This window comes from Paraburkholderia ultramafica, assembly GCF_902859915.1.
Taxonomy (GTDB): domain Bacteria; phylum Pseudomonadota; class Gammaproteobacteria; order Burkholderiales; family Burkholderiaceae; genus Paraburkholderia; species Paraburkholderia ultramafica.
Window position 1 is genome coordinate 1 of the sequence record NZ_CADIKK010000011.1, and the last position, 57,671, is coordinate 57,671.

The window sequence follows — 57,671 nt, forward strand, 5'->3', positions numbered from 1 at the left end:
ATCGGGCCGCTGAAACCGCCAGCGCCGCGGGCCGCGCCGCGATTGCCGTAGCCGCCGCCGAAACCTGCGCCCGTACCGCCGCCGAAACCGCCGCCCGCCGCACCGCGGCGGCCCTGGCCGCGCGGCTGCTGCTCGAAACGGCTGTGCGACATCAACACGGGTTCGCGCCCAATGAAGCCCATCGAGGTTTGCATTGGGTCCGGCTGCTTGCGCTCCGGCGCCGAATTGCGGCTGCCGCGCTCTTCCGTCGGCGCCTTCAGACCGACCGACGCCATCAGCGCGCGCACCTGGTTGTCCTCGAGCTCTTCCCAGCGGCCGCGCTTCAGGCCCTTCGGCAACGAGATCGGGCCGTGACGCGTGCGGATCAGGCGGCTGACCATCAGGCCGGCCGCTTCGAACATACGGCGCACTTCGCGGTTACGCCCTTCGGCGAGCGCGACGTGATACCAGTGATTGGTGCCTTCGCCGCCGCCGTCGCGGATGCGCAGGAAGTTCGCCGGGCCGTCGTCCAGCTCGACGCCATGCAGCAGCTTCTGACGCATGCCTTCGGCCAGCTCGCCGACCACCCGCACCGCATACTCACGCTCGACGCTGTAACGCGGGTGCATGAAGCGGTTCGCCAGATCGCCAGACGTGGTCAGCATCAGCAGACCTTCCGTGTTGAAATCGAGGCGGCCGACCGCGAGCCACTTGGCGGTTTTCATCGGCGGCAGCTTGTCGAACACCGACGGACGGCCTTCCGGGTCGGCGTGGCTGACGATTTCGCCGGTCGGTTTGTGATACAGGAGTACGCGCGGCGGCTTGTTGGCGAGCTTGCGCTTGACCGGCTTGCCGTTGATGCGGACCTGGTCGGTCGGCATGATGCGCTGGCCGATGTGAGCCGGCTCGCCGTTCACCGACACGCGGCCGGCGACGATCAGTTCTTCCATGTCGCGGCGCGAACCCATGCCCGCTTCGGCCAGCACCTTGTGCAGCTTCGGCGCGTCGTCGTCCGCGACCAGCACGCGCTTGGGCGCAGCCGGCTTGCCACGGCGCAGCATCGGCGCGCGCACGCCGCCGGTGGCGCTGTTGTCCGCATCGAACGCGGGCGAGGTCACGTACGAGAACAGGTCGTCCTGGCCCGCTTCCGTGGCGGCCGCTGCCGGCGCTTCGCCGCCGCGGCGATTCTGGCGCTGGCCGGCTTCGCGCGGCTGACGCTCGCGCTGACCTTCACGAGGCGCGCCTTCGCGTTGACCACCCTCGCGCTTCGCGCCGCCCGCCTGGGCGTTGCGCCGCGAGCCCTGGCCCTTGGCGCCCGCATCCTTGCGCGGCATGCGCACTTGCGCGACCACTTCGCCGTCCGGCGGCGCCTCGGTGACGACCGGCGCCCCTTGCGCGGGCGCGCCTTCGGCGCCCTTCGTCTTCGCTCCGGCGCGGCGCCGCGCGATCAGGCTGCGCGGTCCGCGACGCAGGCCGCGGCGCGGACGGTCTTCACCCTCTGCTTCCGCGGTCTGCGCCGGGCGCTCGTCCTCGCCTGCCGACGCTTGCGTGGTGCGCGCTTCGTCGGCCCGCGCCGACGGCACGGCGCGCTCGGATTCGGACGAATCGGTGTCGTGGGTATGTGTCAAAACAACCTCAAAATGTCAGGTCGCGCACGCCCATTGCGGGCGCGGCAAAAAAAAGTTCGGTTACGTCAGGCGTTACGCGACTCGGGTTCGTCGTCGGTCAGAATGCCTGCGTCCTGCGCGGCATCGCGACGATCCTCAGGATCGCCGTGCGCCGCCGTGGTCGGGTTCGGCTCGGCGGCGTGCTCCGTATTGCGGAGTACGCCCGAGTCGTGCGCGGGTATTGCCGGATCGGCCTGGGAGACCGGATCGTGATTCTGTGCGGACTCGGCGATGCCGGTCTGCGGTGCTGCGTTTGCCGTTTCGGCTTGTTCTTGCGCGGCCGGCGCGTCAACCGCGTGCGGCTGCGGCTGCGATTCCGGCTGCGGCGCCACGTCTGCTGCGCTGCCGGCTGCTTCGACTTCGTGCACGTCAGCTTCGGCTGACTGTACTCCAGCCGCTTCGGCTGGTTGCGCCGACTCCGCCGGCTCTTCAGACTCGCCTTTCGGTCCCGCCGCCAGATCCTGCGCGGTCTCGATATCGGCGAACTCGATCGCATGCTGGCCAAGCAGATCCGCGTTCAGTTGCGCCGACGGATCGGCGAGCGGTGGCAATTCGTCGAGCGCGGTCAGCCCGAGGTCGTCGAGAAACTGCCGCGTGGTCGCGTACAGCGCCGGACGCCCCGGCACATCACGATGACCGATCACTTCGATCCAGCCGCGATCCTCGAGCTGCTTGACGACCTGCGTATTCACCGTGACGCCGCGAATCTCTTCGATATCGCCACGCGTAACCGGCTGCCGGTACGCGATGATCGCGAGCGTCTCGAGCACCGCGCGCGAATATTTCGGCGGTTTCTCAGGATGCAAACGATCCAGGTACGAACGCATCGCGGGCTTGCTTTGAAACCGCCAGCCCGACGCCAGCCCGACCAACTCCACACCGCGCCCAGACCAGTCCTGCTTCAGGTCTTCGAGCAAAGTCCGAACGGTGTCTGCCGACACGCCGTCGGCAAAGAGCTTGCGCAATTCGCCGAGCTTTAACGGCTCCTGCGCGCAGATCAAGGCAGTCTCGAGGACGATCTTCGCCTCTTGGGTATTCATGCAGCTAGGTCAGACCCTGTGGTCAAAGAACCGGATCAAACAGACGATGTGGAACTGAAGACGCGCTCGCCCGATTCTGATCGGTCATATTGATGGGAGCACGCACCGGGGGGAGGCGAAACAGACTATCGAGCCAAACCCAGCCGGACGGAGCAGCGATATTCCTGAAAGGAATCGCGTGACTGAGCGCCATATTACGCAAAAACGATCAGTGCGTAAAGGCGAAATCCCCCGCGCATTTTCTGGCCGGGCTCCAGCCCACGTGCCTGAGTGCAAAAGCGGACGCAACTCGACCGAGACTCCGCTTGTTTCATCAGGCTTTTTCAGTCACTTTGCCGGGCGCCTTTCCGCCAGCGCTCACTAAACGGTTCCGTGTCGCGCCAGGAACCGCTTCAGGCGCTCGACGCCCGCGTCCAGCCGCGCCGTGTCGCACGCATAGCACCAGCGCACGAAACCCTCGCCCTGCGGACCGAACGCGCTGCCAGGCGCCACGCCCAGCCCCACTTCGCGCACCATGGCCTTGCACAACTCGAGGCTGTGCGCGGCGCCCGGCATCGAGAAAAACAGATACATCGCACCGAGCGGCGCCTTGACGTCGACCCCCGGCACCGCGGAAAGCGCGCGCACCAGATGGTCGCGCGACGCCCTCAGGTCGAGCACCAGTTCATGCGTGAACCGCTCGCCTTGCTGAACTGCCGCGATGCCAGCCTGCTGGACGAACGACGGCGCGCACGAGGTGTTGTACTCGACCAGCTTGGCCAGATCGTCCATCAGCACGGCCGGCGCGACGATCCAGCCGAGCCGCCAGCCCGTCATCAACCATGCCTTCGAGAACGAGTTCACGCAGATCACGCGCTCGTCGCGCGCGGCCAGATCCAGGAACGACGGCGCGGTGCGCGCATGCGCGCCGCTCGCGGGGGAGTCGGCATCCGCGTAATAGAGGCGCTCGTAGACTTCGTCCGCGACGATCCAGATGCCATGGCGCCGGCAATGCGCGAGCACAGTGCGCTGGTCGTCGCGGCTCATCACCCAGCCGGTCGGATTGTTCGGCGAGTTGATCATCAGCATTTTCGTGTCGGGCGTCAGCGCCGCCAGCAATTGCCCGACGTCGAGTTGCCACCCCCGTTCGCCATAGCCCAGCGCAACCGTTTCGACATGCGCGCCGAGAATCTTCGGAATCTCGACCAGATTCGGCCACAGCGGCGTCACAGCAACGACGCGATCACCGGCGCCCACGACCAGTTGCGCAGCCAGCATCAGCGCGTTGACGCCCGCGCTCGTCACCGCGACGTGGTCCGGCGAGGTCGCGCCATGCAGTTCGCTGACATAGCTCGCGAGCGCCGCGCGCAACGGCGCGATGCCCAGGTTATGCGTATAGAACGTCGCGCCGGAGGCCAGCGCGGTGCTGGCGGCGTCGCGAATAAACGCCGGCGTGACCCGGTCGGACTCGCCGAACCAGAACGGCAGCACGTCGTCGACCCCGAAACCGGCGTTGGCGACTTCACGGATCTGCGAAGGACGCAGCGCGCGCACGGCATCGCGTGCATTCGGGATGGATGGTACGGGCAGATCCAATTCGCTCATCGAGGCTTCCAGACGGGTGAAAGATAAAGGCTGACGCTCAGGGAAGGCGATAGTTTAGCGCGGCGCCTGTTTTGGGAGCGGCGAAGTCGCCGGCTGGCCGGGCGTGGTCGGAAGGACAGTTGCGGCACGGATTGCTGCTCAGCCCGCCTCGCTTGTGTCGGCCGCGCTTTCTTCGGCTTGCGTCGGCCGCGCTTTCTTCGGATAGCGAGGCGGCGAAGAGTTCATGGATCAGACTCTCTCACCACGCCGCGGGAACTAGTTCAAATCCTCCGCGCGCGCCGGCAATTGGCGGATCAAGCCCCACACCGCCTCCGCCGCCGGCGACAGCGAACGGTCGCGCCGCCGCACCAGTTCGACCCGGCGCTCCGCACGCGGCACCAGCGGCCGCGCCACCAGCGACGCGCCCGCCGGCAGCGGCAGGGCCAACCACGGCAGCACACTTAGGCCCACGCCCGCCTCGACCAGTCCGAAAACGGTCGCGGAATGCCCCAGCTCCTGCACCACCGTGGCACTCACACCGTATTCCTGCATCACGGCGTCGATGATCGGCCGGCTGCCCGATGCGTAATCGAGCATCACGAGCTGCTCGCCCTGGAGGTCCGTCCATGCCACCTGCTGCTGTGCCGCCAAAGGGTGGTCGTCACGCGAGACGACGCAAAACGAATCCGTCATCAGCGATTCGCTGAGCAGATCGTCGGCGGAAAACGGGCCGATGATCACGCCGAAGTCGACCTCGCCCGATTTGACCTTGCGCACCACGTCGCTCTGCACGTCGTCACGCAAGCCCAGCGTGATATAGGGAAATTGCCTTCCGCATGCCGCGACCACGCGCGGCATCAGCCGGCAGGCCACCGTCGGGCTGGCGGCCACTACCACGCGTCCGCGGCGCTGCTCGCCGATTTCGCGGATTTCGCGCAGCGCGTCGTCGAGATCCGACAACAGACGCGACACGCTCGACACCAGGTTGCCGCCGACGTCGGTGAGCTGCACCTCGCGCGTGGTGCGATCGATCAGCTTGAGGCCGATTTCACCCTCGAGTTCGCGCACACAGCGGCTCACCGCCGATTGCGTCAGGCCGATTTCATCGCCGGCCCGGCTGAAACTTTGCAGACGGGCGACCTCAATGAAAACCCTTAGCTGACGCAGCGTTACATTCATTTACCAACCTCATCAATAGCATCATTTGATGCGTATTGTAAGACCAAAACCACGCCGCGCCCGGCTTCGGCGCTCTCGCTGCAATGCAGCAATGCGGCGCAAACGCACGTTGGCCGGGCCTGATTGCACAAGATTGGTGATTGTCCCGATTTGCGAGATGGGTTTTTTGGATTCTTATACGCCCCTAGCTAGCGCCCGCGCTGGCCCGCCGTCACAGGGCTTTCAGGCAGTTGGAATCAGCTTGGCACACTTCCTGCGTTTGCATGCACACAGGGTTGGCGCCATGACTTCTGCCTGCATAGCAGACCGTGGCAAGCCCGACCCCCTTGGCACTCGCCTATCGAGTGCGTGGAGAGTGCGCGGCGCGGGGCAGCGCACCGGATTAGCTTCGCTGAGGTGAAACATGATGCTGTTCGACGATTTGAAAGACAACGAGTGGGCGCTGGTCGAGGCTTTGTTTTGTGCCGAGCCGGCGCGGAGCGAACGGCGCGGTCGGCCGCGGGTAGAAGCGCGCGCGGTTGTCAATGCTGTGCTTTGGGTGCTGTCGACTGGCGAAGGCTGGTCCAAGCTGCCAGGCCGCTATCCTTCGCCGCCGACTTGCCGCCGTCGCTTCGACGAATGGCAAGCCGATGGTACGCTCGCCGAAATAGTTAAGCGACTCGGCACGAGCGGCCGTGAAATTTCGCTGCGCGGCCGGATTGGCGCGACCGCCGCGAAACCGCCGGCACCGCCGAGCCGCGACCGCCTGCGCGGCGCGTTCTGGACCAATCCGGAATCGTGGCGCGCGCCGGTCAAGATGGCCTGACGCGAATTGTTTCACCTCCGGGCGCCTGCGGGCGCCCGGTGTGTATGCGGGCCGCTCTCGCGTGTATCGACACCCGTTGGCCCCGTCATGGGCACCGCCGTCCGGCGCGCCCAACCCAGTCGTCCCTTCCGTTTTGGCCAGGCATTGCGGGTTGCCTCAGGCGTCTGCCGTGGCACAACGACGCTGGGTGAAACATCCATTTACTATTACTTACAGCGTGCTTTCGCGACCCGGCATACCTTATACCTATGCAAACAGGCCTTGAGTCGAACGGCTTGACGGGAGCTCAGCATGAAACCAATGTCACTGCTTCTGTGCGGCATTGTGATTTCATCAATGGCCGCACCGGCGCTCGCACAGCAGCGCCAACAGGCCTGGAACTGGCGGCCGGATCGTGCGGCCACCGCTGAAGCCTCGCAGCAAAGCGCAACGCGCAATCGCGACTTCACGCCGCCTGCGCCACGCGGCGACTTGCGCGGCGATATTGCCAGCAACGTGCGGGCGCGCCCCGATACGCCGCGTGAAAATCCGACGCAGCATCGTTAGAAGCGGTGAGCAGGGAAATCTGCTGCGCGTGATCGTGCGGCAGGACTCCATTGCGTATCGTTGTTACGCGGTAGACCTGTGTTCACCGCCACGATTTCACTAGCGCCCGACGTTTTAACTCAAGCGCGGCAGTGCGAATCAAATAATCGGGGAACCACCCGGCGCCGAGCCAGTCTGATTTAACGCCATTAGCACAGCGTGGCAGTAGTAATTCCGGTACGCCCGTATCCTCGCGATACGGGCTTTTTTTTGCTGGTCGCACGACGCATGCACGACGATGGCCGACGCACAAGGCGCCGGTCCATTCGTCAAGGACGGGAGCAAAAGAAATCGCCGCCCGCCGCCCGGCCCGAAGCGACCGGGAAACAGCGTCCGTGCCGCCAGCCGGACTAGGGCCGGGCTTCGAGAGCGGCGGTAGGCACCGCTTCGGCTGTGGCGACGACGTAGTTGTTCATTCGCTGCGCACTCCAGCTGAGCAGGCGCTCATCATGCGCGAGCCGCGCGAACTCGGCTCTGCCCCGCTCCGTAAGCACGGCAATGTCGACAGGTGCATGAAAGCCCGGTGCCGGCGCGACGGTGCGCTGCCGAACGGTGTCCATCAAGCCCAATGCGCGAAGATATTGGAAAACGCCCGGCCTTCTGGCCCATGGGACCTGGCGATATTGCGCCCGCCGCAGCGCTTCAAGTACCGCTTCGTTGGAATACTTGGTCATCTCACTTCTTTCTTAAAGTGCAGCTATGACACATCTATGCCCAACACGTCACCGCGCCGCCAGTGACGCGCGTAGCACCCGCCCTTGGCTGGAAGCTGGCCGCATGTCGAGCAGCCGGAATCAGCCAGGTGCTGCCTGGTCTCGTTTTCGGAACCCCCGAATGAACGACATGTTAGCGTTCTCTCTACGAGCCGGCGATGCAGCCGCTGCGGTGCAATAGCAAGCCCGTAGATTTGTCCCGAAAGACATACGTTACCCCATTTAAATTGATTCTATTCACTTTATTAGCGCTTTTTTTTGCAGCAATCGTGCGATGGAAGCGCGCCCGCGGCCCTCTCGCCCTGTGCGCGGTCGCCCTGTTCTGGCTGCTCGCCGCCGGCTGGCTGACCGCACCTTTGCTCGATCTCGCGCAACCGCGCCAGCAGAGCGCCGCACCCGCCACCTTCGCGCCGCGCACCGCGATCATCCTGCTGGGCGGCGGCACCATTTACGACGACGACAACGTGCTCGTGCCGCCGCGCGACGTGCTCACCCGCATCGAGGTCAGCGCGGAGAACTATGCCGCGTGCAAACGGACGGCGGCCACGTGCCAGGTGATCGTGAGCGGCGGCAATCCGCAGCGGCATCGCTCGACAGAAGCCGACACCTATCTGCCGTACCTGCTGCGCCGGCGGGTTCCGCGCGCGGACATCGTGCTGGAAAACAGCAGCCGCACGACGTATGAAAACGCGCGCAACGTGTCGGCCATTGTCGGGCAATCGCGTTATGACGCGTTGATACTCGTCACCTCCGCGTACCAGATGCGGCGCGCATTACTCGACTTCCACCGCTTCGGGGTTGTGCCGCAGCCCCTGATCTCGAGCGCGCGGCACGCACGTGTGGGTGTACTACCGCGCTATGACAATCTGGTGAATGCGGAGCTCGCGCTGCATGAGCTGATTGGAATCGCACAATTTCACGTCTATCGCGCAATCGGGTGGTTCTGAAAAAGCCCGACGGCATAACATGCGCTTAACCTGGTGTGCTTAGACATGCGAATTCTTCCGGCACGGCGCATTATCGTGAGATACCCGTGAGATTGCCCGCCCGGCAACCGACTGCAACTTGAGAACCACGAGATGTAACAATTGGTTATCGCAGTTACAAAGCCGTCCGCTGGAGCGGAGATTGCTGGCTAGAATGTTGTGTCTTTCCGACTGGACAGGCAATACTCGGGTCCACAACCAACTGCGGAGGTAACGATGAAAAAAGTGTCCCTGGCAATCCTGGTTTCCCTCAGTGCCGTAACGGGCGCGGCTTACGCGCAAGAAGGCGGCGTCACGATGAGCACCGATCCGGCCAAGGCCGCCGACGTCGAACAGCGTGCGCAAGATTTGCAAAACCGCCAGCAAGCCATGCCAAGCGCACCGGCCATGCCCGAGAAGCACCACAAGATGTCCCCGCATCACCACAAGAAGGCCGACGCCTCGAGCTCGTAAGCACAGTCGCGAAGCGCACCCCGCGGCCTCGCCGCGAAGGTGAAAAGCCGAAGCCGGCCCCGCCGGTTTCGGCTTTTTGTTGTCCTTTTTGTTGTCTAATGGACTCGCAAAGGACTCAAGAGCATTCGCCGCAACGCGCGGCGACGGTTTGACGGCAGATCGCGCGGCCCCACGTCGGCATTGCCCCGGCGGGCCGCGCCAAGCCGACGGCGCCCGGCTTTCGGTATGCTAAAGTCGCGCACCGACCGGCGCCCAGCCGGAATCCCCTAACCCGTGCGCACCTTGGTGCGGAGGACAGCATGAGCAACATCCAGCTAGATATCGAATGGACCGAGGCAGCATCTCGCAAAATTGAAAAACTGATGCCGCGCGGCGGACAGGAAGCGTTCCTCGCGCTGCCGCCCGTCGAGTGCCTGCCGATGGAAGGCGACGTGCTGTTTCTTGGCCCGGACGGCAAGCAGCAACCGTTCATCGTTGCGGAACGCCAGTATCACCACGACGGCGATGCCGACTGGACCATCATCCTGATCCTCGACGTCCCGCAAGCCACCCACTAAAGACCAACGGCGAGCGCCGCGTGGGCCGGATCCGGCTTCACGGCTCACTCGCCGTTGTACGACTCGCCTGAGCGCCTAAGCAATGCTTGCGCAACGCTTATGCTATCTTCGACACGACGCGAATTTCCGCGTGTTCGACCCAATCCGCCACTGCCTTCCTATAAGCCTCGATGTGCGCGGATTTCGCATGCGCGGTGAGCGCCGCCTGACTTTCCCAACGCTCGACAAACACAAACCGGCGCGGCTCCTGCACATCGCGGTGCAGATCGTACTGAAGCGCGCCCTGCTCCTTGCGCGTCGGCCCGACAATGCCTTCGAGCGCCTGACGCAGTTGCTCTTCGTAGCCCGGCTTCGCCACCGAGATTGCGACCACCGCGATTTCCGACATGCCTGCACTCCCTTTTCACGAAAAGCAGCAGGATACCCGCCGCGCACTAAACCTGCAGACGAGTGCGGCAAGCCATCAGCCCGCATCGCGGGGGCACCGTGCCCGATCCGATAAAAATGGCAACGCACGAAACGTCTGAGCACTGTCCTACCGTCCTGGCCTGGAGTTTGGCGGGCGGCCACCTGCCGCCCTGCTACCCTCGGCTTGATGCAGGCAATTAATCGCAATTGAGAATCGGTCTCGCGCGAAGCAAGCGCACAAGAAATTCGGGCGCGACGCCGACGAAGCTACGCCGGACGGGCCTGCGCGGCGGTTTGCGCCGCAACATCCGCAGTCTGGCGTCTGTGATAACCCGCACATTCATGCGAATTGCAAACTGCTAGACTGGATTTGACTAAATTCGCCGGAGTCCCAGCATGGCTGGCATCGCTCTCCGCGTTCCTGGGCTTTATCGATTTCGCCCTGCTGACGCCTGGGCTATGCCTACGTCGCGCGCTGCATGGATTTGCGCGCCCTGTCAACCGCTTGTCACGATGTCTCCATGTCTACTCTCGTGCCCGCCTCTATGCCATCCGTCAGCGAATTGACCCTGAGCGGCCTGCTCCCGCATCTGGTCCGCGGCGAATCCGGCTGGACCGCGACGTGGCGCGCGCTGACCCTGCACAGCGTGTTCCAGCCGGTGCTGTCGGTGACGCATCAATGCGTGGTCGGCTACGAGGGGCTGTTGCGCGCCTTCGATCCGGTCGGCCTGCCGGTCTCGCCCGAAGTGCTCTTCTCCGGCACCCGTTCGGCTGCCGACGCGCGCGAGCTCGACCGCATCGCCCGTTGCCTGCATGTGGCGAATTTCATGGAGCAAGGCATCAGCACCGGCTGGCTGTTCCTGAACACGCGCCCCCAGGTGTTTGAAACCGGCTGGCCGCAACGCGCTTTCATCGATGAGTTGTCCGCGCATTTCGGGCTACCGCAGGAGCGCATCGTGATCGAAGTGCTCGAGCAGCCCGCCGACGACGAGTCCGCCGTCGCCAGCATGCTCGCCGCGTCGCAGCCGCGCGACTTCCTGATCGCGATCGACGACTTCGGCACTGGTTTTTCGAACTTCGACCGCGTGTGGCGCTTCCGTCCCGACATCGTCAAACTCGACCGTTCGCTGGTGGCGCGGGCCGGTAAGCGCGAGGGCGACGATTCGCTGATCGGCCACCTGATCGCGATGCTCCACCAGTCCGGCACGCTGGTGCTGGCCGAAGGCGTCGAAACCGACGAGGAGTTGATGATCCTGATGCAGGCCGACGTCGATTTCGTGCAGGGTTTCTGGCTCGGCCAGCCGAAGAGCTCGGTGCGGGCGGCATGCGCGAAGGTGCCGGCGCTGGTCGAATCGATCTGGAGCAAGTTCGCCGACTACGAACGCGCGCACGCTGGCCATCAGCGGCTCGGCTTCGAAGGGTTCGCGGAAGCGGTGCTGGCCGCCGCCGACACCTTCAAGGCAACCGGCGATCTGCGCCAGGCGGCGCAACAAGTGTGGCATCTGCGCGAAGCGCGCCGGGTGTTCATCACCGATGGACAGGGTGAGCAGACCCTGCCGTCAGTCACGGCCGCGTCGGTGCCGCCGCCTCCGCTGCGGCTCGCGCCGCTCTACTCCGAGACGCGCAGCAACTGGTCGCGGCGCACCTATTTCAAGCATGCGCTCGCCGCACCGGGACGCGTCGCGATGATGGGGCCGCACTATTCGCTGGCCGACGGTCAGGACTGCTACACCGCGGCGATCGCGTTCGAACGTGACGGCACGCATGTGCTGTGCGTCGACTTCGTGCCGAGCGCATCGAATGCGGATACGCGTCCCACCGGGCGCGGCGCCAAGCGCTAATCGTCCACCCGGCCACGGCTGGATTTGATCTCGCTGCGTCTTGCCTTGCTGTCGAGGCGCCGGCGGTTCGACGCGCGCGTCGGCCGGGTTGCGACGCGCGGCTTGCGCGTCACGCTGACGCTTTCGATCAGTTCGTCGAGCCGCGCCAGCGCCGCCGCGCGGTTCATCTCCTGGGTCCGATGCTCCTGCGCCTTGATGATCACCACGCCATCGCGCGTAAGCCGGTGATCGGACAGCGCGAGCAGGCGCATCTTCAGCACCTCCGGCAACGACGAAGCCTGCACGTCGAAACGCAGATGAATCGCGCTCGAAACCTTGTTGACGTTCTGACCGCCCGCTCCTTGCGCACGCACTGCGGTCAATTCGATTTCGTTCGGCGGGATCGGATAGCGGGATGTCATGAGGCTGGCTTGGGCTAGGAGACGTAAGTGTACACAGCACAGCTTGCGCGGCGGTATGCGCTGCGCGCAGCCAATCGCCGGCTACTCGCCATTGACTATCGTGCGCGTCCGCCGATGGGAAAAACTATTTGCGTTGGCATCGCCAGTTCATCGATACTGCGCTTTTCGCTTACAGCGTAAATTCATATGAAGCTCCGCGCTGGCTTTGTGATCGAACTGGCCGTCAACTTTTTGCTGCCTTGGCTCGCCTACCGGTTTGCGCTGCCGCATCTCGGTGAAACCGGCGCGCTGATTGCGTCGGCGGTGCCGCCGATCGTCTGGAGTCTGATCGAGTTGGCGCGCTTTCGCCGCGTCGACGCGCTCAGCGTGATGGTGGTGGCCGGCATCGTGCTGTCGGTTGCGGCGATGGCGCTCGGCGGCAGCCCCCGCGTGCTGCTGTTGCGCGAGTCGCTGGTGTCAGGCGCGGTCGGCGTGGTGTTCCTGCTGTCGCTGCCAATGCGCCGTCCGCTGATCTTCTATCTCGCGCGCGCTACCGTTGCCCGTGAGATGGAAGGCGGCGCCGCGCATTTCGAAGCGCTGTGGCGTGAGCGGCCGGGCCTTGCCTCCGCGATGCGGCTGATGACGCTCGTGTGGGGCGCCGGCCTGACCTGCGAAACCGCGCTGCGTGCGTGGATGGCGCTCACCTGGCCGATCGAGCGCTTTCTGGTGGTCTCGCCGTTCATCGGTTATGGCATCTATGGCGGCCTGGCGCTGTGGACGTTGTGGTATCGGAAGACGATGCGCAACCGCGTCGATGCGCGCGTGCAGCCGGGCGGAATTGTGGGGTGAGGCGGTGGTGAAGTGCGCTTGCGGCTTGCGGCTTGCGGCTTGCGGCTTGCGGCTTGCGGCTTGCGGCTTGCGGCTTGCCACTTGCGGCTCGATGCTGGGGCACCCACCCATGCTACTCACGCTCTCACGCTGCTTCAGACGGCGTGAGCAAACCCCAAAGACGCCCCGCTTACCCACCCACCTCATTGGGCTACCCAGCGCGGCCACACACCTCCGCAATCCGCGCGGCCAGCCCCGAATCACGTTGCGTCGGCGTCGCGATAGCCTGCGCCAGCACGGCGCGCGCGCCGATCACCTCGACTCGCGCGCGCGCGCGGGTGATCGCCGTGTACACCAGTTCGCGCGACAACACCCGGCTGAACACCGACGGCAGCATCAATACCGCGTGCTCGAACTCCGAACCTTGCGACTTGTGAACCGTCAGCGCGAAAGCCGTGTCGTGTGGCGGAAGCGCCGCCGGTGATACCGCCCGCAGACCGCCGTCGTCGGTCCGGAAATACACGCGCAGCGCGCCGCCCGCACCCGGCAGCGCAATGCCGATGTCGCCGTTGAATAACCCCAGCGCGTAATCGTTGCGCGTCACCATCACCGGACGCCCCGCGAACCAGTGCGCGCCCACCGCCAGTGTCACACCTGCGGCACGCCGCACTTGCGCGGCCATGGCAGCATTCACCTGATCGACGCCGCGCGGTCCCGAACGGGTCGCGCACAAAATGCGGAAGCGGTTCAACGCATCGAAAAGCGGCAACGGGTCCGGTGTGTCGGCCGCAAGCGCTGAAGCGAGCGCGTCGGCATAGGGCGCGAAGCCTTCGGCAAGACGCGCTACGGTGCGCTCGGCAAGCGTTGCATGCGTGTCTTCATGCAGTGCCGCAGGGCAGGCTTCAGCGGGGTCGATCAGCAGAACCTCGAGTGCCGCGCTCGCCGCGCCGCTGCGGATTGCGAGCGACAAACGACCAATCGGCGACTCGAGGCCGAACCGGTAGTTGCGCTCGAGCCAGACGACACAGTCGGCAAGCGCGCTTTGAGCATTGGCTACCGACGTCGCTGAAAATGACCGGAACGAAGACGGTTGAGCTGCGCGCCTGCCTTCGGCCGACCCGGTGCTGTCGAACAGATCGCCGGTGGGCTGTTGATCGAATGAATCCGGCTCGGCGGCGTGCGCAAACAGATCGTCAGGCGACGAATCGAAATCGTCGGGCGCATCTGGCGATGCGAAATGATCGGCAGGCGCTGCGTCGAAGTCCCGCGAAACATCCGGCAAGGCCTGCGCGAGCCGCGCCTCTTCAATGCCGAGCGCCTGCGCGATCCGCTGCAGCCCGCCCGGCGTGAAGGCCGGCCGCGCGCTGAGTTCCGCGAACACCGCGCCGGCCTCTACGGCCGCGAGTTGGTCCTTGTCGCCGAGCATCACAAGACGCGTCTGTGGGGCGATCGCATCGAGCAGATGCGCGGCCATCGCGACGTCGATCATCGACGCCTCGTCGATCACCACGACATCGTACGGAAGCGGGTTGTCGCGATGATGGCGGAAACGTCCTCCCGGTCCGGAGCCGAGCAGACGGTGCAGCGTGTACGAAGTCTGCGGCAAACGCGCGGCGAGTTCGGGCGGCAAATCGCCGGCGCGGGCGAGCAAGGCTTCCTGCATCCGCTGCGCGGCTTTGCCGGTGGGCGCCGCGAGTGCGATCCGCAAATCGGCGCGGGCGTCGAGCAGGCAGGCAAGCACGCCGACCACGGTGGTGGTCTTGCCGGTACCCGGTCCCCCGCTGACGATCGTGAGCCGCCCCGACAGCGCCATGATCGCCGCGACGCGTTGCCAGTCGACTTCGTCGTCTTTCGGCGGACCGAAGTAGCGCAGCAGACGCGCGTGCAGTGTTTGGGCGTTGGCGTTGGCGTTGGCGCCGGCGTTGGCGTTGGCGTTGGCGTTGGCGTTGGCGTTGGCGTCAATATCAAAACCGGCCACCGCAGTGTCGCGCTCACGAGCCTGCGAATCCGCCAAACGCCCGTCTCCACCACCCGCATGCGCCACCAGCGACCGCGCAAGACGCCGCTCATAGTCGTAGTATCGCGCCAGATACAACCGCTCTTGTCCATCGATTACCAGCGGCCGCAACGCCGCCGCGCTCTGCGAACCATCGCTGGCCATGCCGCTGGCAAACAACGCCCCGCGCACTTCGGCGCGCGACGCCTCGAAGCGTCGCGCGAGCACCGCAAGCGGCACGCAAACGTGGCCTTCAGCTGTCGCGCGACTCGCGGCAAACGCGCCCCGCGCCGCCCACTTCACCGCCTCAGCCGACGCACCGCTGCGCCGTGCCAGCGTGCCGATACGACGCGCAAAACCTTCGGCGAGCGCGATGCTGAAATCGGCCGGCGCCGGCAAATTCACGCCGATGTCGTCGAGCTCGGGCGGTGTCGACGCGCGCTGTTCGAACGTGCTCATGCGACGCCTCCGATCATCGCCGCATCCAGCAGCGCGACGAGTTCGAACGCGGGCCGGCGCATATGCACGCCGGCGGGACCATCGGCATCGCGCCAATGCGGACGCACGCCGCGCACAAACAGATACAGATACCCGCCGATGTGCGTGTCGTACGAATAATCGCGCACCCGCGTTTTCAGATAACGATGCAGCGCGACCGTATAAAGCAGCGCCTGCAGGTGATACGCGTGGCTCGCCATCGCCGCTTCGAGCGGCGCGGCGGCGTAGTCAGCGGCGCTATCGCCGAGATGGTTCGACTTCCAGTCGACGATCCAGAAGCGTCCATCGTGCTCGACGATCATGTCGATAAATCCTTTGACGAAGCCGCGCAATACGCCGGGCTCCAGCGCGACGTCGGGATAGCCGTGTTCGATCAGCAGCTCGCGCAACGCGGGAAAATCGAGCGACGGCGCCGCAAACAGAAACTCGAGCTCGTTCAGGCGCCGGCGCGGATTGAGCCTCGCCAGCGCCATGCCGGGCACGAGCTCGGTGGCAACGACGTCGGCGATCAGGTTGTGCATCATCGCGGGCAGACGTGCGGCGAGTTCGGGCACGGCGGGCGCCGGCCGCTCGCGCAGCGCGCCACGGATCGCATCCGGCCACGTGTGCGAATCGGTGAAGTCCGCGAGTTCGAACATGCGATGCAGACAGTCGCCCGCCGCCGCGCCGCGCGGAAACGCGAGAATGTCGTCCCCGGCATACGACGGCGCTTGCGTCGCGGGCGCTGGCACCGGCTCGGATACAAGCGCATCGGCAATCTCATCGTGATCGGGCCGCACGTCTTCCACCGGCGTGTGCACCTCCTCGGCTTTGCCGCCGGCCGCGATCAGCCCGCTGAAGCTCGCCATGCGCCACCGATCGCGCAACGGCCTGCGATTGGCGCGCGCCTGCCAATGCGCGCCGTGATCCTGAAGGCTCTCCAACGGCGCACGGCGCGCCACTGCCGGCAGTGCCTGCAACGTGACCGGTCCACCGGCCAGCACCTGCCAGCGCGCGGTCAACGTGGCTTCGTCGGGCGGCTCGGCGAGCCAGTCGTCGAAGCTATGGCCACTGCCGCCCACCAGCCAGTTCAGCACGCTGCGCCGCGACTCCTTGGTCGAACGTGACGACAGATACGTGCCGGCGACCAGATAGCAACGATACACCGCGCGCGTGAGCGCCACATACACGAGCCGTGCCCGCTCGGCGGCCTGTTCCCGCACCGCGTAACGCGACGCGTGCTCGGCCTCCTCGTCGTCGCAACCGTAGTGAAGCACGGCCTCGCCGGTTTCGTCGTGGTACTCGCGCGCATCGGGCAAGCCCGAGGACGGCGGCTCGCGCAACGCGCCGTCGTTCAGAAACGGACAGAACACCACTGCATACTCGAGCCCCTTCGACTTGTGGACGGTGACGATCTGCACGAGGTTGCGGTCTGATTCGAGGCGCAACTGCGCGTCTTCGCCGCCGCCCTGCGCGCGTTGCGCGGCGAGCCAGCGCAAGGTCGGCGCGATGCCCGGCTGCGTGGCGGCACGCGCCTGCACGAGTTCGGCCAGATGGCTCACGTTCGTCAAACGGCGCTCGCCGTCCGCCCCGGCGACCAGCCGTTGCGCGACGCGCAGTTCGCGCATCAGCGTGCGCCACATCACCGCGAAGCCGCGCTCATGCCATAGCGTGCGGTAGCGCGAAAAACGTTCGACCCAACCCATCGCGTCCGCCGCATGCGCGGGATCGTCGGTGACGGAAGGCGCGTCGGCGACCTGTTCGAGACGCCACAGCGCGGCGGCGTCGAGACCCAGCCAGTCGGTTGCCAGCGCGGCGCGCAGACGGCGCAGATCGCCGGGCGTATCGACCGCGGCCAGCACGCGCTCGATCTGCTCGGCGTCGAGCGTCGCGAATACCGAAGCCTGCGCCAGCTCCACGCTGCCGACACCCCACGCCGCCAACACGCGTTTGATCAGACTGCCCTGCTTGTGCGTTTGCACCAGCACCGCAATGTTGCCCGGCGCGAGCGGCGCGTCGCCGATCGTCACCGAGCCTTCGCGCGCGCCGCGCAGGAGCCGCACGATCTCGGCGGCACACGCTTCGCTCGCGGCGCGCTGCGCGTCGCGTTTGGTCATCGCGGCGTCGCCGTGCGGCAAGGTCCAGATGCGGAAATCCCCGGCGTCCGTGCCGGAGTCGGCGAACGGTGGCCTGCGCCGCCCGCCCGCGCGTACCGGCTGATAGTCGAGGCCGTCGAGCACGAACGCCTGAGGGTTGGCTTCGAACAACCGGTTGCAAGCCTCGACGATCGGTGCCGTCGAGCGCTGATTGACCGCCAGCGTGTAGCACGCGGACGCCGCCGCGCGCGCCGCCAGATAGGTATGCAGATCCGCCGCACGAAAACTGTAGATCGCCTGCTTCGGATCGCCGACCAGAAACAGCGGCCCGGCCGGCGCGAAGATACGGCTGAAGATCGCGAACTGCAGCGGATCGGTATCCTGAAACTCGTCGATCAGCGCGGCCGGATAACGTGTGCGCAAAGCATCGGCAAGCCAGGGGTGAGCGGCGAGCGCGCGGTACAGGTTCGACAGCAGATCGTCGAACGACACCACCCGGCGCGTGCGCTTGCGCGCCACCAGCTCGGCGGGCGCGTAATCGAGCCACGTCTGCACCAGTTCGAGCCAGCGCACGCGCTGTGCGGCTTCGGCAGCGAGCACGGCGGCCGCCAGTGCTTCAGCGTGTTCGAAGAACGGATGCTCCGGCGGTTCGAACTTGACCTTGGTGGCTTTCTTCAATGCCGACACCGTCAGCTTCAACGCAGCCTTCGGCGGCGGCGCATGCCAATCGCCCTGCGCGAAGTAGTCGGCCCATGCGGCGAGCGCGGCGCTCACGTGGTCGGGCTTGTGCGTGGTCTTGCTCAGCCGCTCCTGCGCCTGGGCAAGCAGGCTGACAATCACGTCGCGCTCCGCAAGCCAGAGTGCGTATGCCGCGTCAAAACCCGTTTGCGGATCGGTGCTATGGCCACCGGTGTCGACCGTGCCCCAGCGCAACTGCGCCAATGGCTTTTTCAGACGCCGCGCGAGTTGCTCGTCGAGTGAAGCGGGACCGGCGCGTTTGGCCACCAGCCACGCGGCGAATGCAGGATGCGCATGGGCCACCGGCTCCACCTGCTCGCGCCAGAAATCGGCCGCCATTTCGAAGCGCAGCGCGGCGTCGTCGGCTTCCATCTCGAACGCGAACGGCATCGCGGCGGCGAACGGCGCTTCCTGCAACGCGCGCTGACAGAATGCGTGAATCGTGTGAATCGCCGCCTGATCGAAGGTGCGCAGCGCGCGGCGCACCACCTTCACCGCGGCCTCGCGCTCGATGCCCCGCTCCGGCGCGAGAGTCGTTTCGAACAGACGCTGGATGAACGGGTCACCGCCGTCGTCGTCCATCTCGATCGCGCGATGCAGCTCCGCGAGACGGCCGCGAATGCGCTCGTGCAACTCCGCGGTCGCCGCCTTCGTGAACGTGACGACCAGAATCTGATCCGCGTTCAGATTCTTTTCGAGCAGCAGCCGCACGTACAGCGCGCAAATGTTCCACGTCTTGCCGGTCCCGGCCGACGCCTCGATCTGGTTGACGCCGTCGAGCGAACAGGCGAACACGTCGAGCTCCTCGGCGACCAGCGCATGACTCTGCACGGCGCCACTCATGATGCGCTCCGCAGATGCTGGGTGAGCGGCCTGAAGACGATCGCCGCGAGGCTGCCGAACGGTTCGTCGAGCGTGAGCGGCGTGCCGCGCAACGCGATGCGCAACGCGGGGTCGTCGGATTCGCCGCGCACGCGGTCGTTGATCCAGACACCCTGCGCCGCCGACTCGCTTTCGCTGACCCGGGTCCACGCGCTCTTCGGGAAAAAGCGCAGCGGCAGCATGCGGCCTGCCTTGAACAACGCGGCGAGCGGCGCCAGTTCGTCGAGCGGCGCGGCAACCGGCGTGAGCTCGAAGCTCTCGCCGCTGCCGTGCCACACAGTGCGGCGCGGGCCGTCCGGCCGCGCGGCGCAATAGACCAGATGCGCGAGCCACGCGGACAGATAGTCGCGCGCGGTGGCTTTGGCGTAGCGAAAAATCACTTGTCCCGTTCCGGTCAGCAGGTTCAATGTGCCATGCAGTTGCAGCGGCGTTTCGGCTGCCTGACGAAGCAGCGCGTCGTGAGGGCCGAACAGCGCGCCGGCTATATCAGCGCTGTCGGGCCAGCGCGGCGCGATGTCGAGCACGAACGGCAAACGCTCGACACCCGAGGCCAGCTCGCGGCGCACGCTCGCGGCAAGCTGGCGCAACGCGCCGAGTTCGCGCGCGCGCCAGACCGCGCCGGTCGCGCCGCCGGGCAGCTCGGGACTGGCCGCGGCGACGCGGCGTACGCGGTCGAACATGATGTCGTCTTGTTCGGTATCGGCGTCGAGCAGCACGGGCAACAGACGCTCGGCCAACGCGTCACGCCCCGCGTAGTCCAGGTCGAACGGCTCGGTGTCGAGCAATTCGCCCTGCGCATCCGACAGCACGATGCCAAGGCGGTCGCGCAACAGCGCCCGTGCCGGATGACGCCAGAACCGCACGAATTCGTCGAACGCAACCGGCGCGGCGTCTTCCGGCGGCAACGGCCGATCGAAGAACGGCGCGGCAGCGGGATGCTGTGGCGCGGCCAGCAACGTCGCCAGTTCGGCGCGATCCGCGTTGTAGGTGAACAACTCGCGCTGCGACGAAAAATAGTCCGACGCAAACGCCTGCAACGGATGATCGACGATGAACGCATGCCGCGCACGCTCCACCTCGGCAGGACTCGCGTGTTCGCCCGCCGACGCCTGCGCGAGATGGTCGAGCAGTTCGTCGACCAGCGCGGCCGGCGGCAGCGGCGCGTTATCGCGAATGCTGCGGCCCGTGTACGCGATGAAGAGCCGGTCGCGCGCGGCCAGCAGCAGATCGAGGAACAGATTGCGCTCGTCGTCGCGGCGTTGACGGTCGCCGGCTTTACCGAACGCGGCCATCAGGTCGAACTCGTCGGCGCGCGCGAGGCTCGGCAACACGCCGTCATCCATGCCGAGCAGGCAGACGATCCGGAACGGCAAGCCACGCAAGCTGGTCAGCGACGAAAACGTCACGCTGCCCCAAGGCACGCCGCCGCGCGCCGGGTCGTCGAGCGCTTCGGTGAGCGCGCCGCGCACCACCGCGGCGGGCAGCATGACGTCTTGCGCGCCGGCCTGCATCGCGTCGCCCATCTTGTCGATCGCGTCGCGTACGGCGGCGAGCGTTTCGGCAAACTCGACGCCACCGTCGAAACACTGTGCAAGGGTCTCGAGCAGCAATTGCGACCAGGCGGCGGGCGTCTGCTCGATCGCGCAGCGCGCCACGAAGCTGTCGATATCGTCGACGAAACGCGACAGGCGCCCGAGCAGTTCGGCGTCCGAACCGTCGGCGCCTTCGACCGGCAGCCACGCGTCGACCGGTTCGCCGCCGTCGGGCATCGCGTAGCCGAGGTAGAGACGTGTGAGCGCATCCGCGAACGTGTGACGGGCAATCGGCACATGTTCGCCGCTCGGCTCGAACGGCGCGAGCCCGCGTCGCGCACCGGCCGCCGCGAGCCATTCCTGCGCGGCTTCAAGCGAGGTCGCATCGATCCCGTAACGCACGGCAATCGCGTCGACCCGCAGCCATTCGATCAGGTCCGGCGCGCCCACGCTGCGCTCGGGCAACGCGAGCCAATCCAGCAGCAGACGCGCAACCGGATTGGCCTGCGACGGCGGCAAGCCGGTGATCCGATACGGAATGCGGCGGGTATCGCCGGCCGGCGTGGTGCCGAACACCGCGTCGATCAACGGACCGGCCGTCGCGAGATCGGATACGGCGACCAGCACGTCGGACGGCTGCAGATCGTCGAACTCGTCGAACCAGCCAAGCAGGCGATCGTGCAGCGCTTCAAGCTGACGCGACAGGCTATGACATACGTGGACTTCGATGCCACGCTCGATCGGCATCTCGTCGGCGTCGGCTTGCGTGCGCAGATCGAGAATGCCGTTCTGCACGGCGGCGAGCCAGCTCGGTTGCGGGTTCTCGGTGAAATCGCCGGTCTCGCCGGAGGCGGCGCTCTCGGTCAGCTCATGCAGCATGTGCAACTGCGCCTGAGTCTGGCGGCCCCATTCGGCGAGCAATGGATGACCCACTTCCTGATAGTCGAGTTGGCCGGCGGCGTCGAGCGCCTGCACGCGCCCCTCGCTGACGACGTCGAACCAGAACTCGCGGCACGGGTTCATCACGTACAGACGCACATCGACCCAGCGCGACAGTGCGCGCAGCAACGCGACGTGCAAGGGCGGCATGGTCGGCAGCGCGAACACGCTGACCGCTTCGGGCCATTGCGCGTTCGAGATCGCCTCGAGATCGAGCGTGCCGATTTCCTCCAGGAAGCGATACGCCGGCGGCAACGCGGCGGCGGGCGTTTGCGCATCGCCAACGACCACCGCCACTTCGGCGAGCACCGCGCGCCACAGCGCCGCCTGCCAGCGTTCGTCCTCGCGCGCCGCTTCGCTTGCGCCGACCAGACGCGGACCGGTTTCGTCTGCCGCGCCACCGGCGAAGATCGAACCGCCCTTCTGCCATTGCAGCAGCCATTCCGGGCGATAGGTCAGATAGTGGTCTAGCACGGTCGCCACGCGCCGCGCGAGTTCATAGCGCATCGACGCGTCCGCTGCATCGAGATAGGTACGCAGACGCGGCGACGCGTTCCATGGCAGCGCCTCATCCGCGTCTGCCAGCAGACGGTAGCAGCGCCACACGAGCCGGTCCGGCGCAAACGGCGAATGCCTCGGCACGTCGATCACGCCGCCGATCTGCGCCCACAGCCATTGCGCGAGATAACCAAAGTTGACGTTTGCGCAGATACCCTGGCGGTTCGCGATATCGAGTTCGAGCCGCCGCCGCATCGCAGCGCTCGGGACGATCACGGGCTGCACGGTCCAGGGGTCGGACGGCGCTTGCGCGAGGTCGTCGAGCAAGGCGCCGACAAGCGTTTCGTAGCGGTTCGAGTAGAAGAGCTGGAGCATGGATTCCGGATGGGACGTGCGGCGCGAGCGGAACGCGCGAGCCGCGTCAGACGTTGAAGCGACAGCATAACAAACGCGCTCCCAGGGCATAACCTGGCCGAACGGATGAGGTCAGATCGTGCACAAAATCAGTTAGACTCGACGGCAGTTTGGGTCTGCCCCTTCAACCGCGGTTTGCTCAGAGAATGGAATCCAGGTAGTCGATGCGCTATTCGGTTGAAATAAAAAAATTCCTGTACAGCCAGTACTTTTATGGCGGCCTGCGCATCGCCGTCGGCGTGTCGTTGCCGGCGCTTCTGTGCCTGATCGTGTTTCACAACCGCGAACTGGGCTTCACGATCGCCACCGGTGCGCTCGGCGCGTGTGTCGTCGACATGCCGGGCCCGCTGAAGTACAAGCACAACGAGATGCTGGCTTGCACGGTGATCGGCTTTCTGTCCGCGCTCGCCACCGGGCTCGCCACGGTGAACCCGGTGGCGCTGTGGTGCACGGTCGTGCCTCTGACCTTCTTGCTGTCGCTGATCGTCGTGTACGGCAACCGTTGGCCGCAAATCAGCTTCGCCACGCTGTTCATGATGATCTTGACGCTGGAGGAGCATTTCACGCCGATGCAGGCGCTCGTCAACGCGTCGTGGATTCTGCTGGGCGGCCTCTGGTACACCTACTGGTCGACCTTTGTGAGCCGCTGGATGATGCATCGCATCGAGCAGCAGGCGCTCGCCGAAAGCGTGTTCGCGTGTGCCGACTATCTGCTCGCGCGCGCCGCGTTCTACGACCTCGACAACGATCTGGACGAGTGCTATCGCATCCTGGTCGACAAGCAGATCGCCGCGGTCGAACGTCAGGACGCCGCGCGCGACATCGTGCTGCGCAATCTGCCCAAGCTCAAACGCGGCAAGCTCGAACCGCGCCGCGCGATGCTGTTCAATCTGTTCATCAACACCGTCGACCTGCATGAGCTGTTCGTCGGCGCGCACACGGATTACCCGCTGGTGCGCAACACGTTCGGCGGCTCCGATCTGCTGGTGTTCTACCGCGACCTGATTCGCAAAGCCGCCGAGGATTGCGAGGAGATCGGGCTTGCGGTGCTGCAAAACCAGGCACCGCGCAAGAGCGTGAACGTGAAGGCCGAATTGCGCGCGATCGAGTTCGAAATCGAACTGCTGCGCAAGCAGGACCTGGCCGCCAAAAACCCCGAAGCCTATTCGGCGGTGTCGTCCAGTTTCCGGCGCATCTGGAGCGCCACGCGTCTGATCGACAGGATGCGCAAGAGCCTGTCGAGCGACCCCGGCGCGACCGGGACCGAACTGCGTATCGACCAGGCGCTCAGCCGCTTCGTGTCGAGCCGCCGCGTGCCGTTCGGACAGATTTTCTCGAACCTGACAATGGCCTCGCCGAGCTTCCGTCACGCATTGCGTGTGACGATCGCGGTCGCCGTGGGCTTCTGGCTCGGCCGTCTGCTGCCGCTCACCAACGCGTACTGGATCGTGATGACCACCGTCATCATTCTGAAGCCCGGTTACTCGCTCACCAAACAGCGCAACGGGCAGCGGATCGTCGGCACGTTGATCGGCTGCGCGGCGAGCATCGCGCTGATCATCTTCGTCAAGGAACCGCACATCCTGATGGTGGCGATGTTCGCGTCGATGGTGATGAGCTACAGCCTGCTGCTGTTCAATTACACGGCGAGCGTGGTGTTCACCTCGTCGTATGTGCTGTTGCTGTTCGATCTGCTTGCGCCGGGCAGCATGCGCATCATCGGCGAGCGCGCGATCGACACGGTCGTGGGTTGCGCGATCGCGATCGCGGCGAGCCATCTGTTTCCGTACTGGGAATACCGCCTGATGGGCAAGCTCGTCAACAACATGATCAATGCGACGCGCCAGTATCTGGAAGCGAGCTGGTGGTGGAGCGGCAAGCCGGCTGCCGCGGTGGTGGCGACCGTCACCGAAGCCGGCGCGCGCGCCCCGGCTGCGGCGATGGCCGATCCGGCGATCGAGTTCGGCAGGCCCGCGCTTGCTGCCGCTGGCGCCGCCAGCGCTAGCGCCGCTGACGTCAGCGCGAGTGCCGGCACCGCGGCACAGCCGCTCGCGGACGCCGGCACCAGCGCAGGCACCACCACGGTCGGCAACGCGACCGCGAGACCGGCGGCCGGCGCCTCCGCAGCCGCCGCGGCGGCGGCGACGGCACTCGAGCGCGATTACCGCTACCGGCTCGCGCGCAAGAACGTCCATGTGGCGTTCGCCAATCTGGGCCAGGCGTTTCAGCGCATGATGCTCGAACCGAAGTCCGCGCAGAAGTTCGTACCGGAGTTGAACGGCCTGCTGGTGCGCAGCCACGTGCTCGCTTCGCAGATCACAGCGGCCGCGCCGCTGCTGCGCACTTCCGCGCAGCAACAGCAGCAGATCGAAGATGTGTCGCTACAGCCGCTGCAGCGCGCGCTGAGCGTCGTGCGCGACAATCTCACCGAAGCGGAAGCCGGCACCCCGCTGCCCGCCGAACAGGCCGAGCAGGTCAAACTGCTGAACCGGGAACTCGATGTGATGGTGGTCGAAACGGAGAAATCGCCGGACTATTCGGCGGATGCCGTGCATGACATGAAACTGCTCGCCCATCAGTGCAAGCAGATGCTGACGGCGGCGGCGCTGATCCGCAAGGATGCGAGCATGATTCGCCTGCCGGAAGAGTGAGACGAGGAGCGCCAGGACGCGGTTGTCGCGTGCGGCGCTGCTGTCTGGGCAGGCTGCTTTTTACGCGGCGTCGAGCGTTGTCAGCGGGGCTGACGGTCGATCAGGCGCGACGCTCGTTCCGATCACGCGCGTCGTGTTACCGCGCCGCGCCGCTGGCGGGCGTCACCGCGGTCGCCGCAGTCGCCGCCGCTACTGCCGCGTCCGATGTGATCGACGGCGCCGCGTGCTGGCTTTCGAACTCGTGTTTTTCCCGGATGGCGTTGTAGAACAGCGTGGCAATCACCACCAGTATTGCGACCACGATGAAGACGGCAATGCCAAAGGTCGGGTTCTTCTTGCGCGGCGGTTTGTTCATGAGGCGGGCTCGGTTCGCAAAGCAGTGGCGAAGGGTGTTCGGGAAGGCGGCATTCTACGCTCACTGAGCTTGCACATGGCTTGCAGTTGGTGGGGACGGCGGCCCATCCGATGCAGCAAGCGCCGCACCTGCCGGAACCCGGTCCGCAGCGCGCCTTCAGGTCACCGCCGAAGACCGCACCGGCAACGCCGTCGAATACTTGATCTGCTCCATCGCGAAGCTCGAACTCACGTCGTACAGCGGTACTGCGGCGATCAGCAGTTTATAGACGCGGTCATAGTCGTCGATGTCCGACACCACCACGCGCAGCAGGTAATCGGTTTCACCGCTCATCCGGTACACCTCCACCACTTCCGGAATATCCTGCACGGCACGCGTGAAGGCTTGCGCCCAAGCCTCGGTGTGCTGGTTGGTGCGCACCGCGACGAACACCGTCGTCCCGACGCCAAGCTTGCGCGCATCGCAAAGCGCCACCTGCGCGCGAATCACGCCCGCCTCTTTCAGACGCTGCAGCCGCTTCCAGCAAGGTGTTTGCGACAGATTCACACGCTGCGCCAGTTCGGCGATCGGCATCGTCGCGTCTTCCTGCAGCAGTTCGAGCAGCTTCCGGTCGATGATATCCATTCCCATCACGACATCCCCATAGGAAAATATTCTACTTTTCAAATCCCAAGGGGAATTATATGGAAACTCTTTCTCCGGTCAAACGGGTATAAATATCGCTACCCGACAATAACCGATAAGCAGCGCCGCCGCTGCACCACAATCATGAGCCAGGACCTTCGCGCAACCTCGTTCGACCGTCTCTCCGATTCTCCGTCGCCACCGGCTGGAGCAGCTCAAACGCCCTCGTGCACGCAACCGGATATGTCATCGCGCGACCACCGCCGCGCGCCGCTCGCGCGCCTGTGCGATACGCTGGACGCCATCTTCGAAGCCTGTGTGAAATTCCCCGAGCCGTCGGACTCGACATTCTTCGCGCGCAGCATGCGCATCGCGCTCGCCGAAGCGGCAGCGGACCCGGCGTTGCTTACCCCGGCAGAGCGCGAGAGCTCGGTGGAGAACTACCGGCGTCACCTGCTGGCCGCCGATCCGCACGGCCGCTACGCGATCGCCGCGCTGGTGTGGCTGCCGCAGCACGCGAGCCCCGTGCACGCGCATCACACGTGGTGCGGCTACGCGGTGCTGGAGGGCACGTTGAGCGAGACGATCTTCAAATGGAATGGCGCGCAGCACTGCGCAAGCGCCACCCGCACGCAGGCGCGCAAGCATGGCGCGGTGTCGTTCGTGCGCAGCGGTCGCGGCGGCATTCATCGGCTGGGCAATAGCAGTGATGCGCCCGCCGTCTCGCTGCATATTTACGGCGTCTCGGGCGCGCAGATGGCTACGCATGTGAACGACGTCGTCCACGCAACCGACGCAACGGCATTGGCCTGAAATTCACGGGTTTCGCCGCGTGTGCCGACGATGCTCCACTGCACGCCTGACACCGCCCGCGACGTAATCAACTCTTCCCACCGGCTTCCCCCGCCGTAGGAATCTGCGGTGGAATCGGCGCCGTCTGCCCGGTCGGCGGCGGCGCCGGACGCGGCTCGTGCGACACATCGCGCGCCACGGCGAGCGGCGCATGCGCAGCCCGCGCCGACGCCCCCGTCTCAGCCGGCTGATGAGCATGCGCATGCGCATGCTCATGCCCATGCCCATGCCCATGCGCAATGAACCCGGACATCTCGTCGTCCTGCAAAGGCTGCCCTTCGCTATCCTTCGACGACGTATAGATACGCATCTGCGGCACCGGAATCTCGATGCCGGCTTCATCCATTTTGCGTTTGAGCCGCAGATTGAACGCGCGCGCCACGCTCCATTGCTGCAACGGCCGCGTCTTGATCTGCCCTTTCACGACCATCCAGTTCGGATCGAACCGGTCCAGACCCCACACCTCGATCGGCCCGAGCATCTCGCGCCGGTAACGGAAGTCGGCCATCAGATCCGCGCCGACTTCACGAATCATTTGCGTGATGTGATCGACGTCGGTGGAGAACGCCATCCGCACTTCGAACACCGCATAGGCGAAGTCGCGCGACAGGTTCTTGACGATCTTGATCTGCGAAAAAGGAATCGCGTGGATCGCGCCCTGTCCGTCGCGCAGACGCACGGTGCGGATCGACAGATGCTCGACCGTGCCCGCATGACCGCCGTCCACGTCGATCCAGTCGCCCACCGTTATCGTATCTTCGATGATGATGAACAGCCCCGTGATCAGGTCGGTCACGAGCGACTGCGCGCCGAAGCCGATCGCGAGACCGATCACGCCGGCGCCCGCCAGCAGCGGCGTGACATTGATGCCGAGGTTGGCCGCCGTGACGATGCCGGCGATCGTCATGATCGACACGAGCAGCACGTTGCGCACGAGCGGCAGCATCGTGCGGGCGCGCATGCTCGGACTGCGCGCCTTGTTGCGCGGACTGCCCGGATTGAGCGCCTCGGTGATCGCCGTGTCGACCAGAATCCACAGCAGCCAGGCAATGAATACGGTCGCGACGATCGCCGTCACCGCATGGGCGATACCGCGCGCCGCCACGTTTTTCTCGACCATCGCCGCGAGCGACACATCCCATAGGCGCGCCGCGAGTTCGAAGAAGAACAGCCAGATGAAGAGCGTCAGCAGCGTGCCGCAAAAACGCAGCAGACGGGTCAGATAAGGCGAACGGCGACGGGCGCGCGCACTGCGCGGACGCGTCATGCGCAAGACGATGGCTGACAGGAAAAACGCCAGCACCAGCAACAGCGCGGTCACGACCGAAATCTGCAGCACGTTTTCGCTGGAACCCGACCCGCCGAGCGTGGCGACCACCGACGCCGTGGCCAGCACCAGCACCGGCACGTGCCAGAGCGCGGCGAGCACGTCGAACGCGTCGGTCGCGGCCTTGTGGCGGTTGCGCTGCTCGTAAGGCCGGTTGCGGATCAGATGCGCGACCGGCCGGCGAAACGCAAGCGCGAAGTAGCCGGTCAGCACGGCGGCCGTCATGTTGGCCGCCGTCGAAATCAACGCGGCGAGATTCGATCCGAGCTGCTGAGCGACGTCGTAATTGACGGCCGCGTCGCCGAGCGCGCCGCACACGCCGACCACGAACAGCACGCGCCGCGCATGATCGATCAGCAGGCGCACCGCGATGCGCCGATGCCCCGAGCCGAACAGCGAAAACATGATCAGACAGATGGCGGAAAACACCGCGCCCGCGACGATCGCGTAGGCGACCACCATGCCGAGCGTACGGCCGAGCGCATCGGGCATCGCGCGCACGAACAGCAGCGCCGCGACGAAGGCGATGATCCACGGCCCGACGCGGCGCAGCGCGAAGATCAGCAGCTCGCGCGTGGTCGGATTCGGACGCAGCCCGATGACGACGCCGAAACGCCGGTACAACCGGTGTTGCAGAAAGATCAGCGCGCCGGCGCATGCGCCCCAGCCGGCCAGCATCGCCAGCATCGAGAACAGAATGCTGCCGAAGCCCTCGCGCCCCTGGCCCGAGACGATCGTGTAGAGCTCGTTGCCAGCCGCAGTGAAGCGTCCGCCCCAATAGCGCACGGGCGTGCGGCCCTGATGCACGTCGGCTTCGAACGACGCGATGCCTGACGCGATCGCGCCAAGCAAGCCGGGGCTCGGTTGCGCGGGCGCGGGCGGCGCCACGGTCTGTGAGACGTCGCGCAGCTTTTTGAGCTGGGCGACGAGCGCGGTGCGCTGGCGGTCGTTGTCGAGCGTGGCGATCACACTGTCGAGCGAGCGCGCCAGTTCCGCCTGGCTCGCCGGCGACGGCGCGGATGCCGCCTCGGCGGCCGATGCGCCCGACGCGGCGGACGGGGGTGTCACCGTCGCGCTGTTGATCAGGCTCTGCAAGGCCGGAATGACCGGCGTGCTGGTGCCTGTGCCGGTACTGGCGCCGGCAGCCTGCGCTTGCAAGGGCAGCCAGCCGACGCACAGGATCAGCGCGACGCCGAACGCAGCCGTCCATGCGCCGAACCACGCCACGATTCGCGCGCGCACGCTGGGGCGCACATCGGATCCGGTCTGGTCTGAGGAAAAATGAAGGACGGCGTGGGTCGCCGGCTGGCCGCCGTTGGACGGCGTAGCCTCGGACTCACGCCGCGATGGGCATGACTGCATGGCAATCCGTAGGAAAACGGGAGACGCCAGTGTAGCCGCAGTTTTACCCGGCGCGCCCGAACATGCGTAACCGAATGTTAGGGCGCTTGCGCAGGCTTCAAAAGCACGGGCAATAAAGTCGACGTTCACCGCGCGTGCAGCACGCCTCGCCTCAGTAGGCAACCGTCGCGATCTGCCGAACGAACCGCCCCTGCTCCAGCTCATCGACGAACGCGATCGCGTAATCTTCCGCCGAAATACGGCTGTTGCCTTCGGCGTCGGCCAACAGCGTGTTCGCGCCCGTGCGGAACTTGCCGGTGCGCTCGCCCGGCGCGATCAGCGCGGCCGGCGCGAAGAACGTCCAGTCGAGATCGGTGACGCCACGGTAGTAGTCGAACGCGTCGCGGTGCGCGAGCGCGATCGCCTTGAATGCGTCCGGAAAACTGTCCGTATCGACCAGTTGCTTGCCCGGCGCGACGTCGAGCGAACCGGCGCCGCCCACCACGACGAGGCGCTTGACGCCCGCCGCGCGCACACCTTCGACGAGCGCACGGGTTGCCTTCGTGAGCGTCGCGAGGTCGTCCTGCGGCGGCATGTAGGCGCTGGCCACCACGTCGTGACCACGCACCGCGGCGCCGACGCTCGCGGCATCGAGCAGATCGGCTTGCGCCGCTTGCAGATTCGCGACGCCGGCCGGCACGCGCGCCGGATTGCGCGCGAGCGCCGTCACCTGATGGCCGCGACGGGCCGCTTCCGCGGCGATTCGCGAACCGATCATGCCGGTCGCGCCAAACAAGGCGATCTTCAGTTGCTGGCTCATTGCACTACTCCTGATTGACTTATATGTAACCAAATCGAGTACATATATCGCGAAAAAAAGAGGGGCTCGAGCCCCCGTCCGTGTTTCAGGCGCGTGCGCTGCAACCGCTGAGTTGAACACGCGCCCTCCCGTACTGCTTCGTTGTTACGTCACGCTTGCGACCGGCGCTTGCGCTCCCGCTGCTTCTCCGCGCGCACCACGTCGGCGGTGGCGTCGGCCAGCGTGCGTGCACCAAGCGATGCCTCCATGGCCTGCTGCGCTTCGCCGATGATACCGCGCAGCACGCCCTGAATATTGCGCCCGACCATGCACGCCGGATTCGGCTCCTCGCGATGCAGCGCGAACAATTGCGCGTCGTCCACCGCGCGATACACGTCGAGCAAGGTGATCTGCGCGGGCGGCCGGGCCAGCAGCGCGCCGCCGCCCGAACCGAGTTGCGACGTGGTGAGGCCCGCCTCGGCCAGCATGGTCAGCAGCCGCCGGATCAGCGCGGGATTCGTATTCACGCTGCCCGCGATCATCTCCGACGAAAGCGGCACGCCCTCCTGCAACGACAACAGCGCGAGCACATGCACCGCAAATGCAAACCGGCTACTCGTATTCACGGCGAACCCGCCCGGCGACGACAATGTGTAACCATGGTAATTACATTTACCCGGACTGTCAAACGGCTGAACAGAGTGGCCGGCATATCACTTGTCCATCTGCTTTTGCGCGTCGGCGGAATCGCCCGCCGCCGATGACGAAGCCGACGCGTTGGTCGACGACGCCGTGCTCTGCGCTGACCACTCCTGCAGCTTGCGCCCCGCCGTTTCGAGGCTCTGGCCGGTGAGCGACGCGGCCTTGCCGAGTTCCGCGTGGGTCGCGCTCGCCGCGCTTTGCAGATTGGCCTGCGCGCTAGAAGCAAGTGCGTTGGGGTCGATCTTGATCGACGGCGCGGACGCGGATTCGAGGTTCTGCTGCGCGGTGGCTTTGGTCGCGTCGACCTGCTGGCCAACATAGCTAGCCGCCTGATCGAGTTTCTGACCAACGGCCTGGGCGGCGTCGTTGAGCTTGCCGGCAACCTGGCCGGTCGAGGCGTCGTTCTTCTGGCACGCAGCGAGTCCACCAAGCACGACGGCCACGAACGCCGCACGGCGCAGCAACGATGAATGAAGAGATGAAGTCATGATTGGGTGTGAGCCGTGTCGAGCGGCTTCCTCTTGCGAAAACGCGCCCATGATACGCCGTTGCGCCGCACGCCCTCGCCGGCAAACACATGGAAACAGGTTCGCGTGAAGCGGCGCGCCACTCACTCGTGTCGATTGCGTGATCCGTCGCGGTTGTGTCAAACGTGATGGAGTAGACTGCCTGAGCATCGATGAACGTCAAGGTAAGTGAGCTGTGTTCCGTTGATCAACTGGAGGCATACGATGGCGGCAAAGAAGATTCTGTTCCTGACCGGCGACTTCGCCGAGGATTACGAAACAATGGTGCCGTTTCAGGCGCTGCAGGCAGTCGGCCATGTAGTCGACGCGGTCTGTCCGAACAAGCAAGCAGGCGATCGCATCAAGACCGCGATCCACGATTTCGAAGGGGACCAGACCTACACCGAAAAGCCCGGTCATCAATTCACGCTCAACGCCACGTTCGACGACGCCGATCCGCGCCAGTACGACGCGCTGGCGATCGCCGGCGGCCGCGCCCCCGAATATCTGCGGCTCAATCCCAAAGTGATCGACGTCGTGCGGCAATTCGCCGAAGCGGGCAAGCCGATCGCCGCCGTCTGCCACGGCGCGCAACTGCTGGCCGCCGCCGACGTGATTCGCGGCAAGCGCATTTCCGCGTACCCGGCCTGTGCGCCCGAAGTGAAACTGGCCGGCGGCGAGTATGCCGACATCCCGGTCGACGCCGCGATCACTGACGCCAATTTCGTCACCGCTCCCGCATGGCCCGCGCATCCCGAGTGGCTGCGTCAGTTCCTCGTGCTGCTCGGCACGCGGATCGAACTCTGAGCCCTGGCCGGGTTCGACGGCGAGCGCCATGCCCTTGCGGCACCAGGCGCTCGCCTGAATGAAACAAGAAAACCGTATTTGAGAATTGTCCGATAGTTCGCAGTGAAATGCTTTCCTATAGTCGCGGCTGACTTGGGAGTGTGTTTCGATGGAACTGATCGACTGGATCGTCATCCTCGCCATTACGTTGATGGCGATTGCATTTTTCTGCGCGCGCACGCCGGCCAGCTGGTCGCGAGATAACCGCGCACGGCGTCTGACAGGCACACGCATGCTGGTACAGGCCGCGTGTTCGCTGTGGGCGGCGCTGCTGATCGCCGCGCGCGGCCTGTTCACGATAGGCGGCTTACCCGGCCTGCGCCCCGCACCGCTCGAGACCTTGACGGGCGTCGTTATTCTGGTTGCCTGCGGCTGTTACTGGTCGATTCGCGGCAGCAAGCTGCTCAAACCGCGGCGGCTCTTTACCGCGCACTGAGCGGCGCGCTCATTGATACACACTGCTTACCGCGTGCTGATGTCGGGCTCATCGACGGGGTACGCAGCCGGCTTGCCACTCGCGCTAGCGCGCTCACGACCTTCGAGGTCCGCACGCCAGTCGCGCCCATCTCGAATCGCCTGAATGCCAGCCGCTCCCAGCGGAGCATGCGTCCCGGCAATCGCTTCGTCGAAGCGCATACCGGCTTCGGGCAGCGACAGATAAAACGTCGTGCCCACGCCCTCTTTCGACTCCGCCCACACGCGTCCGCCATGCCGCTCCACCATCCGGCGCACGAGCGCAAGGCCTACGCCCTCGCCGGCCGTCGCATTGCGGTGCAGCCGCTGAAAAGCGTTGAAGAGCCGCGGCAAAGCGACCGCCGGAATACCCAGACCGTTGTCCCGCACATAGAAGATGCGTAGCGAGTGCACGCCCGGCGGCGCGGGCGTCGTCCCGATTTCGATCCTGCCCTCGCGCGCCGGGTCCAGATAATTCACCGCGTTGCCCACCAGGTTCGCGAACACCTGTTCGAGCGCGGTAGGGTCGCCCCAGACGGCGGGCAACTCGCCGACGTTGACCTGAGCGCGCCGCGACCGGATCGAGCCCTGCATCGCGTCCACCACGCGCTGCACGATATCGCGGACGTCCACCTTCTGCCGCCGATACTCGACCCGGCCGACCCGCGACAGCCGCAGCAGCGCGTCGATGATGTGCGACGCGCGCAATACGGCCGTTTGCAGATAATGCAGCGCTTCGCCGATATCCTCGTCGACCACCCGTTCGATCCCCTGCCGCGGCCCGGCTGCGAGCGACGAATCGCGCACCGCCGCGCGCAGTTCGTCGCATGCACGGATCAGTTCTTTCGAGAAGCCTTGCAGATTCACCAGCGGCGCGCGCAGATCGTGCGACACGCTGTAAATGAACATTTCGTTGTCCTGGGTCTGCTGCCGCAAGGTCTCGTTGATCCGCGCCAGTTCGCTGGCGCGGCGCGCGAGATCCGCCTGGAAGCGTGCCTGGATGCGTTCGGCTTCGAGCAGACGCCGGCTCGTCTCATGCAGGGTCAGGTCGAGGCGGGCGATTTCATCGCGGCCCGTGGCGATCGGCGCCAGCGGTTCATTGCCCGCGAGGCGTCCGGCGTTGTCGGACAGCAGCGCGAGCCGACCGCGCACGCCGCGCGTGAACAACCAGACCGCCAGCGCCACAAACAGCAACGAGCCGAGCGCGGCCGCGACGATCAACGTCTGCTGCTGTTCGCGCGCGACACTGGCGGTGTTCGAGCGCTGCGTATCGATGCGCCGCTCCTCCGCCTGGAACGCGACCACCTGCTGACGGAAGCGATCGAGCACGTCGGCCTGGGCCAGATCGCGCAAGCGTTCGAGCACATCGCGCCGCCGCCCGGAACGCAGCAGATCCTGAATCCGATCCGACCATTGGCGATACGCCTGCACTGCCTGCCGCACCTGAACCACGCGCTCGACCTGGGCCGGATTGTCGGCGACCAGTTCGGCCAGTTGATCGATGCGGCGATCGACGTCCACCCACACCGCCACCGGCGTCGCGAAGTGCGTGTCGTTGGCGAGCACCGCGCCACGCAGCGCCACGGACTCACCCAGCACCGGGTCGAGAATCGCGGCGCTCTGACGCAGCACGTCTTCACTATGGATCGCCCAACGCTCCGCCAGCGCCGCGTCGGACTGCGCCTTGACCAGTCCGGACAGCAGCGCCAGTTCGAAGACGGCCGGAATGGCGATCAGCAACAGGCCTTTAGTGGTCAGTCTCATGCGTGAGCATTGGAAGTCGTTGGCCGGCAGATCATGCGCGGGGTCGGCACATTATGTCGGGGTTTGCGCAGGAAGACAAAGAGGGTCCGTCACCGCTGTTTCGTTTGTCGGCCCCGATCGCGAACCGGCGACGAGCGTACATCGCAGGGTTCGCGTTTCTCGAACTCGGTACGGTCCGCAAAAAGAATCAGGTCAATGCTCTCGTCAAGATTCTGGTGGATTTCTCGGTCTCGACGGTCGCGTATTTCTTCATCGGTTACACGATGGCGTACGGCGTGCAGTTTTTCGGCAGCGCCGAGTCGCTGGCCGCGCACAACGGCTATGCACTGGTGCGCTTCTTCTACCTGCTGACCTTCGCCGCCGCGATTCCGGCGATCGTGTTGGGCGGCATCGCGGAGCGCTCGAAATTCAATCCGCAACTGTTCGCAACCTTCATGCTGGTCGGCTTCATCTATCCGTTCTTCGAAGGGATCGTGTGGAACGGCCACTCCGGCGTCCAGAACTGGCTGACTCAGGTGTTCGACATGCCGTTCCACGACTTCGCCGGCTCGGTGGTGGTGCACGCGTTCGGCGGCTGGGTCGCGTTGCCGGCCGTGCTGCTGCTGGGCGCGCGGAACGGGCGCTACCATCGGGACGGCGGCATCGCCGCGCATCCGCCGTCGAATATTCCGTTTCTCGCGCTGGGCGCATGGGTGCTGACGGTCGGCTGGTTCGGCTTCAACGTGATGAGCGCGCAAACGGTCGACAAGATCAGCGGCCTCGTCGCGGTCAATTCGCTGATGGCGATGGTCGGCGGCACGCTGAGCGCGTGGCTCGCCGGCCGCAACGACCCCGGCTTCACGTATAACGGCCCGCTGGCCGGCCTGATGGCGGTTTGCGCGGGCTCCGACGGTCTGCGCGCGCTCGGCGGGATGGGCGGGGTGTCGTTCGGCGCGCAACTGGTCGGCACGCTGGGCGGCGTCGTGGTGGCGACGCTCGGCGGCACGCTCGTGTATGGCGCGATTCGTTTGACGGTCGGTCTGCGGCTCGACCAGGAAGACGAATACAACGGACGGCGCCGACCTGTCGATCCACAAGATTTCGGCGACTTCGGAGTGAGACAGCGTCGGAAGACGCTTGCTTCGTCTAACGTGGCGGCCGCGCGCTGAACTGGCGCGCACGTCTTGTCGCCAAGCACGTCAAACACGCCGAATTCACTCGGGCAGCGCGTACGGACGACGGACGCGCCGCCCTGTCGTCACGGCGCGGACCTGTCCCCAGATGCTCCCGCCGATGTTAGACTGCGGCGCTGGAGATGGCATTTTCCATTAACCGCCCTTGTGGCTGATGATGCCTGCGTCGCCCGGAAGACCGCGGACGTGGCATCGCCTCGTCCACGCTCAGCCCGGCTTGTCGACACGCCGGTTTTGCCAGACTTCTTCCCATGTATTGGTCCTTTCTCGCTGTCGCCATTGGCGGCGCGCTCGGCTCGCTGTTCCGCTGGTTCCTCGGCTTCCGTCTGAACGGCCTTTTTGGCGGCTTGCCGCTCGGCACGCTCGCCGCCAACGTAATTGCCGGCTACGTGATCGGCGTCGCGGTCGCGGGATTTGCGCGCGCGCCGCAACTCGCGCCGGAGTGGCGCCTGTTCGTCATTACCGGCCTGATGGGCGGCCTCTCCACCTTCTCGACTTTCTCGGCGGAAGTCGTGCAGCGCCTGCAGGATGGCCGGCTCGGCTGGGCGGCGGGCGAGATCGTTATTCATGTTGGCGCGTCACTTGCGATGACTATCCTGGGGATTGCGACCGTCTCACTGCTGTCGCGCTGAAAGCGCGGCGCTTGCCGGGTAATTATGCGTCGCGTCATGTGAGTAGCCGCCGCTTCGTGCGTCAGCTCACGAAGTCCGCCGGCCTCTGTTGGCAGACTGTGCGCAGGCTAGATCCGGCGGAACAACACGTGCCGGAATGTAATGGCCAATGCAGGCCGGAATGGCCTTGAAGCAATGGAAATGGCCGCGACAATATGGGCGAAAAAAAGGCGTCACGTTGCCGTGACGCCTTAAAAAGTTCTAGCCATTCCGAGGGCCGTGCTAGAACCTGAGAGACGGTAGTCGAAAGGTGGGCCGCCGATGCGTAGCCCCCATGCGGGCCATGGCGGTGCACTGTGAGAAGACACTCGATCACACACTACACGAGCCGTGGCGAGTTCAGAACGCTCAAAATGCAGAATCTGAAATCGTCTTTCGAAATAAGGTTCCATTTTTTATGGTTATGCTGACTAAGTCAAGCAAAATCTAAAGAGGCTTCATTCATTACGGCAAAATATTCCGATACAATGAATCTTCTGAGGAAAAATCAGCTTGATGTCCCGTTCCGGGGCGATTGGCGGCCCACTGCGGCTCGGTTGTCAGCAGATTGCGAACGCATAAATTGAAATATAGTTCCAAAAAACCACATGAACCGACCCACGCCCCCCAGAACCGCAGCAGACCCGGTCAAAGACAAGGACGGCCCGGGCGATGAAGTCACCGCACTCGCCCGCGGCCTGACCGTGCTGCGCTCGATTGCCGCCGCCGACGCGCCGCTCAGCAATCGCGAGCTCGCCGAACTGACCGGCATTCCCAAACCGACCGTCTCGCGCATCACCGCGACCCTGGTCGGGACCGGTTTCCTGTTCCGGCTGCCTGACAGCGAGCGCTTCGTGCTGACCTCGTCGGTGCTCGAATTGAGCAACGGCTTTCTGCGCAACTTCGATATCCGGGCGCGCGCGCGGCCGTTCCTGATCGAACTCGCCGAACGCACCGCGCTGTCCGTGCATCTGGCCGTGCGGGACCGCCTCGACATGGTGGTGATCGACGCGATCCGGCCACGCTCGGCGGTGCTGGTGTCGCGCCTCGAGATCGGTTCGCGGATGAATCTGAGCCGCACCGCGGTGGGCCGCGCGTATCTGGCGGCGCTCGCGCAGCCGGAGCGGGACAAACTGCTGACCGGCTTGCAGGCGGCCGAAGGCGACGACTGGGGCTACATTGGCAGCCGGCTCGAAAGCGCGCTGCAAGACACCATCGAACGCGGCTTCGCGATCGCCACCGGCGAGTGGCACGACGGCCTGAACGCCATCGCGCTGGGCTTCGTCGGGCCGTCGGGCGAGCGCTATGCGGTCAATTGCGGCGGCTCGGCGGACCAGTGCCCGCGCGACTGGCTCATCTCGCGCGCCGCGCCGGCGCTGCTCGAGTGCATCGGCAAGATCGTTCTCGAGATCGGCGGTACGCCGGGGCGCCGGCTCGACAACTGAAGCGCCCGAGTGCCCGCCGCCCGGCGGGCACGGCAACGCGGGGCCGACTGTAACCTTCGTAATCAAAAGAAAAATACGCAGGTGGACTGTTACAGACCGCGCAACGTACGATCTTGCATTACCGTCGCGGGGCGCTCGCCCGGCGAGTCGTTATCGGCATCGAAAACGGCTCGGCAAACCTGTGATGATGCCGCATTGCGTTAACATCTCTGTCCCGCGCCTCGGGTAGCACCGCGCTGAACAAGCACGGCGCACCCGCTGTCGAAACCGCCTGTCATGCCGCCCGCGTGCCGGTCCGCCGAATTTTCATCGCGGCGCAACCGCACGGGCGGCTCATACCCAAGCCAGCCACCTGATCGAACCGATGGACGAACAACAACAGCACACGGAATCCCAACGCCCTGCCGCCCCGGCTTCGCAACCGTCCTCGGGCGCCGCTGGCGCGCCAGACAATGCTCCCGGTATGGTGAAACGGCACCGTGGCCGCAATATCGCCCTGATCGTCGCGGCGCTGGTCATTCTTGGGGTCGTGCTGTGGCGCTGGCATCCGTGGGGCAGTCCGAGCGGCGGCGCAAGCGGCGCGGCCGGCGCCCGGAGCGCGAGCGGCGGCCGGGCTGGCCGCGGCGGTCCCGGCGCGATGGCCAACATGCCGCAACCGGTTCACGTGGCGAGCGCCACCACGGGCGAAATGCCGGTGGTGCTGACCGCGCTCGGCACGGTCACCCCGCTCGCCACCGTCACCGTGCTGCCGCAGTTGAGCGGCGTGCTGCAGGACGTCTATTTCAAGGAAGGCCAGATGGTCAAGAAGGGCGACGTGCTGGCCCAGATCGACCCGCGCCCGTATCAGATCTCGCTGGAAAACGCGCAAGGCACACTGGTGCGCGACGAGGCGCTGCTGCAAACCGCCCGCCTCGACCTGAAGCGCTATCAGACGCTGCTCTCGCAGGACTCGATCGCCAGCCAGCAGGTGGACACGCAGGCCTCGCTCGTGCGCCAATTGGAAGGCACAGTCAAATCCGACAAGGCAAACGTCGACAGCTTCAAGCTCGACCTCATCTACGCTCGCATCACCGCGCCGGTGTCGGGGCGCGTCGGCTTGCGCCAGGTCGACCCGGGCAACTACGTGACGTCGAGCCTGAGCACGGGCATCGTCGTGATTACGCAGTTGCAGCCGATCAGCGTGATCTTCACCACCTCCGAAGACAACCTGCAGCAGATCATCCGGCACACGCAGAACGGCGAGCAGCTGTCGGCCACCGCGTACGACCGCGCCAACACCACGCCGCTCGAAATCGGCACGCTCAAGACGATGGACAACCAGATCGACACCACCACCGGCACGGTCCGGCTGCGCGCGATCTTCCAGAACGACGACAGCCGGCTGTTCCCGAATCAGTTCGTGAATACGCGCCTGCTGGTCGATACGATCAAGGACGCGGTGATCGTGCCGACCACGGCCGTGCTCAACGGCTCGATGGGCCAGTTCGTGTACGTCGTGAAGGCGGACAATACGGTGACGGTGCGCCCGGTCAAGATCGGCCCGGTCGACGGCGAGCGCACCAGCATCAAGTCCGGCCTGCAGGTCGGCGAGCGCGTCGTGACCGACGGTTCGGACCGGCTGCGCGAGGGTGCGAAGATCACGATTCCGGCCGAGCGGCCGCGCGCCGCGTCCGGCGCGCATGGTGCTAGCGGCGCGGCCGCGGCATCGGGCGCTTCAGGCGCTTCGGGCACACACGCGCGTCACGGCAAACACGCGGCGCAAGCCTCGCAATAAGGGCATGGCACTTACCGCATGAATCCATCCCGCGCTTTCATTCTGCGTCCCGTCGGCACCGCGCTGCTGATGGCGGCGATCATGCTGGTCGGCCTCGTCGCGCTGCGCTTCCTGCCGCTGTCCGCGCTGCCCGAGGTCGACTATCCGACAATCCAGGTGCAGACCTTCTATCCGGGCGCGAGCCCGGACGTGATGACGTCGTCCGTCACCGCGCCGCTCGAGCGGCAGTTCGGGCAGATGCCGTCGTTGAACCAGATGTCGTCGCAAAGCTCGGCCGGCTCGTCGATCATCACGCTGCAATTCAGCCTCGATCTGCCGCTCGACATCGCCGAGCAGGAAGTGCAGGCCGCGATCAACGCGGCGGGCAATCTGTTGCCGGCGGACCTGCCCGCGCCGCCGATCTACGCGAAGGTCAACCCGGCCGACGCGCCGATTCTCACGCTCGCGATCACCTCGAAGACGCTGCCGATGACCCAGGTGCAGGACATGGCCGACACGCGTCTCGCGCAGAAAATTTCGCAGGTCGCGGGCGTGGGTCTGGTGAGCCTGTCGGGCGGCCAGCGCCCGGCTGTGCGGATTCAGGCGAACCCGCGCGCGCTCGCCGCGTACGGTCTGAATCTGGACGATCTGCGCACCACGATCTCGAACCTGAACGTCAATACGCCGAAGGGCAACTTCGACGGCCCGACGCGCAACTACACGATCAACTCGAACGACCAGCTGACCGACGCCGATCAGTACAAGACCGCAGTGATCGCATACAAGAGTGGCCGCCCGGTGATGCTGACCGACGTCGCGACCATCGTCGAGGGCGCGGAGAACACCAAGCTCGGCGCGTGGGTCGACAACACGCCCGCAATCATTCTGAACGTGCAGCGTCAGCCGGGTGCGAACGTGATTCAGGTGGTGGACAGCATCAAGAAACTGCTGCCGCAATTGCAGCAGGCACTGCCCGCCGCGCTCGACGTGCAGATCGTCACCGACCGCACCACCACGATCCGCGCCTCCGTGCGCGACGTGCAGTTCGAACTGGCGATGTCGGTCGTGCTGGTGGTGCTGGTGATGTACCTGTTCCTCGCCAACCTCTACGCGACCATCATTCCGAGTCTGTCGGTGCCGCTGTCGCTGATCGGCACGCTCGCCGTGATGTACCTGTGCGGCTTCTCGCTGGACAACCTGTCGTTGATGGCGCTAACCATCGCGACCGGCTTCGTGGTCGACGATGCGATCGTGATGATCGAGAACATCGCGCGCTATGTCGAGGAAGGCGAGTCAGCGCTCGAAGCCGCGTTGAAAGGCTCGAAACAGATCGGCTTCACGATCATTTCGCTGACGGTCTCGCTGATCGCCGTGCTGATCCCGCTGCTCTTCATGGGCGACGTGGTCGGCCGGCTGTTCCACGAATTCGCGATCACGCTCGCGGTGACCATCGTGATCTCGGCGGTGGTGTCGCTCACGCTGGTGCCGATGATGTGCGCCAAACTGCTGCGCCACACGCCGCCGCATGAAAGCCACCGCTTCGAGGCGCGGGCGCACCGCTTCATCGACTGGGTGATTGCCCGCTACGCGGTCGCGCTCACGTGGGTGCTGAACCGGCAACGCTCCACGCTGGTCGTCGCGCTGCTCACGCTGGTGCTGACCGGCCTGCTGTACGTGTACATTCCGAAGGGCTTCTTCCCGGTGCAGGATACCGGCGTGATCCAGGCGATCACGCAGGCGCCACAGTCGGTATCGTTCGCATCGATGGCCGAGCGCCAGCAGCAACTCGCCGCGCAGATTCTGAAGAACCCGGACGTGGAAAGCCTCACGTCGTTCATCGGCGTGGACGGCAGCAACATCACGCTGAACAGCGGCCGCATGCTGATCAACCTGAAGCCGCGCGACGACCGCAGCAACACCGCGAGCGAAGTGATCCGCCAGTTGCAGAAGGACGTCGCGCATATTGCCGGCGCGTCGCTGTTCATGCAGCCGGTGCAGGATCTGACGATCGACTCGACCGTGAGCCCGACGCAGTACCAGTTCATGCTGACCGATCCGAACATCAGCGAATTCACGACCTGGGTGCCGAAGCTCGTCGAGCGCCTGAAGCAGGCCCCCGAACTCGCGGACGTCGCGACCGATCTGCAGGACAACGGCCGCTCGGTGTTCATCGAAATCGACCGCGCCACCGCGTCGCGCTTCGGCATCACGCCGGCCACCATCGACAGCGCGCTGTACGACGCGTTCGGGCAGCGCATCATCTCGACCATCTTTACGCACTCGAACCAGTACCGCGTGATTCTGGAAGCGATGCCGCAGATGCAGCACTACACCGAGTCGCTGAACTCGATCTATCTGCCCTCCTCCACGTCCACGGGCGGTCAGGTGCCGCTGTCGTCGATCGCGAAGTTCATCGAGAAGCCCGCGCCGCTGCTGGTCACGCATCTGAGCCAGTTCCCGGCTACTACCGTGTCGTTCAACCTCGCGCCGGGTTCGTCGCTCGGCGCGGCGGTGAAGGCGATCAGCCGGGCGGAGCAGGACGTCGGCCTGCCGGCGTCGTTCCAGACGCGCTACCAGGGCGCGGCGCTGGCGTTCCAGGCGTCGCTGACGAACGAACTGTTCCTGATTCTCGCGGCGATCGTCACGATGTACATCGTGCTCGGCGTGCTGTACGAAAGCTTCATCCACCCGATCACGATTCTCTCGACGCTGCCTTCGGCCGGGGTCGGCGCGCTGCTCGCGCTGCTGATCACCGGGCACGATCTGGACATCATCGGCATCATCGGCATCGTGCTGCTGATCGGTATCGTGAAGAAAAACGCGATCATGATGATCGACTTCGCGCTCTATGCCGAGCGCGAGGAAGGCAAGCCGCCGCGCGAAGCGATCTACCAGGCGTGCCTGCTGCGCTTCCGGCCGATCCTGATGACCACGCTCGCCGCGCTGCTCGGCGCCCTGCCGCTGATGCTCGGCACCGGCGCCGGTTCGGAGCTGCGCCGGCCGCTCGGTATCGCGATTGCGGGCGGCCTGATCGTCAGCCAGTTGCTGACGCTGTTCACCACGCCGGTGATCTACCTCGCGTTCGATTCGCTGGGCCGGCGCGCGCGTGAGCGCTTCAATCGCGGCAAGCCTACGCCGCCGCCCGCCACCGACATAGGGAACTGAGCGATGAACCTGTCGCGTCCGTTTATCTCCCGCCCGGTCGCCACCACGTTGCTGGCGATCGGCGTCGCGCTGGCCGGTATTGTCGCGTTCACCAGACTGCCGGTCGCGCCGTTGCCGCAGGTCGATTTCCCGACCATTTCGATCCAGGCCACGTTGCCGGGCGCGAGCCCGGATACCGTGGCCACCAGCGTCGCGAGTCCGCTCGAACGGCATCTCGGCTCGATCGCCGACGTCACGGAAATGACCTCGTCGAGCTCGGTGGGCTCGACGCGAATCACGATGCAGTTCGGCCTGGACCGCGACATCAACGGCGCTGCGCGCGACGTGCAGGCTGCGATCAACGCCGCGCGCGCCGACCTGCCGACCAACCTGCGCAGCAACCCGACGTATCACAAGGTCAATCCCGCCGACGCGCCGATCCTGATTCTGGCGCTCACGTCGAATACGCTGACCGCCGGCCAGTTGTACGACTCGGCGGCCACCGTGCTGCAGCAGTCGCTGTCGCAGGTGGACGGCGTCGGCGAAGTGGACGTGAGCGGCTCGGCCAACCCGGCCGTGCGTGTCGAACTGCAGCCGCATGCGCTCTCGCACTACGGCATCGGTCTCGAAGACGTGCGCGCGGCGCTTGCCGCGGCCAACGCGAACAGCCCGAAAGGCTCGATCGAGTTCGGCGCGAACCGCGTGCAGATCTACACCAACGACCAGGCAAGCAAGGCGTCGCAATACAAGGACCTCGTCATCGCATATCGCAACGGCGCGGCGGTGAAGCTCTCGGACATGGGCGAGGTGGTCGATTCGGTCGAAGATCTGCGCAACCTCGGCCTCTTCAACGGCAAGCGTTCGGTGCTGGTGATCCTGTACCGCCAGCCGGGCGCGAACATCATCGACACCATCGAGCGCGTGAAGGCGATGCTGCCGCAACTGCACGCGTCGCTGCCCGCCGACGTCGACATCACGCCGACCGCCGACCGCTCCACCACGATCCGCGCGTCGCTGCGCGACACCGAGCGCACGCTGATGATCGCGGTCGCGCTGGTGGTGATGGTGGTGTTCCTGTTCCTGCGCAACTGGCGCGCCACGCTGATTCCGAGCGTGGCCGTGCCGATCTCGATCATCGGCACGTTCGGCGCGATGTACATGCTGGGCTTTTCGATCGACAACCTGTCGCTGATGGCGTTGACGATCGCGACCGGCTTCGTGGTCGACGACGCGATCGTGGTGCTGGAGAACATCTCCCGGCATATCGAGAACGGCGTGCCGCGCATGAAGGCCGCGTTCATCGGCGCGCGCGAAGTCGGCTTCACCGTGCTGTCGATCAGCATCTCGCTGGTCGCGGTGTTCCTGCCGATCCTGCTGATGGGCGGCATTGTCGGCCGGCTGTTCCGCGAGTTCGCGCTGACGCTGTCGCTCGCGATCGCGGTGTCGCTGGTCGTCTCGCTCACCCTCACGCCGATGATGTGTTCGCGCCTGCTGCGCGAGCCACACGAGAAGGAGGAAGAAGGCCGCTTCGGGCGCTGGCTCGAACGCGGCTTCACGTCGATGCAGCGCGGCTACGAGCGCACGCTCGGCTGGGCGCTGCTGCATCCGCGCCTGATCGTCACGATTCTGCTGCTGACGATCGGCCTGAACATCTGGCTCTACATCATCGTGCCGAAGGGCTTCTTTCCGCAGCAGGACACCGGGCGGATGATCGGCGGCATTCAGGCCGATCAGAGCACCTCGTTCCAGGCGATGAAGGGCAAGTTCTCGCAGATGATGGACATCGTCGGCAAGAACCCGGCGGTGGAAAGCGTGGTGGGCTTCACCGGCGGCCGGCAGACCAATGCGGGCTTCATGTTCGTCTCGCTGAAATCGAAAACCGAGCGCAAAGTGTCCGCCGATCAGGTGATCCAGCAACTGCGCGCCCCGCTCGGCGACGTGGCCGGCGCGCGCACCTTCCTGCAGGCGGTGCAGGACATTCGGGTCGGCGGGCGGCAATCGAACGCGCAGTATCAGTTCACGCTGCTGGCCGATTCGACGCCCGACCTGTACCTGTGGGGGCCCAAGCTCACCGAGGCGCTGCAGGCGCGCCGCGAACTGGCGGACGTGAACTCCGACCAGCAGCAAGGCGGCCTCGAAGCGATGGTGACGATCGACCGGGCCACCGCGGCGCGGTTCGGCATCAAACCGGCGCAGATCGACAACACCTTGTACGACGCGTTCGGCCAGCGCCAGGTATCGACCATCTACAACCCGCTGAACCAGTATCACGTCGTGATGGAAGTCGCGCCGCAGTACTGGCAGAGCCCCGAGATGCTCAGGCAGCTCTTCATCAGCACGTCGGGCGGCAGCGCGAGCGGCGCGCAGACCACCAACGCGCCGGCGGGCACGGTCACGTCGAACGCGGTCAAGTCGAACGCGGCTACGACGGCCGCGACCACCAGCGCGACGACTGGCGGCGCCGCGGGGACCACCGCAACGAGCGCGGCGAGCATCGCCGCCGATTCGGCGCGCAACCAGGCGATCAACTCGATCGCGGCGAGCGGCAAGTCGAGCGCCTCGTCGGGCGCGGCGGTGTCGACGTCGAAGGAAACCATGGTGCCGTTGTCGGCGATCGCGAGTTTCGGGCCGGGGACCACGCCGCTGTCGGTGAATCACCAGAGCCAGTTCGTGGCCTCGACGATCTCGTTCAATCTGCCGCCGGGCGTGTCCTTGTCGACGGCGACCCAGGCGATCTACGACACGATGGCGCAGATCGGCATGCCGGGGACGATCCACGGCAGCTTCCAGGGCACGGCGCAGGCATTCCAGCAGTCGATGTCCGACCAGCCGATCCTGATTCTGGCCGCGCTCGCGGCAGTGTATATCGTGCTGGGGATGCTGTACGAGAGCTACATCCACCCGCTGACGATTCTGTCGACGCTGCCTTCGGCGGGCGTGGGGGCGTTGCTCGCGTTGCTGCTGTTCCAGACCGAGTTCAGCATCATCGCGCTGATTGGCGTGATCCTGCTGATCGGAATCGTGAAGAAGAACGCGATCATGATGGTGGACTTCGCCATTGAAGCGTCGCGGCAGGGCATGTCGTCGCGCGACGCGATTTTCCAGGCGTGTCTGCTGCGCTTCCGGCCGATCATGATGACCACCTGCGCCGCCCTCCTCGGTGCACTGCCGCTCGCGTTCGGACGCGGCGAAGGCGCGGAGTTGCGCGCGCCGCTGGGGATTGCGATTGTCGGCGGACTGATTGTCAGCCAGATTCTCACGCTCTACACGACGCCGGTGGTGTATCTGTACATGGATCGGATCCGGGTGCGGTGGGAGTCGAGGAAGGCGCGCAGAACAGGTGTTGCGCCGTCGTGATGTTGCGGTTGCGCGGTGCGTATTGTCCTAGCGATGCGGACAGCGCCGCGAAACCGGCGCGCAGCAGTTCGTCGCTTGCCGACGTATTGCTGACGCTCGCGCGGATGAACTGGGGCGTCGCATCACGCCTGACCGAAAATGCTTCGGCCGAAGTGACGAGGCAGTTCTTCCGCGCCAGTTCGGCCTGAACGTTCCACGCCCGGCCGGGCGCCGGCACCTCGATCCAGAAGTGCGGACTCTGTGCGCTCGTCCGGTAGTTCCGTTCAGTCAGCAGGTCGGCCACGAGACCCTTTCGACGCTCGATTTCCGCCGCCTGCTGGCGCATCAGCATCTGCGCCGCCCCATCTTCGATCCAGCGGCTCGCCAGTTCCATCTGCAGCGGCGTCGCCATCCAGCAGGTCGACCTTGACGCGGCGCCGAGCCGGCTGATCAGAGGCAGCGGCGCGTGCACGTAGCCCACCCGAAGCCCCGCTGCCACACCTTTGCTCAAGCTGCTGATCAGAACGCCGCGCTCCGGCGCGAACCGACTGATCGGCGGGGGGCGATCGGCCATCAGCACGCCGTGCGCTTCGTCTTCGATAATCAGCACGTTGTGGGCACGGCAGATCCGCGCAATCGCCTCGCGGCGCGCAGTAGAAAGCACCGACGTCGTCGGATTCTGGATCGTCGGCGTGCAATACAGCGCGGACACGCGATGCGTGCGGCACGCGTCGAGCAGGGAGTCGGGCACCAGCCCCTCCTCGTCCATGTCGATGCCTAGCAGCTTGATGCCGAGACAACGCGCAGCGCCGATCAGTCCAGGATAGGTCAGCTGTTCAGCGGCGAGAATGTCACCCGCACGCAGCAACGCCATCAGCGTGCAAAGCAATCCATGCTGGGCACCGTTCACGCACACGACCTGATCCGGCATGGCAGCAAACTCGCCGTGGCCTAACCATCGCGCTCCCGCCTGACGATGGCGCAACGCACCGACATCCGGCGCATAAAGCGTGAGATCCCGCAACGCGGATGCGTCGCCGGCCAGGTCCTGAAGGCTTTTCGCCAGCAGACCGACTTCGCCCCCGGGAATGTGCATGCTGTGACTCATATCGATACACGGCTGCGGCGCGTCGATGGCGTTACGAAAACCGCTGTCTTTCGGCCGCTCCAGACCTCGCTGATGCACGAAAGTCCCGTCCCCCACTCTGGCGACCACCAAACCCATGCGCTCCAGATCGGCATAGGCGCGACTCACCGTGCCGATGGTCACACCGAGCCTGTCGGCCAGCAGCCGGTGCGGCGGCAGTTTGGCGCCCACTTCGATGGAGCCGTCCTGAATCTGCGCCTGCAGCGCCTGCGCAAGCCGTTTGTATTTGGGTGTCTGCCCACCGGCAAGCGCGGATTTCAGCATTGGAACCGTGTCAATAATTGGTTTGACTGCCACTGCTCACCTCAATAGTCTTATTGAATTGATCAATATCGATTCTAATGATTTTTCATGAGTTTATTTAAGATAAGAGAACAATTGACACTATGCCAACAACAGCCAATCTTGAAAGCCCGCTAAAAGAACGCGTACGCTGGCGAGCGGGTATCGTGACTTCGTTGCTCTTCCTGATTGTCTGTTTGAGTTGGGGCACCACGTGGCTGGGAATCAGGATCGCCGTGGAAAGCACGCCGCCACTGACTTCAGCGGGACTTCGGTTTCTGATTGCGTTTCCGCTGTTCCTGGTCTTTGCGCTGGCACGCCGCGAATCGGTGCGCTTCCCGCGAGAAAAAACCGGCTTCTTTCTATTCGTCACATTGTGCTACTTCAGTGTTCCATATTATTTTTTGAATTACGGCGAAATACATGTGTCGTCGGGATTGACTGCGTTGTTGTTTAGCTGCATGCCGGTATTTATCTTGATATTCTCCGCATTGTTTTTACGGGAAAAAATCCACCTTTCGCAAGTCATGGGTATTGCGATCGGGTTCTGCAGTCTGTTCATGATCCTCAAGACGCAGGGCCTGCACATGGATCACGCCGAGCTCTTTGGCGTGCTGGCGATCCTTGCCGCGGCCGTGATGCACGCCCTGTGCTACGTCGTGACAAAGCATCAAGGGGCGAACATCAGCGTGATCACCTTCAATACGCTGCCAATCGGCATCGCTGGATTGCTGCTGTTCGTCTCGGGATGGTTGATTGAGCGTCCAAGACTTTCCGACATCACGCTTCGTTCGTGGAGCGCGCTCACTTATCTTGGACTGGCCGCGTCCGTCGGCGGCTTTATCGTCTATTTCTTTCTGCTCAAGCGGATCAGTCCCGTCATCCTGTCGTTCGTGTTCATCATCTTCCCGGCGTTCGCCGTCATCATCGGTTCGTGGTATGAGGGGCTGCCGGTTTCGAGAGATCTGGGCATCTTTTCCGCACTGTTGCTGCTTGGCTTCGCGATCACGAAGTTGCCTGTGGAAAGACGTGCGGTAAAGAAAAACCAGCCGTCTGCGTGAGGCAACGATGGAGCTACTCAGTCATGAGAATTTGCTGCGCATTTGCAACCACGCGTGCAGCACGTACCCGGAGGAGTGCTGCGGCTTTGTACTCGCCGATGGAACCGTGCACTGCGGGATCAATATCCAGAGCGAGTTGAATCGACGCCAACCTGATATCCATAAACGTACGGCCGTCAATGGTTACACGTTTTCAGTCGCCGACACCCTTGCCATCACTCAGAGCCTTCGAAGCAACAACCCCGTCGCAATCATCTACCACTCGCATCCGGATGTTGGAGCGTACTTCAGCCGCGAAGACGAGGACAAAGCGCTATTCATGGGTAAACCGGTCTACCCGGTCGGCTATCTGATCGTCGATATCCGCGAGGGCCGTGCGCTGGCAGCCAGACTCTTCGAGTGGGACCGTGATCAGTTTGCCTGCACCCGAGAGTTCCAGGTTAGTGAGACAAACTCAGTAATAAGCATAAGGAGCTGAACCATGACCGTCGTGATTTTTCCGGAAGTCCTCGCAAGAGCGGCACAACTGCCGTCCGATCGTACGGAAAGCGAGGGCAGCACGCTGCGCGAGCTGATTGAATACATTTGCAAGCGTCACTCGCAGTTACGCACGCACCTCTTCTATGAAAACGGTTCCTTCAAGGAGCACTTTCTTCTGACCTGCTCAGGAGAGCTAGTCGACCTCGACCACGTACCGACACCCGGCAGCGAAGTTGAAATCATGCTCGCGACCTCCGGTGGATTGGACACCGACCGCTTATCCAACGACGAGATCCGCCGCTATGTTCGCCATATCACCCTGCCGGGCGTCGGACGTGCGGGTCAGTTACGATTGAAGAAGGCGAAGGTGTTGATTGTCGGCACAGGCGGTTTGGGCTCCCCCGTTTGTCTCTACCTGGCGGCCGCAGGTGTCGGAACCCTCGGTTTGATAGACTTCGACGTCGTGGAAAGCAGCAATTTGCAACGTCAGATCGTGCATGGAAACAGCACCCTCGGCATGCTCAAAGTGGAGTCTGCGAAACAGCGGTTACAAGATCTCAATGCCGACGTTCAGATCGACACCTACGCTGCCACATTGGATGCGGACAACGCCATACAGCTTATCGGGCAGTACGATCTGGTTGTCGACGGCACTGACAACTTCTTTTCACGCTACTTGGTCAACGACGCATGCGTCCAATTGGGCAAACCACTGGTATACGGCGCGATATATCGCTTCGAAGGCCAAATGAGCGTATTCAATCATCGCGCAGGACCATGCTATCGCTGTATCTTCCCCGCTAGCCCGCCTCCCGAACTGGCGCCGAACTGCAGCGCCGGTGGCGTTATCGGCGTGCTGCCGGGCGTGGTCGGACTCATTCAGGCGACAGAAGCCATCAAGCTGATCCTCGATATCGGCGAGTCATTGGCCGGGCGGCTGATGCGTTTCGACGCCTTAACAATGCGATTCAGCGAACTCCGACTCCGGCGTCGCCCGGACTGTCCCGTCTGCTCCGCGAACCGCAGCGGCACACGTGTCGAGCCAGACGGAGTGTCGTGTGCCGACGCTAGTCCGGGACGACCGCGGCTAGCGCCCGACTTTTATATAAAACCGCGTGCTCTCGAGTCGATCATGGCGCAGAAAGACAACAACCATGTGCTGCTTGATGTGCGCGACGCGAATGAACTGGAAGTATGTCAATTGCCCGGCGTGCTGCATATTCCTTTGGACGAGTTAACCGACCGCATCGGCGTACTCGATCCAAGTCAAACCCATTATCTGATCTGCTATGGCGGCACGCGGGCCGAGCGAGCCGCAAGCACGCTTCGGGACGCCGGGTTCGCGCACGTGAAGGTGCTGGAAGGCAGCATGAAGCGTTGGGTAAGGGATGTCGCCCCCGACATGCCGATCTATTGATTCGGGCCGGAGTGCTGACGCGATGATTTATAAGTCGATAGTCGAAGCTATTGGCAACACACCGATCGTTCAACTGGAAGCGTTTTCTAGCAATCTTGGGCTGAAGGTTTATGCGAAACTGGAATCGCTCAATCCAGGTGGAAGCCACAAGGCGAGGATCGCGCTGGGCATGATTCACGACGCCGAGCGCAAAGGCATTCTTGTAAGAGGAAATCAGCAAACCATTCTGGAACCCAGTGGCGGCAACACGGGCATTGGCCTAGCCATCGCCGCCAACGTCCTCGGCTACAAGGTGGTGCTGGTGATACCAGACAACTACAGTATTGAGAAGCAAAAATTGCTGCGCCTGTATGGCGCCGAGGTGGTTCTCTCAGACAGTCGTCTGGGAAATAACTCGCACGGACAAAGGGCCATGGAATTACAACTCGAGAATCCCACCTATGTGATGCTCAATCAACAAAGAAACAGTGCCAATCCAGACACGCATCGACATACCACCGCCCAGGAAATCGTCCGCGATTTCGGCGACTGGAAAGTGGACTGCTTCGTAGCTGGTATCGGTACAGGCGGACATATCACCGGCATCGGAGAAATACTCAAGCGGCAGTGGCCCGAGCTGCGCGTTTTCGGTGTCGAGCCCGAGCAATGCGATCTGCTTGCTGATCGCCACGCTCCACATGATATTCAGGGACTATCCATCGGCATCATTCCGAGCATCCTGAACCTGTCAGTGCTCGATGGAATGCTAAAGGTTTCCAGACTCGAATGTGAAGAGATGGTTCGGAGAATCATGCGAAGGGATTCGATCAGCCTCGGCATTTCCTCAGCGGCCAATCTGGTGGCAATCTCCAAGCTAGCCAATGAATTACCCAGTAACGCCACCGTGTTGACCATGATCTACGACGGCGTAGAGTCTTACTTATCCGATTTCGAATAGCCTCGGCAATACAGCGCTATCGCTACCTATTCCCACGCTCTCCCTGAATACTGACTGCCCCGTCTGGTTGCGGACGGGGACTTGGGCACAGGGATCGAGCGGACTCACGCGTGGAAAATGCCTGTGTTGAATATCGCGTCGCTGAACGAACAGGACAGGCGCTCCTTCCCCGCCCCCATGCTCTTCCGTCGAATTTCCATTCGCCCAATCGGCTTTGTATTACTGATGTGGGTGCCCCCACAGGGAATAACCTCGCCCTCGCATTCCCAGTATCGGGCGTCAGCGTATGCTGCATGGGCATAGACACGCACGTCGCTCGCACGTGAAACGAATGCGTTAGCGATAGTTTCTATCTCATGGACTTCCTCGTTTGAGATACGTTCCTCGACCCCGAAATCAAGTCGTGCGGCATCTGCACGAATATGGCAGCCGAGTATCCATTCAACCGCATCGGGCCTAATCTGTTGCACCCCTAGCAAAAGCAGGTGGCATGCTGTATGGCTCAGCGAGAGTTGCGAACGACGCAAACGGTCGATTCGCACCTCAACCGGATCGCCAGCCTGTATGCCGGAAAGATGGGCAATATCATCGGGATGAACGACATGTTCAATCACCCCTCCAACTTGAATCTCAGGGAAATTCGAAATGGCCACATGATCGCAATACATTTTCCTTGCGTGAATAAAGCGAATTTCACAGCCATTCTGTAGAAGAATGACTCCGTTATCAGCGTCCTGTCCGCCGCCTTCCGGATAGGCGACGGTAGCATCGAGTTCCACGTGACCGGTACCTGACTTGACGACTTTCGCGACGCATCGGTCCAGATGAAGGTCATCGTAGTAGAGCTTATGGGTCTTTCGGTTGAGTGAAAACATGATAATCAAGGTAGGTTCAACGGGATTCTAACGAGCGCTGAGGTTGTCGCCTTCTTGTCAACTGAAGCTCGGATTTGAGCGTGACGATCGAATCTGACGGAATATCTTCTGTAATAACGCAGTGTGGCGAGATGAACACATCATTGCCTATAACCACATCGCCAAAAATCCGCGTAAACGCTCCTATCTCTGCCCGGTTGCCTACTGTCGGATGGCGTTTTCCTGAAGGGTTCGCCGATATGCCCGTGGCGCCGAGAACAACACCGCCGAGAATGTAGCAGTCGTCGCCGATTCGCGATGTTTCACCGATAACGGTCCCCCACCCGTGGTCCAAAACGAAGCCCCGCCCGATGTAACAGCGCGGATGAATCTCGGCGCCGGAAAGCAACTTGCCCCGAGCCGACACAAGCGCGGCGGCACTTTCGATTTCCCGACCATGATCACCGTCGAGCCTGGCTATATCGAGAAGTGCATGCGCAAGTCGGTAGTGCAGCACCGCCTTATAGGATGAATATCCGAACGCGATATTCTCGACCGCCCCACGAGACGCCGGGTCTTTTGCGGCGAAAGCGTTCAGATCATTCTCAGCAGCCCTGGCCGCCGCAATGAACTGTGTATGTCTCGCAATTGTTTTGACCAGAGCGGGTGTGCAACATTCCATCATCGCTGCACACAGTAGATTCTGAACAAGATCTGTCGGCATTTATACGTCCGCGTTTGCGATTAACTATGTTATGCCAACATTCAACAAATAAACCTATGGGATAATTCCGAAATACAAGAGATATTCGTTGGGGTCGGAGATAGTTGTGTATCTGCTTCGCCGCGTCATGTTCTGAATGCCGGCTATCCACTTTGCCATTTTTGACCTGGCTGGCATTTTCTTTCTGATGTTGCACAACGTCGGCCTTTGCTTCCGCCATTGTTCTATCCGCAGTGCCAGCGCGTGCTAATAGAACACTAAGAACACTATCGGCCCATGCGAAGCCAACGCTGCTGGCGCAAACCAACCGCGTGCGCAAGAACCTAAAGCTTCTGCTCCATCGCCAGCAAAAAAATCCGCTGCCATTGCTTCGCCTGCCGCTCCCCCGACATCGGCACAAGCCAATCGGCATGCCTCGGGTCTTTAACCTTCAAAGCGACCTGCGATTGACCCTCGCGGCCCTGAACCTCGGCCCCGCGCAGATCGGCAAAAATATATGCGCCGCGCTCTGCGCCGACATGAATCTCGCACAGCCGCTTGCCGGCAGCGAGCCGGACCGAACCCCAGTTCCCTTTGAGCTCATGAGTCCAGTCGCCGTCGTGAACGTTCGGCGCGACTTCCTGGCGGCGGCGCCACCAATATGCGGCGGCGGCCATCAGCAGCAACGCAACCAGCACGGCCACGCCGACCGCAACGGCCAGCCCGAAGGCCGCCTGCAACGCATAGAACGCGCGCACCGCGCCGTACACCAGCGCGATCAGCGCAATTAACGCAACGACAATCGGCATCGCAAGCTCACCCGGCAAAAAAGCCTAGCCTAGCATGAGCGATGCCTCATTCCCGGCGCAAGGCACCATGGCGAAAAACGCGCCGCCGCGCGTGAGCCCGGCGTGACGGCCGCTTATTGCTTATGCGTCGCCGCCCACTCCTTCACCGCTTTCAACGTGTTCTCGACGTGCTTCTCCGGCGACAGGCTCGTGTACTCATAGATGATCTTGCCGTCCGGCGCGATCACATACGACACGCGATTGGCCATCGAGCCATGCATCGGCATGCCGGCGTCATAAGCGCCGATCACTTTCGCTTCGGCGTCCGCTGCAACCGGGAACTTGCTACGGCATTCGCTCACGGAAAACTTCGTCAACGTGTCGATGTTGTCGTGCGACACGCCGATCACCGTCGCGCCATATTTCTTGTACTCGTCGACGGCATCGGCGAACTCGTGCGCTTCGATCGTGCAGCCCTTGGTAAAGGCCGCCGGATAGAAGTACAGCACCACCGGCCCTTTCTTCAACTCGTCGGCCAGTGAATACGTATAGGTCTTGCCGCCCAGCGAGGCCTCCGCGGTAAACGGCGGCGCCGCGTCGCCCGGCTTGAGCGTCGCGGAGGCTCTCAACGAATACATCGCGAATCCGGCCGACATGACGACGGCCAGCGCCATCGGTATGAATTTCCCTTTCATCTGCTGCTCCTCCTTGGCGTGACTTCACGCGCTTAGTCCAATGAACCGAGGTTGGCGGCGTTCAGTGGAACCCCAGCCAGCTCTGCACGCTATTGGAACACGTCCGCACGGAATACGTATGAAGAAGCCTGAAGGGTGCGTAAGACAGACATGCGCGGGGCACGGCGCCCTCGACCACCTCAGACAGCCGCTTCCTCGACATGCGCGCCGAACCACGCCGCCGCCGACAGATTCAACTCGGACAGCACGTCGGGAGTCAGCGCCGCGAAGCCGGCCGGCGCATCGGGTGCCGCGGCAATCGACGCGGCGTCGCCCCCCTCGCCCGCCACTTCGGCAAGACGCAGCAAGGTGCCGAGTTCACCGCTGCCCGACACGATCGCTTCGCGAATATGCGGCGCGAGGCCGAGCTTCTCCAGCACCACGCGCGGCTTGCTGCCGAGCACCACGTGGACCAGAGAAAAAATACCGGTCATGAACGCGGCATCGGCAAAATCATTATCGGACGGGCGCAGCCAGCTGGCGGCAAGCTCCATGAAGCGCGAGCGCGTGCCGGCCAGCTGCACCAGCGGATCGGCGCGCCACGGCAGATCGCCGCTGTCCGCATACAGCAGCAGTTGCGCCCAGCGTGCAATCTGCCGCGTGCCGGTGGCGATGATCGCCTCGCGCAGCGACGCGATATTGCGTCCAAGCCCGAACGCGCTCGAATTGACCAGCCGCAGCAGTTGCACCACCACGCTCGGGTTCAGCTTGAGTTCGGCCTCCAGCTCGACAATGCCGGCATCGCGCGACAGCAGCGCGAGCAGGCGCAGCAGGCCCGGACGCACCGAACGGCTGTGCGGCGCGGCCAGCACCTGCGGCCGCGCGAAGAAGTATCCCTGGAACAGATCGAAGCCGAGTTCGCGCGCGAGCGCGAAGTCCTCGCGCGTCTCGACCTTCTCGGCGACCAGCGTCTTGCCGTGGCCGCGCAGCGTGGCGGCCAGTTCGGCGAGCGCGGCGCGCGGGGTTTGCAGAAAGTCGATCTTGACGATGTCGGTGTACGGCAGCACGTCGATCAGCTCGTCCGACAGTTCGCCGACATCGTCGAGCGCCACCTGGAAGCCGGCGCGGCGCAACTCGCCCAGCCGGCGCGTCAGTTGCGCGTCGAACCTCACGGTTTCGAGGATCTCGAGCACGAAGCGCTCAGGCGGCATCAGATGGACGATGTCGTTGAACAGCAGCGCGCGGTCGATATTGACGAAGCCGCGCAGCGGCCCCAGCACCGCCGGCACGCCGATCCCGCCGAGCGTGTGAGCGACCACCTGCGCGGTCGCCTGCGCGTCGTCGCTGACTTCGGCGTAGTTGTGCGCGCCGGTCCGGAACAGCAGCTCGTACGCATTGAGCGCGCCGTCGCGATCGAGGATCGGCTGACGGCCCAGGTAGATGAACTGCGCGGCGGAGCCTCGCTCGGCGTCGTCGACGGATGAGTCAAGCACCTCGATGCGCCGGGCAAGGGCCCTGGCAATATGACGTTCGGACATGGATCATCGGTGCAATTATTCGGAAAGGCTACGCAGCAGCGACGTCACAGCCGGCACTGCACAACAAGGATTGCCCTGTTAACGGACATCAAGCGGCGCCACTTTAACCGAATCGCGCCGGCGGCGGCGCCCCGGCGCGCACGCGCTTGCTTACCCGATGTTTTTTCTGGCCGCCGCTAAAGATTTTCCGGCCGGGGTCGTTATCTCGTTCTGATGGGGCGGCCTGATACCTCTTGACCGCCCGAACCAGCGGCAAGCGAGCCGCCCGCCTGCCAGACGAACACAGGTTGCCAGCGACAAACATGGAAGCGAACAGGATCACCGCGCCCCGCCGGGGCTCCTTGCGCACGGTCATGGACCGGCTTCGTGCGTTCGGCCGGCGCGTGGACGGCACACAGCAGAGCGGCGCAAGCCGCGCTGCGCAACTGGAACAGGTGGTCGGCGCCGTCGACCTGCTGGCGCACGTCGACGATGCGCTGCGCTTCATCTACGTGTCCGACGCCAGCCTGCGCTTCATCGGCTACCACCGCGAGTATCTGGAGACGATCACGCTGCACGATCTGGTCGCGCCGGCCGACGTGGCGCGCCTCGACGCGCTGCTGACGCGCGCCGCGAGCTCCGGCAACGTCGAGAAGGCGACGCTCGGCCTGATCAAGTCGCTGACCTATCCGATCACCGTCGAATTGCGCGTGGTACGCAGCAGCCACGACGGCACCGACGGCTATGCGATCGCCGGCTTCGACGTGTCGGCCTGGCGCGCCACCGAGGAGCGGCTGACCCAGGCGCTGCATCTGGACCGCCTGACCAATCTGGCCAATCAGTCGGCGCTGCTGCCCGCGCTGCTCGACGCCCAACAACAAGCGGACGCGCACGGCACGCCGGTGGCGCTGCTCCTGCTCGACCTCGACGACTATCAGCGCGTGAACCGCGCGCTCGGCTACGACGTCGGTGACGAGATGCTGCGCGACACCTCGCGGCGTCTGTTGAACATGACGGGTCCGAACGAGACCGTGGCGCGTGTCGCAAGCGACGAGTTCGCGATCCTCGTGAAGCCCGCCGCCAGCCGCACCGACGCCGCCGCAGCCGCCGAAGCGCTGGCGCGGCGCCTGCTGACCGCGATCCAGCAGCCCTACGGGTTCAAGGGCCAGCAGGTGCATCTGTCGGCGAGCATCGGCATCGCGCTGTATCCGGACGTGCGCCACGCCAACGACACCGCCGCGCACGACACCCACCTGCTGCGCTGGGCCGACCATGCGTTGCTGCAAGCCAAGGCGGCCGGCGGCAACACGCTCGCGTTCTATGTGCCGGACGACAACCCCGCCGATGCCGAACGCCTGAAGCTGGAGGCCGATCTTTACGACGGCGTGCGCAACGGCGAGTTCTCACTGCACTTCCAGCCGATCACGAGCAGTCGCACGCACGGCGTGGTCGGCGTCGAGGCGCTGATCCGCTGGACCCATCCGGTGCACGGCCTGCTGCCGCCGTCGATGTTCATCCCGCTCGCGGAGTCGATC

43 protein-coding genes, 2 pseudogenes and 1 riboswitch (1 of these 46 running past the window's edge) are annotated in these 57,671 nt (G+C 64.4%); of the genes and pseudogenes, 22 read left to right on the forward strand and 23 right to left on the reverse strand.

Translation table 11 applies throughout. From position 1 onward, the window contains the following. The 4 genes from rluB to HV744_RS13275 all read right to left on the reverse strand — a co-directional run. Positions 1 to 1,607 (reverse strand): 23S rRNA pseudouridine(2605) synthase RluB (gene rluB / locus HV744_RS13260; protein ID WP_175149961.1); only part of this gene is annotated, 1,607 nt, incomplete at its 3' end. A 65-nt stretch (positions 1,608 to 1,672) separates the two neighbouring features. Further along, the gene (gene scpB / locus HV744_RS13265; protein ID WP_175149962.1) at positions 1,673 to 2,686 is read right to left on the reverse strand and encodes an SMC-Scp complex subunit ScpB; all 1,014 of its coding nucleotides are present in this window, start codon (positions 2,684 to 2,686) and stop codon (positions 1,673 to 1,675) included. A 360-nt stretch (positions 2,687 to 3,046) separates the two neighbouring features. After that, positions 3,047 to 4,270, reverse strand: coding sequence for a pyridoxal phosphate-dependent aminotransferase (locus HV744_RS13270; RefSeq protein WP_175149963.1), 1,224 nt, complete (start codon positions 4,268 to 4,270; stop codon positions 3,047 to 3,049). A 255-nt stretch (positions 4,271 to 4,525) separates the two neighbouring features. Next, positions 4,526 to 5,428, reverse strand: a complete 903-nt coding sequence (locus HV744_RS13275; RefSeq protein ID WP_175149964.1) for a LysR family transcriptional regulator — start codon at positions 5,426 to 5,428, stop codon at positions 4,526 to 4,528. A gap of 406 nt (positions 5,429 to 5,834) precedes the next feature. On the opposite strand from HV744_RS13275, the pseudogene HV744_RS13280 reads away from it, so the two are divergent. Together HV744_RS13280 and HV744_RS13285 are read left to right on the forward strand one after the other, a co-directional pair. Continuing rightward, positions 5,835 to 6,230, forward strand: a pseudogene (locus tag HV744_RS13280) (transposase); the annotation flags it as partial. Positions 6,231 to 6,524: 294 nt separating this feature from the next. Further along, a complete protein-coding gene (locus HV744_RS13285) occupies positions 6,525 to 6,779 on the forward strand; it encodes a hypothetical protein (protein ID WP_175149965.1) in 255 nt (84 codons plus the stop codon). 389 nt (positions 6,780 to 7,168) lie between these two features. On the opposite strand, the gene HV744_RS13290 is transcribed toward HV744_RS13285, so the two are convergent. Further along, positions 7,169 to 7,492 carry a hypothetical protein gene (locus tag HV744_RS13290; RefSeq protein ID WP_175149966.1) on the reverse strand — a complete coding sequence of 108 codons (324 nt, stop codon included), beginning with the start codon at positions 7,490 to 7,492 and terminating at the stop codon, positions 7,169 to 7,171. A 266-nt stretch (positions 7,493 to 7,758) separates the two neighbouring features. On the opposite strand from HV744_RS13290, the gene HV744_RS13295 reads away from it, so the two are divergent. From HV744_RS13295 to HV744_RS13305, 3 genes are all read left to right on the forward strand, one after another. Further along, the gene (locus HV744_RS13295) at positions 7,759 to 8,478 is read left to right on the forward strand and encodes a YdcF family protein (RefSeq protein ID WP_425497712.1); all 720 of its coding nucleotides are present in this window, start codon (positions 7,759 to 7,761) and stop codon (positions 8,476 to 8,478) included. Between the two features lie 255 nt (positions 8,479 to 8,733). Beyond that, positions 8,734 to 8,970 carry a hypothetical protein gene (locus HV744_RS13300; protein ID WP_175149968.1) on the forward strand — a complete coding sequence of 79 codons (237 nt, stop codon included), beginning with the start codon at positions 8,734 to 8,736 and terminating at the stop codon, positions 8,968 to 8,970. 299 nt (positions 8,971 to 9,269) lie between these two features. Then, complete coding sequence (locus tag HV744_RS13305) at positions 9,270 to 9,527, forward strand: hypothetical protein (protein WP_007182306.1); 258 nt, start codon at positions 9,270 to 9,272, stop codon at positions 9,525 to 9,527. 97 nt (positions 9,528 to 9,624) lie between these two features. Here the strand turns inward: HV744_RS13305 and HV744_RS13310 are convergent, their stop codons facing one another. Further along, on the reverse strand, positions 9,625 to 9,915 hold the full coding sequence (locus HV744_RS13310; protein WP_175149969.1) for a putative quinol monooxygenase: 291 nt from the start codon (positions 9,913 to 9,915) through the stop codon (positions 9,625 to 9,627). Positions 9,916 to 10,480: 565 nt separating this feature from the next. On the opposite strand from HV744_RS13310, the gene HV744_RS13315 reads away from it, so the two are divergent. Then, positions 10,481 to 11,776 (forward strand): EAL domain-containing protein, encoded by a 1,296-nt coding sequence (locus HV744_RS13315; RefSeq protein WP_175150107.1) that lies wholly within the window; start codon positions 10,481 to 10,483, stop codon positions 11,774 to 11,776. On the opposite strand, the gene arfB is transcribed toward HV744_RS13315, so the two are convergent. After that, positions 11,773 to 12,177, reverse strand: a complete 405-nt coding sequence (arfB, locus tag HV744_RS13320) for an alternative ribosome rescue aminoacyl-tRNA hydrolase ArfB (RefSeq protein ID WP_175149970.1) — start codon at positions 12,175 to 12,177, stop codon at positions 11,773 to 11,775. The two genes, HV744_RS13315 and arfB, sit on opposite strands and share 4 nt — an antisense overlap. A gap of 186 nt (positions 12,178 to 12,363) precedes the next feature. Here arfB and HV744_RS13325 point away from each other — a divergent pair, with 186 nt between their 5' ends. Then, the gene (locus tag HV744_RS13325) at positions 12,364 to 13,005 is read left to right on the forward strand and encodes a VC0807 family protein (RefSeq protein WP_175149971.1); all 642 of its coding nucleotides are present in this window, start codon (positions 12,364 to 12,366) and stop codon (positions 13,003 to 13,005) included. 190 nt (positions 13,006 to 13,195) lie between these two features. Here HV744_RS13325 and HV744_RS13330 read toward each other — a convergent pair whose 3' ends face one another. Genes HV744_RS13330 through recC form a run of 3 tightly spaced genes read right to left on the reverse strand, consistent with a single transcriptional unit; the run spans position 13,196 to position 22,517 of the window. Next, entirely contained in the window at positions 13,196 to 15,439 is a 2,244-nt protein-coding gene (locus HV744_RS13330) for an AAA family ATPase (RefSeq protein ID WP_175149972.1), read from the reverse strand. Beyond that, a complete protein-coding gene (gene recB, locus HV744_RS13335) occupies positions 15,436 to 19,134 on the reverse strand; it encodes an exodeoxyribonuclease V subunit beta (RefSeq protein ID WP_175149973.1) in 3,699 nt (1,232 codons plus the stop codon). The genes HV744_RS13330 and recB overlap by 4 nt, the downstream gene beginning before the upstream one ends. After that, on the reverse strand, positions 19,131 to 22,517 hold the full coding sequence (gene recC / locus HV744_RS13340) for an exodeoxyribonuclease V subunit gamma (protein WP_175149974.1): 3,387 nt from the start codon (positions 22,515 to 22,517) through the stop codon (positions 19,131 to 19,133). Before recC ends, recB begins: the two co-directional genes overlap by 4 nt. A 203-nt stretch (positions 22,518 to 22,720) precedes the next feature. On the opposite strand from recC, the gene HV744_RS13345 reads away from it, so the two are divergent. After that, the gene (locus HV744_RS13345) at positions 22,721 to 25,207 is read left to right on the forward strand and encodes an FUSC family protein (RefSeq protein WP_175149975.1); all 2,487 of its coding nucleotides are present in this window, start codon (positions 22,721 to 22,723) and stop codon (positions 25,205 to 25,207) included. 136 nt (positions 25,208 to 25,343) lie between these two features. Here HV744_RS13345 and HV744_RS13350 read toward each other — a convergent pair whose 3' ends face one another. Both HV744_RS13350 and HV744_RS13355 read right to left on the reverse strand, forming a co-directional pair. Continuing rightward, positions 25,344 to 25,562: a hypothetical protein gene (locus HV744_RS13350; RefSeq protein ID WP_175149976.1), complete on the reverse strand. Its 219-nt coding sequence runs from the start codon at positions 25,560 to 25,562 to the stop codon at positions 25,344 to 25,346. 156 nt (positions 25,563 to 25,718) lie between these two features. Continuing rightward, complete coding sequence (locus tag HV744_RS13355; RefSeq protein ID WP_175149977.1) at positions 25,719 to 26,192, reverse strand: Lrp/AsnC family transcriptional regulator; 474 nt, start codon at positions 26,190 to 26,192, stop codon at positions 25,719 to 25,721. 237 nt (positions 26,193 to 26,429) lie between these two features. Between HV744_RS13355 and HV744_RS13360 the strand changes: the two genes are divergently transcribed. Further along, positions 26,430 to 26,999, forward strand: coding sequence for a cysteine dioxygenase family protein (locus HV744_RS13360; RefSeq protein ID WP_246279025.1), 570 nt, complete (start codon positions 26,430 to 26,432; stop codon positions 26,997 to 26,999). A gap of 67 nt (positions 27,000 to 27,066) precedes the next feature. On the opposite strand, the gene HV744_RS13365 is transcribed toward HV744_RS13360, so the two are convergent. The 4 genes from HV744_RS13365 to HV744_RS13380 form a co-directional block, all read right to left on the reverse strand. Beyond that, positions 27,067 to 29,727 (reverse strand): mechanosensitive ion channel family protein, encoded by a 2,661-nt coding sequence (locus HV744_RS13365; RefSeq protein WP_175149979.1) that lies wholly within the window; start codon positions 29,725 to 29,727, stop codon positions 27,067 to 27,069. A 151-nt stretch (positions 29,728 to 29,878) separates the two neighbouring features. Next, positions 29,879 to 30,526 carry an NAD(P)-dependent oxidoreductase gene (locus tag HV744_RS13370; protein WP_175149980.1) on the reverse strand — a complete coding sequence of 216 codons (648 nt, stop codon included), beginning with the start codon at positions 30,524 to 30,526 and terminating at the stop codon, positions 29,879 to 29,881. 149 nt (positions 30,527 to 30,675) lie between these two features. Then, positions 30,676 to 31,131 carry an Rrf2 family transcriptional regulator gene (locus HV744_RS13375; protein ID WP_175149981.1) on the reverse strand — a complete coding sequence of 152 codons (456 nt, stop codon included), beginning with the start codon at positions 31,129 to 31,131 and terminating at the stop codon, positions 30,676 to 30,678. An 87-nt stretch (positions 31,132 to 31,218) separates the two neighbouring features. After that, positions 31,219 to 31,695, reverse strand: coding sequence for a BCAL1086 family glycoprotein (locus HV744_RS13380; RefSeq protein ID WP_175149982.1), 477 nt, complete (start codon positions 31,693 to 31,695; stop codon positions 31,219 to 31,221). A 243-nt stretch (positions 31,696 to 31,938) separates the two neighbouring features. Between HV744_RS13380 and HV744_RS13385 the strand changes: the two genes are divergently transcribed. Then, positions 31,939 to 32,520 (forward strand): DJ-1/PfpI family protein, encoded by a 582-nt coding sequence (locus tag HV744_RS13385; RefSeq protein ID WP_175149983.1) that lies wholly within the window; start codon positions 31,939 to 31,941, stop codon positions 32,518 to 32,520. A gap of 148 nt (positions 32,521 to 32,668) precedes the next feature. Next, positions 32,669 to 32,995, forward strand: coding sequence for a hypothetical protein (locus tag HV744_RS13390; protein WP_175149984.1), 327 nt, complete (start codon positions 32,669 to 32,671; stop codon positions 32,993 to 32,995). A 26-nt stretch (positions 32,996 to 33,021) separates the two neighbouring features. Here HV744_RS13390 and HV744_RS13395 read toward each other — a convergent pair whose 3' ends face one another. Then, a complete protein-coding gene (locus HV744_RS13395; protein ID WP_175149985.1) occupies positions 33,022 to 34,776 on the reverse strand; it encodes a sensor histidine kinase in 1,755 nt (584 codons plus the stop codon). 53 nt (positions 34,777 to 34,829) lie between these two features. Between HV744_RS13395 and HV744_RS13400 the strand changes: the two are divergent. From HV744_RS13400 to HV744_RS13425, 6 genes and pseudogenes are all read left to right on the forward strand, one after another. Then, a pseudogene (locus tag HV744_RS13400) lies at positions 34,830 to 35,874 on the forward strand (ammonium transporter). A gap of 183 nt (positions 35,875 to 36,057) precedes the next feature. Continuing rightward, positions 36,058 to 36,119, forward strand: a riboswitch (Fluoride riboswitch). Between the two features lie 80 nt (positions 36,120 to 36,199). Then, a complete protein-coding gene (crcB, locus tag HV744_RS13405; RefSeq protein ID WP_175149986.1) occupies positions 36,200 to 36,580 on the forward strand; it encodes a fluoride efflux transporter CrcB in 381 nt (126 codons plus the stop codon). Positions 36,581 to 37,206: 626 nt separating this feature from the next. Then, the gene (locus HV744_RS13410; RefSeq protein WP_175149987.1) at positions 37,207 to 38,043 is read left to right on the forward strand and encodes an IclR family transcriptional regulator; all 837 of its coding nucleotides are present in this window, start codon (positions 37,207 to 37,209) and stop codon (positions 38,041 to 38,043) included. A gap of 364 nt (positions 38,044 to 38,407) precedes the next feature. Next, the gene (locus HV744_RS13415) at positions 38,408 to 39,817 is read left to right on the forward strand and encodes an MdtA/MuxA family multidrug efflux RND transporter periplasmic adaptor subunit (RefSeq protein ID WP_175149988.1); all 1,410 of its coding nucleotides are present in this window, start codon (positions 38,408 to 38,410) and stop codon (positions 39,815 to 39,817) included. A gap of 18 nt (positions 39,818 to 39,835) precedes the next feature. Next, entirely contained in the window at positions 39,836 to 42,961 is a 3,126-nt protein-coding gene (locus HV744_RS13420; protein WP_175149989.1) for an MdtB/MuxB family multidrug efflux RND transporter permease subunit, read from the forward strand. A gap of 3 nt (positions 42,962 to 42,964) precedes the next feature. After that, entirely contained in the window at positions 42,965 to 46,297 is a 3,333-nt protein-coding gene (locus HV744_RS13425) for an efflux RND transporter permease subunit (protein ID WP_175149990.1), read from the forward strand. Here the strand turns inward: HV744_RS13425 and HV744_RS13430 are convergent. Continuing rightward, positions 46,197 to 47,687, reverse strand: a complete 1,491-nt coding sequence (locus tag HV744_RS13430) for an aminotransferase-like domain-containing protein (RefSeq protein ID WP_217469114.1) — start codon at positions 47,685 to 47,687, stop codon at positions 46,197 to 46,199. The two genes, HV744_RS13425 and HV744_RS13430, sit on opposite strands and share 101 nt — an antisense overlap. 122 nt (positions 47,688 to 47,809) lie before the next feature. On the opposite strand from HV744_RS13430, the gene HV744_RS13435 reads away from it, so the two are divergent. Genes HV744_RS13435 through HV744_RS13445 form a run of 4 tightly spaced genes read left to right on the forward strand, consistent with a single transcriptional unit; the run spans position 47,810 to position 51,600 of the window. Next, positions 47,810 to 48,766 carry a DMT family transporter gene (locus HV744_RS13435; RefSeq protein WP_175149992.1) on the forward strand — a complete coding sequence of 319 codons (957 nt, stop codon included), beginning with the start codon at positions 47,810 to 47,812 and terminating at the stop codon, positions 48,764 to 48,766. A 7-nt stretch (positions 48,767 to 48,773) separates the two neighbouring features. Next, positions 48,774 to 49,244 carry a M67 family metallopeptidase gene (locus tag HV744_RS36770; RefSeq protein WP_217469115.1) on the forward strand — a complete coding sequence of 157 codons (471 nt, stop codon included), beginning with the start codon at positions 48,774 to 48,776 and terminating at the stop codon, positions 49,242 to 49,244. Between the two features lie 3 nt (positions 49,245 to 49,247). Further along, positions 49,248 to 50,663: a molybdopterin-synthase adenylyltransferase MoeB gene (gene moeB / locus HV744_RS13440; RefSeq protein WP_217469117.1), complete on the forward strand. Its 1,416-nt coding sequence runs from the start codon at positions 49,248 to 49,250 to the stop codon at positions 50,661 to 50,663. A 22-nt stretch (positions 50,664 to 50,685) separates the two neighbouring features. Then, entirely contained in the window at positions 50,686 to 51,600 is a 915-nt protein-coding gene (locus HV744_RS13445) for a PLP-dependent cysteine synthase family protein (protein WP_175149993.1), read from the forward strand. A 104-nt stretch (positions 51,601 to 51,704) separates the two neighbouring features. Here the strand turns inward: HV744_RS13445 and HV744_RS13450 are convergent, their stop codons facing one another. From HV744_RS13450 to HV744_RS13470, 5 genes are all read right to left on the reverse strand, one after another. Further along, the gene (locus tag HV744_RS13450; protein ID WP_175149994.1) at positions 51,705 to 52,475 is read right to left on the reverse strand and encodes an alanyl-tRNA editing protein; all 771 of its coding nucleotides are present in this window, start codon (positions 52,473 to 52,475) and stop codon (positions 51,705 to 51,707) included. 16 nt (positions 52,476 to 52,491) lie between these two features. Then, positions 52,492 to 53,178: a serine O-acetyltransferase gene (locus tag HV744_RS13455; RefSeq protein ID WP_175149995.1), complete on the reverse strand. Its 687-nt coding sequence runs from the start codon at positions 53,176 to 53,178 to the stop codon at positions 52,492 to 52,494. A gap of 323 nt (positions 53,179 to 53,501) precedes the next feature. Next, positions 53,502 to 53,966, reverse strand: coding sequence for a hypothetical protein (locus tag HV744_RS13460; RefSeq protein WP_175149996.1), 465 nt, complete (start codon positions 53,964 to 53,966; stop codon positions 53,502 to 53,504). A gap of 113 nt (positions 53,967 to 54,079) precedes the next feature. Continuing rightward, on the reverse strand, positions 54,080 to 54,640 hold the full coding sequence (locus HV744_RS13465; protein ID WP_175149997.1) for a peroxiredoxin: 561 nt from the start codon (positions 54,638 to 54,640) through the stop codon (positions 54,080 to 54,082). Positions 54,641 to 54,819: 179 nt separating this feature from the next. Beyond that, positions 54,820 to 56,157 carry an EAL and HDOD domain-containing protein gene (locus tag HV744_RS13470; RefSeq protein ID WP_175149998.1) on the reverse strand — a complete coding sequence of 446 codons (1,338 nt, stop codon included), beginning with the start codon at positions 56,155 to 56,157 and terminating at the stop codon, positions 54,820 to 54,822. A gap of 302 nt (positions 56,158 to 56,459) precedes the next feature. Between HV744_RS13470 and HV744_RS13475 the strand changes: the two genes are divergently transcribed. After that, positions 56,460 to 57,671, forward strand: partial view of a putative bifunctional diguanylate cyclase/phosphodiesterase gene (locus HV744_RS13475; protein WP_175149999.1) — the 5' portion only. It continues 603 nt past the right edge of the window; the window shows 1,212 of its 1,815 coding nt (coding positions 1-1,212); it begins with the start codon at positions 56,460 to 56,462; its stop codon lies off the right edge, out of view.

What these genes read in the sequence shown, in the direction of transcription:
- scpB (WP_175149962.1), bottom strand. Translation starts at nt 2,686, where the DNA reads ATGAATACCCAAGAGGCGAAGATCGTCCTCGAGACTGCCTTGATCTGC.
- HV744_RS13270 (WP_175149963.1), bottom strand. Translation starts at nt 4,270, where the DNA reads ATGAGCGAATTGGATCTGCCCGTACCATCCATCCCGAATGCACGCGAT.
- HV744_RS13275 (WP_175149964.1), bottom strand. Translation starts at nt 5,428, where the DNA reads ATGAATGTAACGCTGCGTCAGCTAAGGGTTTTCATTGAGGTCGCCCGT.
- HV744_RS13285 (WP_175149965.1), top strand. Translation starts at nt 6,525, where the DNA reads ATGAAACCAATGTCACTGCTTCTGTGCGGCATTGTGATTTCATCAATG.
- HV744_RS13290 (WP_175149966.1), bottom strand. Translation starts at nt 7,492, where the DNA reads ATGACCAAGTATTCCAACGAAGCGGTACTTGAAGCGCTGCGGCGGGCG.
- HV744_RS13300 (WP_175149968.1), top strand. Translation starts at nt 8,734, where the DNA reads ATGAAAAAAGTGTCCCTGGCAATCCTGGTTTCCCTCAGTGCCGTAACG.
- HV744_RS13305 (WP_007182306.1), top strand. Translation starts at nt 9,270, where the DNA reads ATGAGCAACATCCAGCTAGATATCGAATGGACCGAGGCAGCATCTCGC.
- HV744_RS13310 (WP_175149969.1), bottom strand. Translation starts at nt 9,915, where the DNA reads ATGTCGGAAATCGCGGTGGTCGCAATCTCGGTGGCGAAGCCGGGCTAC.
- HV744_RS13315 (WP_175150107.1), top strand. Translation starts at nt 10,481, where the DNA reads ATGCCATCCGTCAGCGAATTGACCCTGAGCGGCCTGCTCCCGCATCTG.
- arfB (WP_175149970.1), bottom strand. Translation starts at nt 12,177, where the DNA reads ATGACATCCCGCTATCCGATCCCGCCGAACGAAATCGAATTGACCGCA.
- HV744_RS13325 (WP_175149971.1), top strand. Translation starts at nt 12,364, where the DNA reads ATGAAGCTCCGCGCTGGCTTTGTGATCGAACTGGCCGTCAACTTTTTG.
- HV744_RS13330 (WP_175149972.1), bottom strand. Translation starts at nt 15,439, where the DNA reads ATGAGCACGTTCGAACAGCGCGCGTCGACACCGCCCGAGCTCGACGAC.
- recB (WP_175149973.1), bottom strand. Translation starts at nt 19,134, where the DNA reads ATGAGTGGCGCCGTGCAGAGTCATGCGCTGGTCGCCGAGGAGCTCGAC.
- recC (WP_175149974.1), bottom strand. Translation starts at nt 22,517, where the DNA reads ATGCTCCAGCTCTTCTACTCGAACCGCTACGAAACGCTTGTCGGCGCC.
- HV744_RS13345 (WP_175149975.1), top strand. Translation starts at nt 22,721, where the DNA reads ATGCGCTATTCGGTTGAAATAAAAAAATTCCTGTACAGCCAGTACTTT.
- HV744_RS13350 (WP_175149976.1), bottom strand. Translation starts at nt 25,562, where the DNA reads ATGAACAAACCGCCGCGCAAGAAGAACCCGACCTTTGGCATTGCCGTC.
- HV744_RS13355 (WP_175149977.1), bottom strand. Translation starts at nt 26,192, where the DNA reads ATGGGAATGGATATCATCGACCGGAAGCTGCTCGAACTGCTGCAGGAA.
- HV744_RS13360 (WP_246279025.1), top strand. Translation starts at nt 26,430, where the DNA reads ATGTCATCGCGCGACCACCGCCGCGCGCCGCTCGCGCGCCTGTGCGAT.
- HV744_RS13365 (WP_175149979.1), bottom strand. Translation starts at nt 29,727, where the DNA reads ATGCAGTCATGCCCATCGCGGCGTGAGTCCGAGGCTACGCCGTCCAAC.
- HV744_RS13370 (WP_175149980.1), bottom strand. Translation starts at nt 30,526, where the DNA reads ATGAGCCAGCAACTGAAGATCGCCTTGTTTGGCGCGACCGGCATGATC.
- HV744_RS13380 (WP_175149982.1), bottom strand. Translation starts at nt 31,695, where the DNA reads ATGACTTCATCTCTTCATTCATCGTTGCTGCGCCGTGCGGCGTTCGTG.
- HV744_RS13385 (WP_175149983.1), top strand. Translation starts at nt 31,939, where the DNA reads ATGGCGGCAAAGAAGATTCTGTTCCTGACCGGCGACTTCGCCGAGGAT.
- HV744_RS13390 (WP_175149984.1), top strand. Translation starts at nt 32,669, where the DNA reads ATGGAACTGATCGACTGGATCGTCATCCTCGCCATTACGTTGATGGCG.
- HV744_RS13395 (WP_175149985.1), bottom strand. Translation starts at nt 34,776, where the DNA reads ATGAGACTGACCACTAAAGGCCTGTTGCTGATCGCCATTCCGGCCGTC.
- crcB (WP_175149986.1), top strand. Translation starts at nt 36,200, where the DNA reads ATGTATTGGTCCTTTCTCGCTGTCGCCATTGGCGGCGCGCTCGGCTCG.
- HV744_RS13410 (WP_175149987.1), top strand. Translation starts at nt 37,207, where the DNA reads ATGAACCGACCCACGCCCCCCAGAACCGCAGCAGACCCGGTCAAAGAC.
- HV744_RS13415 (WP_175149988.1), top strand. Translation starts at nt 38,408, where the DNA reads ATGGACGAACAACAACAGCACACGGAATCCCAACGCCCTGCCGCCCCG.
- HV744_RS13420 (WP_175149989.1), top strand. Translation starts at nt 39,836, where the DNA reads ATGAATCCATCCCGCGCTTTCATTCTGCGTCCCGTCGGCACCGCGCTG.
- HV744_RS13425 (WP_175149990.1), top strand. Translation starts at nt 42,965, where the DNA reads ATGAACCTGTCGCGTCCGTTTATCTCCCGCCCGGTCGCCACCACGTTG.
- HV744_RS13430 (WP_217469114.1), bottom strand. Translation starts at nt 47,687, where the DNA reads ATGCTGAAATCCGCGCTTGCCGGTGGGCAGACACCCAAATACAAACGG.
- HV744_RS13435 (WP_175149992.1), top strand. Translation starts at nt 47,810, where the DNA reads ATGCCAACAACAGCCAATCTTGAAAGCCCGCTAAAAGAACGCGTACGC.
- HV744_RS36770 (WP_217469115.1), top strand. Translation starts at nt 48,774, where the DNA reads ATGGAGCTACTCAGTCATGAGAATTTGCTGCGCATTTGCAACCACGCG.
- moeB (WP_217469117.1), top strand. Translation starts at nt 49,248, where the DNA reads ATGACCGTCGTGATTTTTCCGGAAGTCCTCGCAAGAGCGGCACAACTG.
- HV744_RS13445 (WP_175149993.1), top strand. Translation starts at nt 50,686, where the DNA reads ATGATTTATAAGTCGATAGTCGAAGCTATTGGCAACACACCGATCGTT.
- HV744_RS13450 (WP_175149994.1), bottom strand. Translation starts at nt 52,475, where the DNA reads ATGTTTTCACTCAACCGAAAGACCCATAAGCTCTACTACGATGACCTT.
- HV744_RS13455 (WP_175149995.1), bottom strand. Translation starts at nt 53,178, where the DNA reads ATGCCGACAGATCTTGTTCAGAATCTACTGTGTGCAGCGATGATGGAA.
- HV744_RS13460 (WP_175149996.1), bottom strand. Translation starts at nt 53,966, where the DNA reads ATGCCGATTGTCGTTGCGTTAATTGCGCTGATCGCGCTGGTGTACGGC.
- HV744_RS13465 (WP_175149997.1), bottom strand. Translation starts at nt 54,640, where the DNA reads ATGAAAGGGAAATTCATACCGATGGCGCTGGCCGTCGTCATGTCGGCC.
- HV744_RS13470 (WP_175149998.1), bottom strand. Translation starts at nt 56,157, where the DNA reads ATGTCCGAACGTCATATTGCCAGGGCCCTTGCCCGGCGCATCGAGGTG.